General features: G+C 38.5%; 34 protein-coding genes and 3 pseudogenes. 23 read left to right on the top strand and 14 right to left on the bottom strand.

What is annotated here, in order from left to right:
• The 4 genes and pseudogenes from AC1DDX_RS03445 to AC1DDX_RS03430 all read left to right on the top strand — a co-directional run.
• Positions 1–699 (top strand): annotated as a pseudogene (locus AC1DDX_RS03445) (SusC/RagA family TonB-linked outer membrane protein); the annotation flags it as partial.
• An 18-nt stretch (positions 700–717) separates the two neighbouring features.
• The gene (locus tag AC1DDX_RS03440; protein ID WP_172660979.1) at positions 718–2,310 is read left to right on the top strand and encodes a RagB/SusD family nutrient uptake outer membrane protein; all 1,593 of its coding nucleotides are present in this window, start codon (positions 718–720) and stop codon (positions 2,308–2,310) included.
• A 28-nt stretch (positions 2,311–2,338) separates the two neighbouring features.
• Complete coding sequence (locus AC1DDX_RS03435; protein ID WP_288879628.1) at positions 2,339–3,250, top strand: hypothetical protein; 912 nt, start codon at positions 2,339–2,341, stop codon at positions 3,248–3,250.
• 165 nt (positions 3,251–3,415) lie between these two features.
• Positions 3,416–3,931: a DUF2911 domain-containing protein gene (locus AC1DDX_RS03430; protein ID WP_288879629.1), complete on the top strand. Its 516-nt coding sequence runs from the start codon at positions 3,416–3,418 to the stop codon at positions 3,929–3,931.
• 57 nt (positions 3,932–3,988) lie between these two features.
• On the opposite strand, the gene AC1DDX_RS03425 is transcribed toward AC1DDX_RS03430, so the two are convergent.
• A complete protein-coding gene (locus AC1DDX_RS03425) occupies positions 3,989–4,822 on the bottom strand; it encodes an alpha/beta hydrolase family protein (protein WP_288879630.1) in 834 nt (277 codons plus the stop codon).
• Positions 4,823–4,982: 160 nt separating this feature from the next.
• Between AC1DDX_RS03425 and hemA the strand changes: the two are divergent.
• From hemA to AC1DDX_RS03340, 17 genes and pseudogenes are all read left to right on the top strand, one after another.
• Positions 4,983–6,190 (top strand): annotated as a pseudogene (gene hemA, locus AC1DDX_RS03420) (glutamyl-tRNA reductase).
• Positions 6,191–6,214: 24 nt separating this feature from the next.
• Positions 6,215–7,795 (top strand): hydroxymethylbilane synthase, encoded by a 1,581-nt coding sequence (gene hemC, locus AC1DDX_RS03415; RefSeq protein WP_477611793.1) that lies wholly within the window; start codon positions 6,215–6,217, stop codon positions 7,793–7,795.
• 22 nt (positions 7,796–7,817) lie between these two features.
• Entirely contained in the window at positions 7,818–8,786 is a 969-nt protein-coding gene (hemB, locus tag AC1DDX_RS03410; protein WP_288879633.1) for a porphobilinogen synthase, read from the top strand.
• Position 8,787: 1 nt separating this feature from the next.
• Positions 8,788–10,161 carry a glutamate-1-semialdehyde 2,1-aminomutase gene (gene hemL, locus AC1DDX_RS03405; RefSeq protein ID WP_172660973.1) on the top strand — a complete coding sequence of 458 codons (1,374 nt, stop codon included), beginning with the start codon at positions 8,788–8,790 and terminating at the stop codon, positions 10,159–10,161.
• Positions 10,162–10,198: 37 nt separating this feature from the next.
• On the top strand, positions 10,199–11,065 hold the full coding sequence (locus AC1DDX_RS03400) for a sensor histidine kinase (protein WP_048903900.1): 867 nt from the start codon (positions 10,199–10,201) through the stop codon (positions 11,063–11,065).
• 2 nt (positions 11,066–11,067) lie between these two features.
• Entirely contained in the window at positions 11,068–11,772 is a 705-nt protein-coding gene (locus tag AC1DDX_RS03395) for a response regulator transcription factor (protein ID WP_048903901.1), read from the top strand.
• A complete protein-coding gene (locus AC1DDX_RS03390) occupies positions 11,772–12,287 on the top strand; it encodes a hypothetical protein (protein WP_172660972.1) in 516 nt (171 codons plus the stop codon). Before AC1DDX_RS03395 ends, AC1DDX_RS03390 begins: the two co-directional genes overlap by 1 nt.
• A 15-nt stretch (positions 12,288–12,302) precedes the next feature.
• Positions 12,303–13,325 carry a uroporphyrinogen decarboxylase gene (gene hemE / locus AC1DDX_RS03385; protein WP_048903903.1) on the top strand — a complete coding sequence of 341 codons (1,023 nt, stop codon included), beginning with the start codon at positions 12,303–12,305 and terminating at the stop codon, positions 13,323–13,325.
• A 7-nt stretch (positions 13,326–13,332) separates the two neighbouring features.
• A complete protein-coding gene (hemJ, locus tag AC1DDX_RS03380) occupies positions 13,333–13,881 on the top strand; it encodes a protoporphyrinogen oxidase HemJ (RefSeq protein WP_172660970.1) in 549 nt (182 codons plus the stop codon).
• A gap of 75 nt (positions 13,882–13,956) precedes the next feature.
• Positions 13,957–14,523: an RNA polymerase sigma factor gene (locus AC1DDX_RS03375; protein ID WP_048903905.1), complete on the top strand. Its 567-nt coding sequence runs from the start codon at positions 13,957–13,959 to the stop codon at positions 14,521–14,523.
• Positions 14,513–15,229, top strand: a complete 717-nt coding sequence (locus tag AC1DDX_RS03370) for a hypothetical protein (protein ID WP_288879635.1) — start codon at positions 14,513–14,515, stop codon at positions 15,227–15,229. Before AC1DDX_RS03375 ends, AC1DDX_RS03370 begins: the two co-directional genes overlap by 11 nt.
• Before the next feature lie 30 nt (positions 15,230–15,259).
• Complete coding sequence (locus tag AC1DDX_RS03365; RefSeq protein ID WP_172660968.1) at positions 15,260–16,069, top strand: outer membrane beta-barrel protein; 810 nt, start codon at positions 15,260–15,262, stop codon at positions 16,067–16,069.
• A 93-nt stretch (positions 16,070–16,162) separates the two neighbouring features.
• The gene (locus AC1DDX_RS03360) at positions 16,163–17,161 is read left to right on the top strand and encodes an ABC transporter ATP-binding protein (protein ID WP_288879637.1); all 999 of its coding nucleotides are present in this window, start codon (positions 16,163–16,165) and stop codon (positions 17,159–17,161) included.
• An 80-nt stretch (positions 17,162–17,241) separates the two neighbouring features.
• Complete coding sequence (locus AC1DDX_RS03355; RefSeq protein WP_337715851.1) at positions 17,242–20,082, top strand: response regulator; 2,841 nt, start codon at positions 17,242–17,244, stop codon at positions 20,080–20,082.
• Positions 20,083–20,303: 221 nt separating this feature from the next.
• Positions 20,304–20,876 (top strand): hypothetical protein, encoded by a 573-nt coding sequence (locus AC1DDX_RS03350; RefSeq protein WP_288879640.1) that lies wholly within the window; start codon positions 20,304–20,306, stop codon positions 20,874–20,876.
• A 17-nt stretch (positions 20,877–20,893) separates the two neighbouring features.
• On the top strand, positions 20,894–21,163 hold the full coding sequence (locus AC1DDX_RS03345; protein ID WP_337715850.1) for a hypothetical protein: 270 nt from the start codon (positions 20,894–20,896) through the stop codon (positions 21,161–21,163).
• Positions 21,164–21,183: 20 nt separating this feature from the next.
• On the top strand, positions 21,184–24,075 hold the full coding sequence (locus AC1DDX_RS03340) for a hypothetical protein (protein WP_337715848.1): 2,892 nt from the start codon (positions 21,184–21,186) through the stop codon (positions 24,073–24,075).
• Positions 24,076–24,080: 5 nt separating this feature from the next.
• On the opposite strand, the gene AC1DDX_RS03335 is transcribed toward AC1DDX_RS03340, so the two are convergent.
• A complete protein-coding gene (locus tag AC1DDX_RS03335) occupies positions 24,081–24,740 on the bottom strand; it encodes a hypothetical protein (RefSeq protein WP_288879645.1) in 660 nt (219 codons plus the stop codon).
• A gap of 78 nt (positions 24,741–24,818) precedes the next feature.
• Between AC1DDX_RS03335 and AC1DDX_RS03330 the strand changes: the two genes are divergently transcribed.
• Both AC1DDX_RS03330 and AC1DDX_RS03325 read left to right on the top strand, forming a co-directional pair.
• On the top strand, positions 24,819–25,973 hold the full coding sequence (locus AC1DDX_RS03330; RefSeq protein WP_288879647.1) for an S-methyl thiohydantoin desulfurase domain-containing protein: 1,155 nt from the start codon (positions 24,819–24,821) through the stop codon (positions 25,971–25,973).
• 144 nt (positions 25,974–26,117) lie between these two features.
• Entirely contained in the window at positions 26,118–26,756 is a 639-nt protein-coding gene (locus AC1DDX_RS03325) for a DUF6266 family protein (RefSeq protein WP_337715911.1), read from the top strand.
• Positions 26,757–26,783: 27 nt separating this feature from the next.
• Here AC1DDX_RS03325 and AC1DDX_RS03320 read toward each other — a convergent pair whose 3' ends face one another.
• The 12 genes and pseudogenes from AC1DDX_RS03320 to AC1DDX_RS03265 all read right to left on the bottom strand — a co-directional run bounded on the left by AC1DDX_RS03320 (position 26,784) and on the right by AC1DDX_RS03265 (position 40,660).
• Positions 26,784–27,923, bottom strand: coding sequence for a 6-bladed beta-propeller (locus tag AC1DDX_RS03320; protein WP_172660959.1), 1,140 nt, complete (start codon positions 27,921–27,923; stop codon positions 26,784–26,786).
• Positions 27,924–27,992: 69 nt separating this feature from the next.
• Positions 27,993–28,361, bottom strand: a complete 369-nt coding sequence (locus AC1DDX_RS03315; protein ID WP_172660958.1) for a hypothetical protein — start codon at positions 28,359–28,361, stop codon at positions 27,993–27,995.
• A gap of 159 nt (positions 28,362–28,520) precedes the next feature.
• Positions 28,521–29,864, bottom strand: a complete 1,344-nt coding sequence (locus tag AC1DDX_RS03310; protein WP_288879649.1) for a hypothetical protein — start codon at positions 29,862–29,864, stop codon at positions 28,521–28,523.
• A 433-nt stretch (positions 29,865–30,297) separates the two neighbouring features.
• Positions 30,298–30,714, bottom strand: a complete 417-nt coding sequence (locus AC1DDX_RS03305) for a hypothetical protein (protein ID WP_288879650.1) — start codon at positions 30,712–30,714, stop codon at positions 30,298–30,300.
• A 116-nt stretch (positions 30,715–30,830) separates the two neighbouring features.
• Positions 30,831–31,963: pseudogene (locus AC1DDX_RS03300) on the bottom strand (threonine ammonia-lyase).
• Between the two features lie 159 nt (positions 31,964–32,122).
• A complete protein-coding gene (leuB, locus tag AC1DDX_RS03295) occupies positions 32,123–33,181 on the bottom strand; it encodes a 3-isopropylmalate dehydrogenase (protein WP_337715846.1) in 1,059 nt (352 codons plus the stop codon).
• A 70-nt stretch (positions 33,182–33,251) separates the two neighbouring features.
• Entirely contained in the window at positions 33,252–34,769 is a 1,518-nt protein-coding gene (locus AC1DDX_RS03290) for an alpha-isopropylmalate synthase regulatory domain-containing protein (protein ID WP_172660951.1), read from the bottom strand.
• A 156-nt stretch (positions 34,770–34,925) separates the two neighbouring features.
• The gene (gene leuD, locus AC1DDX_RS03285; protein WP_172660950.1) at positions 34,926–35,522 is read right to left on the bottom strand and encodes a 3-isopropylmalate dehydratase small subunit; all 597 of its coding nucleotides are present in this window, start codon (positions 35,520–35,522) and stop codon (positions 34,926–34,928) included.
• Between the two features lie 19 nt (positions 35,523–35,541).
• Entirely contained in the window at positions 35,542–36,948 is a 1,407-nt protein-coding gene (gene leuC / locus AC1DDX_RS03280; protein WP_048903936.1) for a 3-isopropylmalate dehydratase large subunit, read from the bottom strand.
• Positions 36,949–36,990: 42 nt separating this feature from the next.
• Positions 36,991–38,154, bottom strand: a complete 1,164-nt coding sequence (locus AC1DDX_RS03275) for a 2-isopropylmalate synthase (protein WP_337715844.1) — start codon at positions 38,152–38,154, stop codon at positions 36,991–36,993.
• A gap of 11 nt (positions 38,155–38,165) precedes the next feature.
• Positions 38,166–39,257, bottom strand: coding sequence for a 3-isopropylmalate dehydrogenase (gene leuB / locus AC1DDX_RS03270; protein WP_172660949.1), 1,092 nt, complete (start codon positions 39,255–39,257; stop codon positions 38,166–38,168).
• Entirely contained in the window at positions 39,254–40,660 is a 1,407-nt protein-coding gene (locus AC1DDX_RS03265) for an ATP-binding cassette domain-containing protein (RefSeq protein ID WP_337715842.1), read from the bottom strand. The genes leuB (AC1DDX_RS03270) and AC1DDX_RS03265 overlap by 4 nt, the downstream gene beginning before the upstream one ends.
• Positions 40,661–40,849: the final 189 nt, after the last annotated feature.

Genomic DNA, 40,849 nt, shown 5'->3' with positions numbered 1-40,849 from the left:
GAGTTCTATCGTGCTCAAACCGGATTCCCAATTGGTTATTTCTGGGGGTTAAAAACAGCCGGTATCTTTCAGAATGAAGCCGAGGTTCAAAATTACAGATCTGCCAATGGTAAGGTAATACAACCAACTGCTGCTCCTGGAGATGTTAAGTATGTAGATGTTAACGGAGATGGTATGATAGATAATCTGGATAGAGGCATGATTGGTAATCCGAACCCGAATTATACATTTGGTATCACACTTTCGGGTGATTACAAAGGTTTCGATTTTTCTGTTGTGGCTTCTGGGGTTGCCGGAAATGATATTGTTCAATCTTACAGAAATCCGTCTAGTCAGTTCGGTAATTATACCACCCGAATACTCGATAGATGGCACGGAGAGGGTTCATCGAATACCATTCCCCGTTTAACAGAAGACAACCGGAATTGGAGTAATTTCTCTGATCTGTATATTCAAAAAGGTGATTTCTTACGGATCAGTAACATCACTGTTGGTTATGATCTTGGTAAGGTATTTAAAAAGAGCTACCTGAAACAGGTAAGGTTATATGCTGCTGCATTAAACGTTTACACCTTTACAAAATACGATGGAATGGATCCGGAAATAGGTTATGGTACTCGAGGATTCGCGTCGGGTATAGACTTAGGTTATTATCCAAGACCAAGAACATTCATGATAGGAGCCAATCTTAAGTTTTAACTACAAGATCATAAAAATATGAAAGCTATAAAAATATATGCTGTTGCACTAAGCCTTTTATCGTTAGGTGCATGCAAAAAAGGTTTTCTGGATACTGAGCAAGTGACAGCAGTAACAGATCAAAATTTTTACAAAACACCAAAGGATGCATTTACTGCACTTGTTGGTTGTTATGACGGATTGCAAATTGTGTGGTCTGAGGGTATTGCCTTGCCGGTTGCAGCCGAAGTAATGTCTGATAATACTTTTGGCGCAACCGGAAATTCCGATGGTTTTGGTTATCAGATGATTGATGAATTTGATAAGTCGCGTTCACCATCAGACCAAAATTTATATAATGGAAACTGGGTTTTGTATTATAAAGCGCTGTTTCGTTGCAACACCCTTCTGGGCAAATTGGATCAGATAGAATGGGGTAACGATACTCAGTTGAGAAAAACATACGAATCTGAGGCCCGCTTTCTGCGTGCCTACCTGCTATTTGATATGGTTAGACTTTGGGGTAATATTCCACTGTTAACAGCTCCATCTACCGAGAATTTACCACAGAGTAATCCGGATGAAGTTTACAAGGTAATTGCTGACGATCTAAAATTCGCTGCAGCAAATTTACCGGAAGTTGCTTATCCGGCTCAGGCTGTTGCCAATCATGGTAGGGTTACCAGGTATGCTGCTGAAGCGCTGATAGGCCGTGTATTCTTGTTCTATACGGGTTACTATGCAAAGGCAGATTTAGTTGGTCTTGTATCTAAACCAGAAGCCCTTGCATATCTTGAAGATGTAATTACTAAAGGTGGATACGGTTTAATTGAAAATTTTGCAAACCTATGGCCTGCTGCATCATTAACATCATATGCAGGTGAGGATAATAAAGAAACCATTTTTGCAATAAAATATACTTATACAAGTGATTATGAAGGAAATACCGACGGTAACCACTGGATGGTAATGACAGGTATTCGTGAGCAGGCACTTTACCCGTATGGAAACGGATGGGGTGCTGAAACAGTAAACCCTAAACTGTGGAATGCATACTTGCCTACCGATACGAGAAGAGCAGGCTCTATCATTTCAATTGTAGACGAAAATTTGCCCTTCACCAATCAAAAAGGCCAAAGAGAATATACTGGTTACTATGTAAAGAAATATAGCCCAATGATCGGTTTAGACGGCAAGCCTCTGCCAGAATCACATGGTAATACCAGCTTCCAGATTGGCCAGTTCCAGGATTATGTATCTATCCGTTATGCTGACGTATTGTTGATGGCGGCAGAGCTGGGAAGTGGAAATGCGCAAACCTATTTTGATGCTGTTAGGCAACGTGCATATAAGGGTGCATTTACTCCGCTGGCGATAAGTCAGGCTAATATCATTAGAGAGCGCAGACTGGAATTTGCTTTTGAAGGAATACGCTATTATGATTTACTACGTCAGGGAATAGATAAAGCAGCTCAGGAAATTGCCGAAACTTCAACGGTATTAAATGGTGGTGTAAGTGCAGAGAAAAAAATATCTGCTGCAAATATCATTGCTACAAAAGGTTTGCAGCAAATACCATATACCCAGATCGGTCTTTCTAATGGAACGTTAAAACAAAATGCAGGTTGGTAACAGATCATCCATTTTAATCATTAAAGAAATGAAACTAAATATAAAAATATTTGCAGTGCTGATGATGCCTTTGCTGTTCAGTGCGTGTAAAAAAAATGAGCACAGTATTGACAGGACGCTCGATAAATCAGAAATTCAGTACACTGTGACCCAGGATTTACAGGCAGATGCCGGTGGAAATACCGTAATTCTTAAAAACGCTACACCCGGAACTATATCCATGTGGGATTATGGAACAGGAACCTCCAGAAGGATGATAGACACAGTTAAATTTGCCTTTAAGGGAGATTATGTGATTAAATTTTCTGTACTCAGCGGAGGATTAGAAGTGAAGATGGATTCTGTAGTCGTAAAAGTAACACAAGATAATTTGAACTACGTGAACGACCCTCTTTGGATAGCGCTTTCTGGTGGTGTGGGTAATGAGAAAGAATGGGTGTTGGATACGGAAGGGGTTTATTTTGCAGGACCTTTTGCATTTTATGGAGTAAATATTGGTTGGCTTAAAGACGGCGGCCCATGGGGTGCCAATACCACAGGATGCTATGGTGCTGATTGTTGGAATTGGGGACCGGGACTTAATGATATTTATCCAAATATGATGGCTAAAGGTGATTATGGGGTAATGACGTTTGGATTGAAAGGAACTGCTTCTTTTAAAGCAGTGAAACCGATGGAAAATGGAATTACACAAAACGGCACTTATTTTTTAAATGTGAACTCGAAAATATTGACCATTAATGGAGGGTCAATTCTTAGAGGATACAAACCTGCAAAGAATGGAATTACGGGAATAAGTAACTGGACAACCTATAAGATTTTATCTCTTGATGAAAATACGCTTCAACTGGGTGTAATCAGGGATAAGGATGTTGATGGCGAAGGACCTGCTATGCTCTCTTTCAACTTTATAACAAAGAACTTTGCTTCTTCACAATAAGCGAAAGTAAAGTCATTTGGTTTGGTGCAATCAAATGTTGAAAAGGATGAATGGCTTTTTTATTATATCCTTTAATTAAATCCGCTCGGGCTTCATTTTGATTCAGGTGAAGTCTGGGCATTTATTAAACATATTTTCTTATCTTGGAGGTAAAAACTCAATTTTATGAAAAAGTTATTTGTATTAACATTAATTGCTGGTTTGTTTACCACGCTGACCAGCTCTGCTCAGGATGACAAGTCCAAAAGAGTTAGCCCACCAGCTATAGCAAAAGAAACGCTTGCATCTGGAGCTGTGGTAACCATTGACTACAGTCAGCCTTCGGTTAAAGGCCGTAAAATAGGCGCCGATATTGCTCCTTATGGAAAGGTATGGCGTACCGGAGCAAATGAAGCAACTGTATTTGAAACAAGCAAAGATGTAAAGGTAGAAGGTAAAGCCCTTGCTGCAGGTAAATATGGTTTGTATACAATTCCAGGAGAAAAAGAATGGACAATTATCTTTAACAAAACCTGGAAACAATGGGGTACTGATTACACTGAGGCAGATGACGCAATTCGTGTAGCGGTAAAACCTGGTAAAGCTGCTTCTGCAACTGAAAAAATGACTTTTAAGATTGAAAAATCAGGAAAAGTTAGCCTTTTATGGGGTAATGTTGTAGTGCCGTTTACTGTTAAATAGCAGGTAAGTAATTTAAGCTACAGCGGGTATCATCCATATGGATGATACCCGCTGTTTTTATGTACTAATAAACCGCAGTGTCTTTTCAACCACTTGCTGCAAATGCTCAGGTAAGCTTGCCGATGCATACGGATGCGATGCCCCATAAACATGATTGGCTCCCTCAATCTTTAGTATTCTTGCGTTAAGCTGGTTTTGTGCCAGCTCTTGTGCAACACTAAACTTTACGTTTACATCATCATCGCCATGCAGAATTAACCAGGGTATGTCTATCTTTCTTGCAGCTTTAACGATGTTTAGCGCTTCTTTGTGCTCATTAAAGTCTGCTAATAAAGTGCTGTTTAGTGGCATTTTTTCTTTAGTCCGTGCATTTTCTACATATATTTTGCCTGTTTTGGTCCATTCTTCTTCCTGCTCTTTTTTCCAAAGGCTCGAGAAATCTGAAATAGACGACCAGGTAATCAGTTTATCAATCCTTTCATCATTAGCCGCTTTTATAATGGATAGCCCGCCACCCCGACTATGTCCGATAAGGTAAATAGGGAAAGATGGGTAGGTTGTTGAAACATAGTTAACCACCTGGTCAACATCAAAAAGTTCCTTGCTAAATGTGTTATCAGCAAAGGCTTCCATGTCGGTTACATCATTAAAATTTTGCGCTGTTACGCCGCCATGACTAAGGTTAAACTTCACATACCGGTAGCCATTTTTAGCAAACCATTGGGCAATTAGGTTGTGAGCACCCCAATCTTTGAAGCCTTTAAAGCCGTGAACAAATATTATGGTACCAATGTTTGTGTTCTTATCGTCATATGTCGTGTCGCCAAATATGTTTTTTTCATCCGCTCCTTTTATTGTAAATTGCTCCTTTTGTATCATATATGTCTGCATTTATGGTGTTTAGCCAATATAACAATTTTTATATCGGGATGTTTAAATGAATCTATTTATTTAAAATCTTTCTAAATAACTCTTAATTACAGCATAATGACAGTGGAACAAGGGCGTCTTATTACTTTTGTTTCGCTAAAAATAAACAGGATAATAGATTTTGGAATATTTAAAGATCATTGCTTTTACGCATAAACAGATTGACCTCAAATCTTTAGGTAAATTGGTGATATGTGAGCAGACGCTGGACGACAGATTGAGAAACATTCAATCTGAGTTAGGAGTTAAAGAAATATTCTACGTAGGAACGTGCAATCGTGTTGAATTCGTATTCACATCCTCAGAAAAAGTCGACAGAGATTTTATCAGTCGTTTTCTTACTGTGTTAGATATGGGACTACCTGATCAATACATGGATAAGTTCATAGAAAATGTTTCTGTTTATGAAGAGGCCGAGGCGTTTAATCACCTGCTTCGTACATCCTGTTCCTTAGAAAGTCTGGTAGTTGGAGAGAAGGAAATTCTTGCCCAGATCCGGAAGGCTTATGAAGCTTGCAGGGTTGCAGGATTTACAGGCGATTATATGCGGATGATCATGAACCGTGTGGTAAAAACAGCTAAAGAAGTTTACACACATACCAACATCTCCAAGAACCCCGTCTCCATTGTTTCTCTTGCCTATCGTAAACTTCGTGACCTAAAAATGTGTGGCAATGTAAAATTGCTCATCATCGGAGCAGGAGAAACCAACAAAAACATCGCTCAATATCTTAAAAAACATAAATACTCTAACTTTTCTGTATTCAACAGAACTTTAGAACATGCAGAAGCGCTGGCCAAAGATTTAAATGGCACTGCATATCCACTTTCAGAACTAGAAAATTACGATCAGGGATTTGATGTAATTATTACCTGTACCGGTGCTACAGAACCTATTATTACTGAAGCCATCTATAAGAAATTATTAAGGTAATTGTAGATCTTGCCATCCCTAACGACACTGCTCCTGAAGTAGTGAAAAACTTCCCGATACATTTCATAGAGGTAGAATCTTTAAAAGAAGTTGCCCGCAAAAATATACAAGAACGCTATGATGAACTGGTTAACGCAGAACACATCATCGAAGAGAACATCAAAGATTTTGAATTGGTATTACGCCAGCGTGAAATTGAGATAGCCATGAGTGGCGTTCCTCAGAAAATCAAGGAAATTAAGCATACTGCTATCAATGGTATCTTTGCCGAAGAGATCAATAACCTGGATGAAAACTCCAGATTGGTACTGGAACGCGTGATGGATTATATGGAAAAAAAATACATCAGCGTACCAATGGTAATGGCAAAAGAGATATTGGTAAAGAATAGCTAAATTTGCCAAAAAATTAGCATCAACGTGAAAAGACTTACTATCGGTACAAGAGGCAGCGACCTGGCTTTATGGCAAGCCAACTTCATTAAAGATAAACTTGCAGGAATTGGCGTTGAGGCAGATTTGAAAATCATCAAAACGCAGGGCGACAAGATTCTAAACTTAAGATTAGATAAACTGGAAGGCAAAGGGTTCTTTACTAAAGAGCTTGAAGAAGAACTTTTAGGTGGAACCATCGATATAGCAGTACACTCTCATAAAGATTTACCTACAGTACACCCCGCAGGATTAACAATTGCAGCGGTTACTGAACGCGAAGATCCGGCAGAGCTTCTTTTAATTTTAAAAGATTGTGTAGACATTACCCAAAAATTATCGCTTAAAACAGGTGCAATGGTGGGGACATCGTCTAACAGACGTAAAGCGCAGATATTGGCATTACGTCCTGATTTAAATATTGAAGATTTAAGAGGGAACGTACCGACCAGGATCCAAAAATTAAGAGATGAAGATTACGACGCGATTCTGCTGGCTAAAGCTGGCGTGAACCGTTTAAAAATTGACCTTTCGGAGTTCCATGTAGAAGTAGTTGATACTACAGAACTGGTTCCGGCTCCTGCACAAGGCGCTTTGGCTATTCAGATCAGAGAAAACGATACCGAACTATTTGAACTACTTCAAAAAATACACGATCCGGAAACTGCAGAGGAAATTGCAATTGAACGAAAAGTATTAAACCTGTTTGAAGGTGGCTGTCACATGCCACTAGGCTGTTACTGCAAAAAAGAAGATGGTTTATATGAGGTTTGGACTTCTAAAGCAGAAACCGAAGAAGATTTCCCTGATCGCTTATTTTATAGAGTAGAAAACCTTGATGGTTTAGCTGAAAAGATTGTGAGCAGATTTGCCGCGGATAGGAAATTCCCATCAAGAGTATTTATTTCAAGAGAAGTTGGGGAGCATAACTATTTTAGAAAAGCTTTAGCAAAACACAATATAGAAATTGACGCGAGATCACTGATCCGTACTTTCCCTATTGTAACGGTATTGGATCAATATCATTTCAGACATGTAGACTGGATCTTTTTTAGCAGCAGAAATGCGGTAGATTATTTCTTTAATCTAAAACCTGTACTGCCTAAGCACGTTAAATTTGGCGTTGCTGGCAGAGGTTCTGAAGATTCGTTAAGAAGAGCTGGTTATCTGGCTGATTACGAAGGAGAAGGTGGTGATATTGAGGAAGTAGCTGAACTTTTTGCTAAAGAAGTTACCGGAAAAACGGTATTGTTTCCACGAGCACAAGATTCTTTATTGACCATTCAAAAAGCTTTAACAGCAGATACAAAAGTAATAGACTTACCTATTTACGAGACTGTATTTGAAGATGATATAGATCAGACTTACGCTGATGTGCTGATTTTTACCAGCCCATCTAACGTTGATGCCTATTTTGTGGAGAACTTATTAGATCCCGGACAACAGATTATTGCTATTGGTAATTCAACAGCGAAAAAATTTGATGAGATGGGTATAAAATATACCTTACCTTACTCGCCGGATGAGATCGGATTGGCTGAGGCTGTGTTTGGAATAGAAATAAAATAAAGGAAGTTAAATAGAGGTTGATATGTTACACCGTCCACGTAGATTGAGGAAAAACCCTGTAGTTAGGGAAATGGTAGCCGAAACAAGGTTGTCGAAAGATATGTTCATTTATCCGTACTTTATTGTACCGGGTAAAAATGTTGTTCATGCTTTAGACGCAATGCCGGGAATCAACCATTACTCTGAAGACACATTGGTTAAAGATGTTGAAAAGGGACTTAAATTAGGTGTAAACAAAATCATGTTGTTTGGTGTAGGAGATGAAAAAAGTGAGGATGCCCATTCAGCATATCATGATCATTCTTTAGTACCTTCGGCAGTTCGTTTGCTTAAGAAAAACTTTGGCGACGATTTATACATAGTTACGGATGTTTGTGTTTGTTCTTATACTACACATGGACATTGCGGCATACTAGAAAATGACTATGTACAAAATGATGCAACCGTTGAAGTAATTGCCAAAATGGGACTTACCCATGCACAGGCAGGTGCTGATATGCTTGCCCCTTCAGATATGATGGATGGCAGGGTTGGTGCAATGCGAAGTGTACTTGATGGTGCAGGTTTTGTAAATACGGCAATCATGTCGCATGCTACAAAATTTGCTTCAGCATATTACGGGCCTTTTAGAGAGGCTGCTGATTGCGCGCCAAGTAAGGGAGATAGAAAAGCTTATCAAATGGATTTTAGAAATGGCAATGAAGCTTTAAGAGAAGCATTGCTTGATGAAAGTGAGGGGGCAGATGTATTAATGGTTAAGCCCGCTTTGGCTTACCTTGATGTAATGCATAACTTAAAACAGCACACAGATTTGCCAATAGCCTGCTATAATGTATCAGGAGAGTACTCTATGGTAAAAGCAGCTGCAGAAAAAGGCTGGATAGATGAACAAAAAGTAGTGATGGAGACCATGCATGCATTTGCACGCGCAGGGGCAAGCATTATAACAACTTACCATATAAGAGATATAGTAGAAAAGAATTGGATGTAATATGTTAGAATCTTTAAAAAAAATGTTTTCGGGAAATGAAGGTGATATGCCTGTAAATACAGGAGGTAAACCGGATATTTCCAGAGAGAAATCGGCAGAGCTGTACGAGAAGGCTAAAAACTATTTTCCTGGAGGCGTAAATTCTCCGGTTAGGGCTTTTAAATCGGTTTACGGAACACCATTGTTTATTCAAAAGGGCGATGGATGCTTTGTATGGGATGCTGATGGAAATCAATTTATAGATTTTTGCGGTAGCTGGGGTCCATTAATTCTTGGCCATAACAATGCTAAAGTTCGTGAAAAGGTTACAGAAGTAATGCAAAACGGGATGAGCTTTGGCGCACCTACTGCATTAGAAAACGAGCTTGCAGAACTGATTATTAAAAACAATAAACTTGTAGAAAAGATACGTTTTACCAGTTCTGGTACCGAGGCAGTAATGTCGGCCATCAGATTGGCGCGTGGCTATACAGGTCGTGATAAGATCATCAAATTTGAAGGCTGCTATCATGGACACAGCGATTCACTATTGGTAAAAGCAGGTTCAGGTCTGGTTACCTTTGGCGAAACTTCTTCTGCCGGCGTTCCAAAATCATTTGCTCAGGAAACCATCGTAATCCCTTTGAATGATACCGAAGCTTTGAAAAAAGCATTCGAACAATTTAAAGATGAAGTAGCCGCCGTCATTATTGAGGGAATTCCTGCTAACAACGGATTGCTGATGCAGGATGCAGAATATATTCAGTTTTTACAGCATATCTGTAAAGAGAACAAAGCACTCTTAATATTTGATGAAGTAATCACCGGATTCAGATTGGGATTCGAAGGTGCTGCAGGACATTATGGCATAAAGCCTGACATAGTTACCTATGGTAAAATTATCGGTGGTGGTTTGCCTGTAGGAATGTATGGCGCATCGGCCGAAATCATGTCTCATATTTCTCCTGATGGGGGTGTTTATCAGGCAGGAACCTTATCTGGAAATCCCGTAGCCATGGCTGCAGGTATTGCCCAGTTGACGGAGCTACTACGTTCTGGTTTTTATAAAGATTTAAACAATAAAGCTTCTGAGTTTGCCGAGAGCATACAGCGTTTTGCAACTGCAAGAAACTACAAATTAAAAGTATTCCATGTAGGGTCTATTTTCTGGCTGGCTTTTACGGACAAAGATAAAATTCAATGTGCCGAGGATATTGATCCGGCAAGCATGGAGAAATTTAAAGTAATGCACAGAGAGTTGTTAAACAGGGGTATTTACCTTGGCCCGTCGGGCTATGAGGTAGGTTTTGTTTCTGCTGCGCATACTAAAATAGAGCTTGAAAAAGCAAAGAGAGCTATATTTGATAGCCTTGATGTTGTTTTCAGGAATAAGTAAATTTTGGGTATATTTATAATATAAACTACTAACTGTCTTGAAGAAATCAATCGTTATATTTTATTTCCTGCTGTTGTACTCTTTAGTGCAATTAATTTCCTGGGGCACGCTTGTAGTTAAATTACAACCGTCCAGGATGGCTATGGTAATGGGCGAGGGATCTGTATTTCTGTTCTTATTGTGTATTGGAGCGTATTTTTTGCATCAATCTATTAAAAAAGAAGACAGGCTAAGAGAGCAGCAGCAGAACTTTTTACTCTCGGTAACACATGAGTTAAAATCGCCTTTGGCGGCTATAAAATTATCTATACAAACCATCGTTAAACGTGACCTGGATAAAGCGAGACAAACTTCTTTACTGAATAATTCATTAAAGGATATTGAACGTTTAGATGATTTGGTTGAAAACATGTTGTTGGCTACCAAGATCGAAAACAGGTCTTATTCGTTCCCTAAAGAAGAATTTGATCTTTCGGAAATGGTTTCAAGAATCACTGATAGGTTGCAGATCCATTCGTGTGGTTGTGAACAGCTGATAAATCCAAAAATACAGCCCGGGGTTAAGGTAGTGGGCGATCAGTTTGCGCTGTCGTCTGTGGTAACTAACCTGGTTGAAAATGCAGTTAAATATTCTGGACCTTGTGCAGAGGTTGGTGTGGAATTGACAAATAAAGATGGGCATCCTTTTTTAAGGGTAACTGACAAAGGGCCAGGTATCCCTGACGCTGAAAAGATGCTTATTTTTGATAAATTCTATCGTGTAGGTGACGAAAATGTCAGAAAATCAAAAGGAACAGGTTTAGGCCTGTTTATTGTTAAAGAAGTTCTACAAAGCCATGACGCTGATATCAGCGTTAAAGATAACGCACCACAGGGTGCAATTTTTGAAATAACATTTAGTTGATTATGCCACAGAAATTAAGAATATTACTGGTTGAGGATGAAGACCACTTATTAGATGCAATAAAATTAAACCTTGAACTTGAAGGTTATAAAGTTCATGCGGTAAAAGACGGTAAAACTGCTTTAAAGGTTTTTAAAGAAGAGCGTTTTAACCTGATTATTTTAGACGTGATGCTTCCTGAAATGGATGGTTTCCAGGTTTGTGAAACAATTCGTTTGGAAAACACTGAAGTTCCTATCCTTTTCCTAACGGCCAAAAATACAAGCGAAGACCGTGTTATGGGTCTGAAAAAAGGTGCTGACGATTATTTGGTTAAACCATTTAATTTGGAAGAGCTGATCTTAAGAGTAGGTATTTTGGTTAAACGCAGCATGAAAGCTGATGATCTGAAAGAACTTAACTCTTATAAAATAGGAGATAAGACCATCTATTTTAACTCTTTTGAATTAAAACAGGATGATGGCCTTATTGTTCCTTTAACAAAAAAAGAAACCATGCTGTTAAAATTACTGATTGAGCGTAAAAACGAAGCAGTATCGCGTGAGCAGATTTTAGAAACAGTTTGGAATTACGATGTTTATCCATCAACACGTACTATCGATAACTTTATATTAACCTTCCGTAAGTATTTTGAGCCAGATCAGAAAAACCCGGTTTATTTTCACTCTATCAGAGGGGTAGGTTATAAATTTACTGATATTCATTAATGTACAATACCAAAGGCAGGTATGCACTGATGGCAATTTTTATGATTGCCGCTTTAGCATGCCTTTTTTATGATCAGTATCAGCTTGCCGCATTGGCAGGCCTTTTCTTTGCCTTTGTACTTTGGAGTCATTTTAAACACAGTTCTGTGCTTCTTGCCTCCAAATATTTTAAGAATGGCGAATATGAAAAAGCAGAACGCATATTGGCTGAAGTGCCAAATCCGGATAGACTTGCAAGAAACCGAAGGGGGTATTACGAGTTTATGCGTGCTAATATTGCCCTGAAGAAAGAAGAATATGATGTTGCAGAACATCATTTTCAGATCGCAAGTCGTTTCCCGTTGGGTGGAAAAAATGATAAAGCTTTTGTATTGATCCATCTTGCCAATCTTGCGCTTAGAAAGAAAGATGGTGAGCGGAGCAGGGCCTATATCGCGAAAGCAAAAGAATTGGCCAGTACCCCAAAAGCAAAAGATATAATTAACAAGATTGAGATAGAAGCGAACAACTTATAAACAAAATAGATTTACATGAACACGTTATTTTTAGATGCAGCATTTTCAAAGCAAACAGAACGCCCACCAGTTTGGATGATGCGTCAGGCTGGCCGTTTTATGCCTGAATACTGGGAGATCAAAAATAAGTACTCCTTCCTTGAAATGTGCAAAACACCTGAAATTGCTGCTGATGTAACTATGTTACCGGTTAATTTACTGGGTATCGATGCTGCTATTTTATTCTCGGATATTTTGGTAACAGGCGAGGCAATGGGCGGAGATTTAAGCTTTACCCAGGGTGTTGGACCAAAGTTTGCCAACCCAGTACGTACATTAAAAGATGTAGATGCACTTGAGGTTGATGTTTTAGACCGTTTGCAATACGTAGCAGATGCTATTAAAGTTATACAACAACGTTTAAACGGAAGCATTCCTTTAATTGGTTTTGCCGGTGCTCCTTTTACTGTTATGAGCTACCTTGTTGAGGGTGGTTCATCAAAAGATTTTAAAACAACCAAGCTATTGATTCACAATCAACCAGAGGTTGCACACAAACTATTGGCTAAAATAGCAAAAGTTACTGCCGATTATTTGAACCTTCAAATTGCTGCAGGTGTGAATGCCATCCAGATTTTTGATAGCTGGGCACAGGCGTTGTCCTGGAACGATTACCAGGAATTCTCTCATCGTTATATTCAGGAGATCATTGCGAACTTAAACAGAAAAGACATTCCCGTAATTTCATTTTGTAAAGGAAGTTCTGTATTTGCGCCTATTATGGCTGAGGCCAAACCAGATGTAGTTTCGGTAGACTGGAACGCGGATTTGTTAAATATCAAAAAAAGTTTGCCAGCTGGTATTGCAGTTCAGGGTAACCTGGATCCGCATATACTGTATGCAGATAAACCCGTTATTAAGAGAGAGATTCTTCGCTTGTTTGAGCGTATGCGTGGAGAGAATGGATTTATCTTTAATCTTGGCCACGGTATTATGCCTGATATTCCGTTCGACAACGTAAAATATGCGATTGAAGTAATCAAAGACTTTAAATACTAATCTAAAAATGGAGAAGTACTATTATTACATTCTGTCTGTTCACATCATCTTTGTTGTAAGCTGGATGGCAGGATTGTTTTATAGTGTTCGTCTGTTTATTTATCATACTGAAGCCGAAGACAGGCCCGAAATCGAGCGTAATATCCTGCAAAAGGAATACGAAAGGATAGAAGCCAAACTTTGGAATATCATTACTACACCTGCAATGGTACTCACTGTACTTGCAGGTGCAGGAATGGTTTGCATACACCCCGGTTTATTGCAAACGCCCTGGTTTCATGTAAAACTTGGCTTTGTAGCAGCCCTGCTGGTTTATCATTTTATTTGCCAGAATATAATGAAGCAGCTGAAACAAGGTACATGCAAAATAAGCTCGTTTAACCTTAGGTTGTGGAACGAGGTAGCAACAATCCTACTTGTAGCTATTGTGTTTACAGTCGTGCTAAAAAGCGCCGTGAACTGGATTTATGGCCTCGTTGGGCTCGTCATATTTTCAGTAGTAATTATGCTTGCCGTAAAATGGTACAAACATTACCGCAAAAAGCACGATTGCTAACCCCCTTTAATTTTTTTTATTACTGCGTGCAACCTTTTCTATAGTTGCTTCATCTACTATATACCAAACACACAAATGAAATTGACGCAATATAGTATAAATGAATTATTAGAAGGATGCAAAGCAGGCAACCGGAAGATGCAGGAGGCCCTGTACAGGCAAACTGCGCCCAAGATGCTTGTAGTTTGTATGCGTTATGCAAAAGATAAGATGGAGGCAGAAGACGTATTGCAAATGGGTTATATTAAAATTTTTCAGAAAATAAATGAATACCGGGGAGATGGGGCTTTTGAAGGATGGATTAGAAAAGTTATGGTAAATACAGCAATTGAAAGTTACCGTAAAAATTTAAGGACTATGAATGTTGTTCCAATTGAGGATGCTTATGATCAGCCATCAACAGGCTTTGATTTTAGCCGATTGGGAATGCAGGATTTATTAAAAGTGATTCAAAAGTTAGCCGATGGCTATAGAGTGGTGTTTAACATGTACATCATAGAAGGATATTCTCATAAAGAAATTGCTGAAACATTGGGCATTTCTGAAGGAGCAAGCAAATCGCAATTGTCTAGAGCAAGGGCGATATTAAAAGAAGAAATTATAAAAATGGAGGGCATAAATTATGCAACACATGCAGGATAAAGCGTTTGATCAGTTGTTGAGAGATAAGTTTGAGGAGGCGGAAATGCAACCTTCAGCAGACCTGTGGAACGGTATTTCGGAGCAACTGTCGCCCAAACCTAAACGTAGTTTACCGGTTTACTGGATGGCAGCAGCAGTTGCTGTAATTGCGGTAACTATAGGTTTATTGATGCCGATGCAAAAAACAGAAAAGATCAGGTTGCAGGCACCCGAGGTGGCAAGCAACGATGTTTCTCCGGTTCCGGCAGTTACTGTTGTTAAAACTCCGGTACAAGTAAGCAATGTTAGCTCAGCGGTTACAGACAAGGTTGAAAGTACTCCGCTAATTATTGCACCACGCATAAAATTAAGCAACAGAGAAAAAGAATTGGCCGCTTTGCAACCAAAAGCAACAAGCGATCGTCCTGTTATTAAGCAACCGGAAGTTGTTAGCACGTTAGCTAAAGTTGAACCAAAAGAAGAAGCTCCCAAAGAAGAAGTGATGATCGCAAAAGCAGACCCTTCAGAATATACAGACGCTGCTCTTGAGCCTGAACATCAAGAGAATAAGGGGATTAGGAATGTAGGAGATCTGGTGAATTTTGTAGTTAACAAAGTAGATAAGAGAGAAAAGAAATTTATACAGTTTGATACCAATGACGATAATTCATCTTTAGTGTCCATTAACATAGGTTTCATAAAGTTTAATAAAAAGTCAGATAAATAGAATTAGGAAACACACAAACCAATACATACAATGAAACGTCTATTATTAACAGCACTTATCGTAAGCGGACTTACCGGTGCTATAGCTCAAACTGCCAGTGCACAACAAGATACTACCGTAACCAAAGAACGTAAAATGAAAAAGTTCGATATGGACCTTGGCGTTGGTATCACCATCGGCAAAAAGGACTCTACTGGGAAAACCAATATGTCTAAGGGCCGCTTTATTGGCGGAATAACCATAACCAGAGTGGACCTTGGGTTTTCAAGATTAATAGATAATGGAAGCTTTACCTTATCTCCTGAAAATGACTTCCTGGATTACAGAGGTGGTAAAACAAGTACATTCTCTTTCGATATCATCCAGTTTGGCTATCGTTTCAATTCAAACTTTAAGATCTATCTGGCAGGTGGTTTCGACTGGACGCACATCAGGTTGAACAAAGATATCACCATGCAGAAAAATGCAAGTGAGCTTACTTATGTTCAGGAAGATATTCATTTCTCTAAAAATCGTTTCTCTAGCAGCTATGTACACATTCCTTTCAATTTTGAATTACGCACTAAAGAAAACGATCATGGCAACCGATTTTACTTTGTATTCGGGCCAGAAGTCGGGTTCCTTTTAAATGGAAAAGTAAAACAAATCAGTAACGAAAGAGGAAAAGTAAAAGTTAGTGATGATTACAACTTTCAATCCTTCCGTTATGGCGGTACAGTTAGGTTAGGTTATGGCGCTTTCGGTGTATTTGCTAAATACTCTGCTAGTGACATGTTTGCAAGCGCAGCTCAAAAGGGATTAAAAAATATGGCATTCGGCGTTACGCTTGGCTTAAATTAAAACACACAACACACACAAATAAAACCAATCCCGCGGTATATACTGCGGGATTTTTTTGTTTACTGACCAACACTTTTATATTATCTTTGAATTGTGGAAGAACAGATCATTAGCGTAAAAAACCTGACCAAGCAATATCAGACTGAACAGGCTTCTGGAGTTAAAAATATTAGCTTTGATATTAAAAAGGGAAATATTGTAGCCATTATTGGAGAAAGCGGTAGCGGGAAATCGACATTGCTGAAATGTATCTATGGCTTACTAAAGGTAGATAGTGGTGAAGTGCTTTTTGAAGGGAAAAGAATCCTCGGCCCCGATGAGCAACTGATACCAGGTCACAAGCAAATGAAAATGGTTACCCAGGATTTCTCCCTTAATATCTACGCCAAGGTGTATGATAATATTGCTTCCATGCTGTCGAACACAAACGTGCAATCCAAGCACGATAAAACGATGGCCATGATGGCGCATTTGCACATCATGCATCTTAAAGAAAAGAAAATTACTGAACTGAGTGGGGGAGAGCAGCAACGTGTTGCAATAGCGAAAGCATTGGTAAGCGATACCTCAGTTTTATTGCTGGATGAACCATTCAGTCAGGTAGACGCATTATTGAAAAACCAGTTGCGTGCTGATATCAAACGAATTGCTGCTGATACGGGAGTTACCGTTATCATGGTTTCTCATGATCCTGCCGACGGTTTGTTTTTGTCAGATGAACTATTGATTCTGAAAGAGGGTCAGCTTTTACAAACAGGAAAACCGTCACACATCTATCATCATCCGGATCACATATATACTGCCCAAATATTGGGTAATGCCGTAGTTTTAAATGCAGATGATGCCTTGAAACTTGGGATTGATGCAACAAAAGAACACGTAGTTTTTTATCCGGAATGGGTTGAGCTAAAAAGCTCATGGAACAGCAGGCGCTTTGAGGTGAAGGATGTTTATTATAAAGGTTTCTATGAAGAGCTGCTTTTGGAGAGAAACGGAGTTAAAATACGAGCAATTCAATTGAATAGGGGAGAACATAAAAAAAATGACCATGTTCAAGCGAACATTGGTCATTTTTTAGAATTCGGCATCTAGAACCCTATAATTTTGTTTCTTTCCTTGTTGTTAATTTTTCTAATTTTATGAAGTTTAGATAATAACTTATAAATTTTTATATGAAGTTAATTAGCGGCCTATTGTTTCTTGCTTTTATTCTTCTTATAAACTCAGTAAGTGCTCAAACTTCACCATTATGTGTAAACGGCGTTGTTAATTTAAAATCCTACCGTCCGGAAAAGGATCCTCCGATAAAATTATCAGGTGAGTGGCTTTTTGCCTGGAAGAAGCTTGCGAGTGAGGCGGAATTGAAAACTGCAGAAAAATACACAACAGTTCCGGGAAATTGGACACCATTTAATTCCGATGCAAATTTTTTTAACAAGAGTTTTGGTTACGCAACTTATGGCCTTACCATATTGCTACCAAAAGCTGGTGAAAACTGGGCACTTTTGCTACCCCCATTACCCTCAGCATATAAGCTGTTTGTAGATGGAAAACTTGTAGCAACGATGGGGGAAGTGGACACCAGTTCCAATATGATTCCCAAAAGCGTTTCAAAACTTGTGTATTTTACTGCAAAATCAGATAAAGTCTTTTTGCTGCTTCAGTTATCCAATTACCATTTTTCATCTGGCGGAATGTGGTCGTCAATAACTATCGGCAGCCCAGAGAAGATAACAGAGATCAGTGATAAATCTTTTATTGCAGATGCATTTTTGGTGGGAAGTTTACTTATTATGGGGATTTACCATCTTGCTATATTTGCAATGCGCCGAAAAGAAAAGGCTGCACTTTTTTTTGCCATATTATGCCTGGCACTAGCATTGAGAGCCTGCTTTTCGATGACACCACTCCTGTTTTATTTTTTACCAGGATTTAGCTATTCACTCGGGCTCAAGATTTTGTATACTCTTTTTCCGGTCTGTTTATTGGGCTTTGTTTACTTTTTAACCTCTACAGAACTTGTACGCTTCCCACTCTTTATGAAACGCATATTCCTGATTATTGGATTAGCATATACCTGTTTGGTATGGCTTAGCCCAAACCAAGTATATGGAAATCTGTTAATCGTTGTGATTATCATGGCGGCGTGGATGGGTTGCTTTACAGTTTACTTTCTTACCAAACACCTACGAGATCATCCTCTGAATAATACCCTGCTATTAATTGGCATTTTAGCCTGTTTTATCGGCCTGCTTAATGATTCTTTATATGAGGCTAAGCTCATTAATACCGGCTTCCTGCTACCATTTGCTTTTTTGGTTTTGCTTTTACTCCAGGCAATCGTTCTTGCACTTCGTTTTACAGGGGCACTTACCCACTCAGAGCGCTTGGCTACAGAACTTGCTAAATCCAATATCGCTTATGAACAAATGGTACTTGGTCGTCGTGAAGCAGAGGAACGGATTGAAATTGAATCCTTAAAGTCAAAGTTTTTTTCCAACATTACCCATGAATTTAAGACCCCATTATCACTTATAACCGCTCCTACTGAATATCTCCTCAGACTTAGTACCAATGGCAAAGAGAAGAATTTATTGAACACTGTTTACAGAAATGCAAGCCATTTACTTAGGCTTATTAACCAAATGATGGATCTATCCAAATCTCAGGCCGGTAAACTGACCAAAACGGAAATGGTAGGTAATATCAAAGAGCTTAGCCATGAGATATTATTTTCATTTCAGCCACTTGCCGACGGTAAACATATCACGCTGAAATTTATTGAAGAGGATATACCGGACAGTTATTGCTTGTTTGATGGAGATAAGCTCGAGAAAATACTGAATAACCTTTTGTCAAATGCAATTAAATTTACTCAGGAGGGGGGCATTGTAACGTTAAAAATAAGTTTTAAGCAATTTGATCATAAGAACTACTTTCAATTGAATCTGTCAGATAACGGCATAGGTATGTCTGATGAAACATTAGTTGATTTATTTAAACCTTTTTATCAAGCATCAGGTACTTCCTTCCTCAATCCAAATGGAACCGGACTTGGATTAGCCTATACTAAAGAGTTGGTTACCTTACTCAACGGTACGATTGAAGTCGAAAGTAAACAGACAATTGGTTCTTCATTTACAGTTACACTTCCGGTTCAATTGATTGAAGAGGTAGAGTTGTCAAACGTATCAGGTAATACAGAAGCAGATACTTTACCAACAACTTCTGAAGATGACCTGTCAACTAACCTTCCCACAATATTGGTTATCGATGATCATTCTGGCCTTGCAGAATATATTGCAAATTTTTTTAGGGAGTATTATGAGGTAAATACCTGTAATAATGGTGAACAGGCCTGGAACATCATTCAGCAGGATTTGCCGGATATAGTGATATCAGATATTATGTTACCGGGAAAAGATGGTTATGAAATAGCAGGGCTAATACGTAATTCCGCATTGACAAGTCATATCGGAATTATCTTACTTTCGGCAAAATCAACTATAGATAGCAGGTTGAAAGGTCTGGACATGGGAGCCAATGATTATTTAACGAAACCTTTCCTGTTGTCCGAACTGAAATTTAGGGTCGACAATCAGATCAAATATCAGCGCACACTTCAGGAATACTACCATAAACATGTATTCGCTACGAATGATTTTAAGGCAGATGAGGCTACCCATCCTTTTTTGATTAAGCTGTATGACATCCTTGATCAATTTCTGGATCATCCTGATTTTTCCATTTCCGATCTGGCCGATAAATTAGCCATGAGTTCAAGAACATTAAATCGCAAATTAAATAGCCTCACAAAAATGGCTTCCAGCGAATTGATTCGGAATTATCGTTTAAAAAAAGCTGCTGCTTTTCTAACTACAGGTTTCTCTGTTTCCGAAGCAGCCTACATGTCGGGCTTTGAAAGCGTGTCATATTTTGGCCAGTGTTTTAAAGAGCAATACCGGATTACACCTTCAGAATTTATTAAACAAACGCGCGCGATAAATTATTAAGTTTTACTGCCTGTCCGTTTTTTGAGAGAAAATGTCCGAATATTAAGGCCGTGAGGGCTCCGCATGTAAAAATTGTCTGATATATTCGAGTCATTGTCCGTTATCTGATAGCCATTTTTTCATCTTCTCCACAACTTTGATATACAGCAAATGAGCTTTTGAAATAGCATGAGAGCTGTTAAACAGAAGCTTGATTAATTAACAATTTAATCTTTAAAATTATGGGACAAGGTGCAATGCTAAGAATTTACAATGGCACTCCAATGAATGTTAGAAAAACTCAGGGAGGACCTGGTTACCAAATGAATGCCTGGGGGCCTCCTGATAATGTAAATGCAAAATCTGCTCAGCAGTTTTACTTTGAATTTAATCAGGGATTTGGCAAGGAGCCAGGAGATGATAAGGCAGAGGTATGGTATAATCTGGATAGTACCTCGTTATCGTGTAAAATTACTGCCTCCGGCAGCAATGATACCGGTATGTTTTATCTCAACTTTCAACTCGGTTGGTCTAACTCAGATATTCATCCATCGTCTTTACCATATTATATATTCTGGCATTCGGGCATGGATAAGTGGAAACTAATAGACCATGATTCACATTCAATTAGTGATAATATCGAAGATGGAGATGATGGCAAATATCAGATGTACGAACTGAAACTAGTACAAATAAGGGCTTTTTGTAAGGACGATCAGGAAGCAATTAATGTAGGTACAGCTTTGGTAGATGATAATCAATCATCGCAGGTATTTCAAAGTTTTATAAATAGAGTTAACAATAATATTAAATAAAATTAAACCTTAAAATTATGCCACTAATAACATTATCAGCTCATAACAATCATACGATTGACGGACCTCATACAGTAACCGTAGCTCCTGGAACACATACGGAAAATAGAAGCACTCAAGTACATGTCTCTTTCATGAAACCAGGCGGTGGCGGCGGCAGTGTTACCTTTCAGATAACCAATAACCATAAAATTTTTGGAAATGGGGGGCAGCCAATTCCACATGGAACCACCAGTGTACATATAATTAATCAGGGGCCGGAAACGATAAACATATCGTGGGTATAGTCCCTCTAATTTCAATCGAAATGGAAAAAGTAAATAACTTTGTGCTCAGACACAAACCAGGCTTAATAAGTAAACACAGGTATATTGATCGCCCGCCAGGAAAAATAGCCAACAGTGGGTCGGACCAAACTTCAGATCCTTTAAATGGCAATTATACCGTGGTGAAATTAGACAGCATAATGGCATCATTCCAGGGAGTAAATAACAACCTGGAACTGATGTCGTTTACTGCACAGCCTTATACAGATAAAACTAACGGATCAGGAGTGGCCATCTCTGATGAAACTTCATTATCAATTGAGGGAGGAAGTAATTTTAAGCAAATGGTTACAATTAGTGCCGATATTGATGGTAATAAAAAGGATGAAATTATAGTAGCGTATTTAAATGATAAGAATGAGTTGTGGTTGGAAGTTATAAAATATGAGGAAGGAGCGAAAACTTCGAACTACGCCGTGTTGTCCAGATTTATAATTGAAGCTGAAATAGGAGATCAGACTACTATATGGGGTAGTTATACAGATGAAGGCGAAATAAAAAAACCTATAATAGCATGGGTTGATAAAAGTAACAAGGTAAAAATATGGACCTGCGACAATATTGCTGATGATACGAAAAGAGAGCCATTCTTATTTGAAGGACCGGAGACCAGTGAAAGTAAAAAAGCAGATATTGCGATTGGTGCTTTTACCGGGCAAAGAAATAACGAAATAGCAATTTTTTATGAAGGTAAAAAAGACAGTAACGGTAATAATCTTTTTGTAAGCGTATATTGTATTGCTAATCAGAAGAGTAAGCTTATAAGCTCAGCAATAGTGGGAGCCACAGATGAAGGTTATTCTCCTTATACACTAAATGTTAAATCAGGAGCTTTTCTTGCTAATACTGTTAGAGATGGGTTGGCTTTGAGTTGGGCAATAAAAGAAACAGATAAAGCCCAGCTGCAGATGTGGGAATGTCATAAATCAAATACTGAAAAAACTAATAACCAATTTGATTTAAAAATGGTAGATGCAGCTAAAGATTTGGCAGTAAAAGGTGGCCTTATCAGAACAGCAGTAGGCGATATAAATGATGATGGTGTAGAAGAACTGGTAGTTGGGAGGGTTGCTAATGAATTGATAGAGGGGCATCTTGTTTTGCAAGTATATAGGTTCGAGAATACGTTAAAGTTAAGTCCTGCTTCAACAGGCCGAATGTATGGTGATAATTCATTCAACTTTATTTCTTTTGATTTTGAGTTGGCAATTGCAGATTTAGAAAATCATAGTTCACCGGGACTCGATAATAATTACATTGGTGCAGGTATTGTTATTGCCGCATTGGGGGCCGAAAAATCTTTAATGCCACAAAATGGTTATGCAAGGGTAAGTTTGGGTGTAATAAAAGTAGATCCGGAACTTAATTTTGCCATCAGATATAAAGAAAAACCAGCAGCAATACCCGGATTGTTTTCTGGTAATATTGCTTACGACAGCAATAAAAATTTAGGAAATTTAAAAATTAAACTCACACATGGCGATTTTAATGGAACCAATATATGTGTAGGGAGCCCGAAACAAAGTACAATTGAAGATGTAAATTCGATTATTGCTATCATTAATTTCCCACCCATACCCTCAGAGTTTCAAAACACCGAAGAATTTAATTGTGTCGGTCAAGTTTCATTTAGCGATACCAAAGGGAATTCAACCTCAATGGGGCTTAGTACTCACCGTTCTTATAGTACATCTGACAGTCTTGGCAGTTCTTTAGGAATATCAAGTTTATTCTCCTTTACCAGTTCGATTAATAAAACTCATGGCAAGGATTTTAGTAAATCGACAGATAAAATTGCTGATATAACCACCTCTCTTAATGTAAGCTCAGATAAAGAGGATGTTATACTCCTGAATGTAAATATATTCAATACATGGGAATATCCGGTTTATAAAGATGGGGTACATAAAGGCCATATATTAGTTGTTTTCCCCCAATCAAGTGGCAATATTAAAACATTATCAGGAAAAGACCTGTCATCATTATATAAGCCGGCACATTTAATAGGTAATATTCTATCTTATCCTTCTGCAGACCCTAAAGATTATGATGCTATGAAAGGTAGCTTTTGTAATGCAGTTATCTCTGTGGACAGTCAACCTACTTCTATAAGTGCGAATTGGTCTAATTCGAATAACCAATCAGAACAAAAATCAGTAAATCAATCAACTCACATCAGTAATCAGCAATCCGCAAATGTGTCTTCAGATTTTTTGTGTGGATTCAGTTTAGGTATCAATCACAATTATGACAACACTTATAGTAATAGTGAGTCTTCTAATTACGCTATCAATTTTACAGAATCAACAAATATTGATATGTCTATTACTCCTGCAGGCTTAAATGAAACTATGTATTATACGGTTAAACCTTATGTATACTGGTGTAAAACAGGGAATTATTTAAAGGTTGATTATGCCGTTTTTATACCTAAGGGCAGCACATGGTTTACACAAAAATATAATGAATCTAATCCATGTTTTCATTTGCCCTGGATAACAGATGGGTATAAACTCTTTACCCGTGATATTGAATTTGTTCAAAGTGATAATGATTCAACAACTATATTAGTTACTGTACATAATGACACGTTAAAACCTACCACAAAAATCGAGCTGGCTTTGTATAATAAAGATCCGCATAAGAACGGTACTCAGATTGGGGATATTCAAACCATAAATGGTTTGCCCGCCCGCGGAGCAGGACATTGTATTTTTACAGTAAAAACATCTTTTTTAGAAAGCTTACTGGTGGATGGGTACACCTCGATTTATGCGGTTATTAATCCAAAAACAACGTTGAAGAATTTGAATGATCACAATAAAATTGGTTTTGGCTATTATCCTTCAAATTACCTGTCGGGCGCTATATAGAACATTTATAATTGCATGTTAAAGAAACGTTCGTTGCCAAAATAAGCACGTTTGTGTAAACGTACTATTCCGTCATCAGAAAAGTCTTTAGGTGCATAAGCATTCATTGGATATTTGGTTCCGAGTAAGCCCATTTCCATGAATGTATGGGCCAGGAGTTCGCTGCAGAAAAAAGCATCCGTTGGGGCCGTTTTATTGTAATAACGGCCTTCAACAAAGCGATTAGCCATTTCTTCATCAGATGGAAAACCAGCTTGATTCACAATTGGCATTAACTGCTGTAAAATAGTTCCGATTGCTGTTTCTTTTGGGAGGTATAACGGTTTAAATGCAAATTTCACATCTTCAAAGTCTTTGGCCGTTGCACTAAGACGCTGTTCTAAATCAACTAGCATAGGTCCTGGTTTTGCCTGTCCAGTAATGACATCTGGTAAATTAGTTAGCGAATTTGCTTCCCAAAGGAGCAGATCAGGAGTTTTGCCTGCAAGTCCAATGTCTTCGGCTCTTACAATCATTCCAACGTGAGAAAATGGAGACCATTGAACAGCCTCAATAACAAAGCTGAAGTCATAACGTCCATGAACTAGTAATATGTCACCTGTTTGAAAGTCGTCCTTTATTTCCCGGAAATGCAGGTACCAATTGTTGTCTACAAATAAATCCATGATTAGCTTTATTCAAATGTGTAAAAAAAGCATCACATGTAGTAAAAAAAAATATATAATTTGTTAAAAATTCATTTTATGGAAATAGGCATTGAGAAACTTTATTACCTGATTGAAGGAGCAGCATTAATAGGCAGCGGAGGTGGAGGGAACAAGGCTGCGGCTTACGCTTTAGCCAGTTATATTGTGGAAACAGCACCTTCGGGAGTAGTACAGCTATTGAGTGCTCAAGACCATCTTTTTGATTCCTCTGCCATGGGCTGTATAATTGCCGACATAGGAGCCAATGCCGCTCAGGAGGAGAAACAACATGAGGCAATTGCTACAGCTTTTAACGAGTTGTCACTGCAATTGAAACGCACCATAGGAACTAACCTAACTTTTGTTGTGCCAATCGAAACTGGCCCCGAGAATAGTATAGTGCCGTTTGTGGTAGCCGCGCGTTACGGCGTACCGGTTTTGGATATTGATGGCGCCGGTCGTGCAGTCCCTGTTTTATCTCTTGCAACATTTGGTAAATTACCGCCCTCACCCGCCGTAATAGCAAATGACAAGGGAGATTTTCTTTTGCTCCAAATTGATCAGGTAGCTGACATGGATAGTATGCTTCGCCCTGTAACCGGATCTGCACTATTTGGAAATTCCGGAAGTTTAGCCCTATGGCCATCAAGGATAGATCAATTATTAAATCATAGTATCAAGAATTCATTAAGTTATGCTATGGCTTGTGGAGAACTGATGGATTGCCTAATGAAAGGGCTTCAGATTGATTCTGCATGTTTTCATTTTGTAAATGAAAAGAAAGCTTGTCTAGTAGGACATGGCAAGGTGCAAAGTATACAAAATAAACAAGAAGGGGCCTTTGACTATTCGCTTGCTGCTATCGCCGATGTGCTAACAGGAGGAACAATCAGTGTACTGGCACAAAATGAAAATCTTATATTATACAATTCCAATCAGCAAGGAGCATTATTAACTGCCCCCATAAGCATAACATATCTAAAAACAGATGGCTCTGCAATAACTAATGCCGAAATCAAACAAGGAGATGAAGTGTTTGTACTGGCTATTGATGCCCCGGAGGTTTTAAAAGAACCAGACCGTTTACTTCTTTTTAAAGAGCAACTACAAGAATTCGCTTATTTTGGCAGTTTAAATTATCAGCTACCAGCAGAAGAGGGACTAGCAGATTTACTGACCAGATTAATTCCCAATCCAATTTTAGTAAAATAAATTATATAAAAAATATACGGATCTAATAAGGATCAAATAGGGGGTTGATAGGGAGGTTTCCTTATTTGATTCTTTTGTAATCCTTTGTAAATCTTTGCTTTATACTTAAATTTTGTATATTTAATATTTAACTAAAATAAAACTATTGACAGGGGAACGTATAGAAATGGAATTTTAGGTCCTTTTAACGGAAAAGTTGGAACTGTTGTAGGTTACGAACTGAGGGGCAAGTATGTAATGCGGGATGTAGGCAAAAAAAGAACAGAAAGACCCCCATCCCCAGCCGAATTGGCAAATAGAGAGAAGTTTGCAGATGTTCAGTTTTGGTTGAAGCCGCTTACCGATTTTTTAAGGGTTGGCTTTAAGGATTATGCCCCTAAATTTGAAGGTTTTGTTGCGGCCAAGTCTTACATATCTAAAAATGCAGTTAGGGGTGAATACCCAAGCTTTGTGATTGAGCCCGCATTAGCTTTAGTAAGTTTTGGTAAACTTGATCCGGCTATAACAGCAGGCGCAGTTTCAGAAAGCACTAATACTTTAACTTTTAGCTGGGATGGAGGCAGGTATGTTTATGATGACAGGGCAATGTTTTTAGTGTATGACATAGAAAATGGAGTGGCTGAATTTGATACTTCGGCCACTAAGAGGTTATTTAAGAAAGGGACATTTACACTGACAAAGAATTTTTCCGGCCGGGAGGTTCATGTTTACCTGGCTTTTGTATCAGAAGATCGGAAAAATAGAAGTAACAGTCAATATCTTGGAAAGGTTACCATTCTTTAGTGTGCGATTCAGTAATACATTTTGATGTTATAACTCCTTCAATCTAAAATACATCAGTTTAAAGACAATATCCTTATCTTCACCTGATTTTGTCTGAGATTTTGTTGCATTTTCAAAAGGCACCATTGTTATAAAGTAGTCACCAAGTTTGCCTGCAATTTTATTACCTGAACGGAAGTTGGGATCCTTTTTACTATTTAATTCAACAAATTGAAGTGTTTTACCTGCCTTCTTCGAAAAAAAGGCATTTCTAGGATCAGTTCTTGAGCCAAAATTATATCTGAAAGAGACCCATTTATCGGTAACAAAAAGCGAGTTATTGTCGTACATTATTTTAGCTGATTCCATTTTTTTCCAGTAGTCAAAATGATCTTTTGCCGGTTTAGCAGAATTAATATCGAATCCTATTTTATTTTCTTCGGGAACCTCGATTTGATATACGGGTTTTACCTGATCAATGCCAACGGTATAGATTTTATCGTCAAGTAGCGGGTAATAGTAAACGGAATCCTTGTAGATATCAAACTGATGGGGAAAACCCAGATCCAGCTCTTTAATTAGGCGAGGGAAGAAAAGTTCCTGAGAATGGTAGGTAAGCATTCCATCTCCTTCCTTATAAAGCCTAAGCCTTCTTAAATCCTTATTATTGTTAAGAATCTCACTTACATAGACATCTTTGGTTTTTGCAAATGTTAAACCGAAGTACCTGGAGCCTACAATATCCAGAACACCTGCCGGTTTTCCATCAAGATCATACCTAAAAATTTTGTTTAAGCTCAGATCTAAAAGTTCTATCCGATGGCTGTATTCATCATAAAATATGTCTGTTAAATTCGCATACTCGTCAGGTTTATCACCCAGGTGATTTATCTTGATTTTAGGCTTACCATTTTGATCGAAAAGAAAAATAGTACTTTGCGATCGGTCGGCGATAATGATAAGACTATCTGTTACAAAAAAGTTTGAAATATGTTTAATAGAAAAGTCCTTTTCGGCTTCTAGGGTTACATAATAAACACTATCAGCAATATCCTCAATGAAGGCTTTTTTGTTCTCTGCAGGGTTGATCTTAATCTTCGTTACAGGGAAATCGAATTTCTCTTTCTTTTTCTCCTGTGAGCATGAAATAAGTAGAATTAATAAAGGGAAAAGTAGATAGTACTTCATTGATGAGATATTTGATTTTGAGTAAATATTGAATAATCCGCCACCTGTTTAAGGTGGCGGATTTTAAATTTAGTATTCAGGCCAGCTAGGTACGATATTGGTAACATCATGATAGTTATTATGAGGTCTGTAAGGATTGTATCCTATACCGCATTGAGTTCCCGAATTGTTTGGGAAAAATTCATAATAACCATAGTCGTAACCATACCAGCCTTCAACAACTTTGTAGTAATTGTCATTTTGCCAAACCCATGTACCCGTTCTGTAACTTGTATTGCCTGTGGTTCCGCAATACATAGTACCGTTCGCATCGGTCCATGCAGCATTCGCTGCTCCTGAGTTGTTTGTTACGTCATAATCAAAGAATGCATATTGGAGATTACAAACCAATGTGATCACAACAGCCAGAACTCCTACTATTTTAAGTGTTTTTTTCATGTTTTTTAATTTTAACAAATTATAATTAGGTTAATTTTTAATGATTCGATTGCATTTATAAGACCCCGCAACGGGGTCACCAATGTTGCAACAGAAATAATTCGACCCTGATTAAAGGTGGAATAAGGATGACGAAATCTATGTTAATAAAAGTTAGTTTCATTTGTTAGCCTTGTGTTTCTGGAAGTCATTTCTTTTTTTAAGCAACTCTTTCAGCTCTTGTTTTAGCTTGTCACTGTCATGCCAGATCTTACTATGTTGATGGGCATAAATGCCTATGGAGAGCACATACAAGAAAGTGAGCATAATTGTTAAGTTTTTGTATTTTAAATTGTTTAGGGCCTTATCCACGAAGTAGGCCATAAGGAAAAAGATCCCTATTGAGGCTACGTATACGTACCTGTCGGCAACTATCGCGAATCTGGAAATCGGGATGACATGCAGACAAACCCCAAGATGGACAATGAAAAAACTGATTCCAAAAAAGACCCAATGCTTTTTCCAGAAACCCCAAAACGAAACACATATAATTAATAGCATTGCCGGGTACATCCAGAAACGCATGGGAACTTCTCTGCCTATGGCATTTGGAAACACATATAAGTAGCTTAATTTAACTGGGATTAGACATTTTACAAGGTATTCGGTAACAGAATAGCTGGCAAATATGATGTTCTGGTAAAATGGGTAGCGTGGCGCCTCGGAGAGCAAACCGGCCTTGTCTGCACTTTGAGAAAGTAAGGTAATATATCCAAAAATGAAAGCAATAATAAATAAAGGTAGCTTCTCAAACCATAGCCATTTGCTTCTGAAATCTCTTTTTACCGCATAATCTATTAATAAAAGACAAACCGGAAGAGTAACTGCCTGTTCCTTCCCGGCAAATGACAAAATGAAAAACAAAACGACCAATAAATAATGGCCTATCTTTTTAGAAACGAGGTAGTTTAGGTAAATGTGAATAGCGATTAAATAGAAGAAGCTATAAATGAGAATTTTAGAGGCGGATAACCAGGCGACAGATTCCACAAGAAATGGATGTACTGCCATGATTATGGCGGTAAGAAATGCGATCCGGGTTACAGATTCTGTTTTAAAGCCTTTAGAAAGGTTTAGAAGCTTTTTGATAAAAAGATAAACCAGAATTACATTACTTATATGTATAATAACTCCTAGGAGATGGAACCAGAAGGGATTATATCCAAATGCAGAATAAAGTAATGTGTAAGACAGCTGATTCGCCGGAGCGTATTGACCATTGTAAAACTCGGTCAGTATTGCCCATAAGTTGCTTCGTGTTAAGCCATCTTCTGTGTAGGCATTAACTACAACCCATTGGTCGTCCCAACGCATCTGGAATTTATGCGAAAGCACAGGAAAATAAACCAATAAGCTTATAGAAATTAAGAATAAGATTGTTGTCAGGGTTTTATTATTGTCAATAAAACCTTTTAGCATCGCAATCTTACTAGGGGTGGAGGAAGCGTTAACGTTTGTGTTCATTTTAATAGGGGATGGCTAGATTAAATGAATTGCACGACGGTGAGAGTCGTTAAAATATTACGGCATGGGATGAGTTCTTAAAATTTCTTGGGGCGTAGGCGGGTGTCGCCTAATGGCATTAGAATTTTCAGTTGATCCCTTAAATGGATCAATGATTCTTTTTGGTATGAGCGCGTTCAGGTACTCAAGTCTTTTAAAGTAATATTTAGGCATATCGGGATGATTTAGGCCATTAAATATCTTCTAAAGTTCTAGAAGTCGTTTATTATTTGGTTGTTATCTCTAATATAGATAATATAGTTTGAACTTAATTAAGGCGCTAGTATATGTGGATGGTAACTTTTTTGATACGAAAAAACCAGCGCTTGATAAGGGCTGGTTTTTAGAATATAATTGATTTTTAATCTTTATCCTGAAGCTATTCCGACTGTGTTTACGGTTGGAAAGTTGAAGGAATGATAATCACTTTTGCTGTAATTGGTTTTGTTGGGGCAAAAGGTTCAGTGTCTTGGGCATCAGGACTTTGAATGTGGATTTTAATCTCTCCTGTTTTAAATTCATAGCTATATGTATCCAGATTATATACAAAAGGCAATTGACGTTGAACATTGGGGTTATTTGGATCTGTTATGTAAATCAAAATACCCTCATCATCCATTGTTACCCCATCAATTTCATTGATATCTAAAATAGTTGTGTACGTGTCCTTAGCCGAATTTAAAGTCCAGGAGTTTGGCTGGATCGTATAAATGAAAGTCCTGTTCGGCGTTTCATTTATAATGGTGTCTTTTTTGCACGACACCAAGCCTAGCGTGGTGGTACATAGGATTAAAAATAATAGCTTTTTCATGTGATTTGTGTGTTTTGAAATTAATCAAGCAAATTTATTGCCATAAAAATTAAAGCACTGTGTTTGCTTATTCTGTAATTAAAATGTTATGCAGAATATTGTTATTTACTGCCGAATTAAACCAAATATTCAAATAGTGTTTTGTCGTTGTTAAGCTCTATAATTTCAAACTTAAATTCCTTCATTCTTTGCACCAAAGCATCATAATCTGTGCGATCTGTAAGCTCAATACCAACCAAAGCAGGGCCATTTTCCTTATTGGTTTTTTTAATGAATTCAAAGCGGGTAATGTCATCATGCGGACCAAGCACATTGTTCACAAAAAGCTTAAGTGCTCCTGGCCTTTGCGGAAAACGGACAATGAAGTAATGTTTAAGTCCTTCATAAAGTAAAGATTTCTCTTTAATTTCCTGCATGCGCTCGATGTCGTTATTGCCACCGCTCACCACACAAACTACAGTTTTTCCTTTTATTTTATCCTTGCAAGCATCCAGAATAGCAACAGATAATGCACCTGCAGGTTCTACAACAATAGCATCCTCATTATAAAGTTTTAATATGGTGGTGCAAATCTTTCCTTCTGCAACCAGTAACATATTGTCTAGCACCTTTGTGCAAAGGTCGTAAGTTAAGTTACCTACACGCTTTACCGACGCTCCATCAACAAAACGGTTTATTTCAGGTAATGTTATGGGGCCACCATGCTCAAATGCTTTTAACATAGACGGGGCGCCTTCAGGCTCAACACCTATCAACTGTATATTTGGATTTTCGTTTTTTAAATAGCTTCCTACACCTGCAGCAAGACCACCACCGCCGATTGGCATGTATAGGCCAGCGCCTCCATAAGGCAATCATCAAAAGTATCTCCAACTAAAACAAGCTCTACGCTGCCGTTCCCAAACATTTCTGTTTGTTTTACTTTTTGTCTAGGCGTAATTTCAGGCATAAAAATTACACCTTTTGTACCCAGCTTATCGCAAGAGAAAGCAACCCCCTGAGCATGATTACCAGCACTTGCGCAAACAACCCCTCTGCTCAATTCTTCTGGCGTTAGCTGACTGATCATATTGTAAGCACCGCGTAATTTGTACGATCGCACGATTTGGAGGTCCTCACGTTTCAGATATATTTCGCAGTCGTATTTTTCAGATAACTTGGAATTGTAAATGAGTGGGGTATGTTTTACAACATCTGCTAACCGCTGTGACGCAGCCTTTGAGTCTAATTTAACAGGATTCTCTGTCATGTTCTGAAATATATAAGGGGCTATAGCATTTAACGCTCGTCATCCTGAATTTATTTCAGGATCCCCCTTTAGAAGTTGCGAATGCGATTTGCGGGATCCTGAAATAAATTCAGGATGACGAGTGTTTTAATTAATTGATAAGGAAAAAGTGGTTAGCTGTTATATGTTTTTAGCCAACCAATCACCAACTTCGCTGGTTTTGTATGCTTTATTTTTTCCAGATAGGTCTTCAGTTACAATTCCTTCTGCAAGAGATTTGTTTACTACTGATCTGATCAATTCTGCTTCTTCTTTTAATCCGAAAGCATCTTCAAACATCATTGCGGCAGACAATACGGTTGCCAAAGGATTGGCAATGTCTTTACCGGCAGCCTGAGGGTAAGAACCGTGAATTGGCTCAAATAAAGACGTATGAACACCAATTGAAGCAGATGGCATAAGACCCATAGAGCCAGAAATTACAGATGCTTCGTCAGTTAAAATATCACCAAATAGGTTTTCTGTGATCAATACATCATATGAATTTGGCCATTGCACCAAACGCATCGCAACTGCATCAACAAATTCGTAGCTTACCGTAACCTCAGGAAAATCTTTTTCCATGTCCTGTACGGTTTCTCTCCACAAACGTGATGTTTCCAATACGTTTGCTTTATCTACGCAGCAAAGTCTTTTACCACGGGCCATCGCCATTTCAAAGCCTAATTTAGCAAGGCGCTGAACCTCTACTCTGGTATAGGTACAAGTATCGAAAGCTGTGTTACCATCGTCTTTTCTACCTCTTTCGCCAAAATAAATACCACCTGTTAACTCACGAAGGATAATAAGATCTGTACCTTCTATACGCTCTCTTTTTAATGGAGAGTTATCGATTAAAGATGGGAAAGTAAATGTTGGGCGTACGTTTGCAAATAAGCCCAGTTTTTTACGCATTTTTAGAAGTCCTTGTTCCGGACGAACGGTAGCTTTTGGATCATTGTCGTAACGTGGATGACCAATAGCGCCAAACAAAACAGCATCAGCTGCCATACAGATATCGTGTGTTGCATCTGGGTAAGGTTCGCCAACAGCATCAATTGCAGCAGTGCCGGTTAGGGCAGAAGTCCATACAATTTCGTGATTAAATTTTTGTGCTACGGCATTTGATACTTTAACTGCCTGATCAATAACCTCAGGTCCAATTCCGTCTCCCGCTAAAAGAGCGATATTAAGTTTCATATATTTTTAGTTGTGTTTTTTAATATTTCTTTAATTATAACCAGTTTTGATTTGTGATGCTAATTTACCTTTAAATAATGTTCAACATTTTCTGGGTAGCTTTAATCGCACACACTGTCTGATCTGAATCAAGGCCTCTGGTTATAAATACTTTCTGTTCGGTTTCCCAGGTAATAATTGTTTCACATAAAGCGTCAGAATTACTTCCGGGCGCTATCCTTACAGCATAATCAATCAGCTTTGGTAAGCTCCTTTCTTTTTTTGCATAAACCCTTGTTAATGCATTCATAAACGCATCAAACTGACCATCGCCTTGCGCATTCTCTTCGAACTTTTCCCCTTCAATTACTACAGAGATAGTAGCAGATGGACGTAAGCCCATTGCATTCATCAATACATACGATTCTACAATAACCTTTTCTTCATAAAGGCTGCTGTCCAACACGTCCGAAATGATGTAAGGAAGATCTTCTTTGGTTACGGTTTCTTTTTTGTCGCCTAATTCAATAACTCTTTGAGTAACTTTCTTCAGGTCGGCATCGTTTAGTTTTAAGCCTAATTCTTGCAGGTTTTTTTCAATATTGGCTTTGCCGGAAGTTTTTCCTAATGCATAACTGCGTTTTCTGCCGAAACGTTCAGGTAGGAGATCGTTAAAGTACAGGTTATTTTTATTGTCCCCATCAGCATGAATTCCGGCTGTTTGGGTAAATACATTATCGCCAACAATCGGTTTGTTCGAAGGGATCCTAACACCCGAAAATGTTTCAACCAGCTTGCTAACTTTATAAATCGAAGATTCTCTAAGTTGTACTTCAACCTCAGGCGCAAAATCATTAATTACGGCAATAGCACTAGCCATTGCTGCATTTCCTGCTCTTTCGCCCATCCCGTTTACTGTTAAATGCAAACCACTTATTCCAGCTTTTACAGATTCTAAAACATTGGCTGTACCAAGGTCATAATCGTTATGTGCGTGGAAATCGAAATGGGTATCCGGATATTTTGATTTAAGCTCAGTAATAAATTTAAAGGTTTCGCCAGGTGTTAAAATGCCCAGTGTATCCGGTAATAATATTCTTTTTATGGGCTGTGTAGTCAGAAAATCTAAATATTGAAGCACATACTCCGGAGAGTTACGCATGCCATTACTCCAATCTTCTAAATAAACATTGGTGGCGATGTTGTTGGCAATTGCCAGATCAATAACATGCTTAATTTCTGCAAAATGTTGTTCTGGTGTTTTTTTAAGCTGGTGCGTTAAATGGTTTAGAGAACCTTTGGTGAGCAGGTTCTGAACTTTAACACCTGCTTTTAACATCCAGTCGATAGAAACACCGTTGTCTACAAAAGATAATACTTCTATACGATCTGCATATCCGTTTGCTTCCGCCCAATTTAAAACTGCTTTTACTGCCTGAAACTCTCCGTCAGATACACGTGCAGAAGCAATTTCAGCCCGGTCAACATGGAGTTCTTCCAATAATAACTGGGCTATGGTTAACTTTTCTGAAATGGAAAAAGACACACCCGATGTTTGTTCTCCATCGCGGAGTGTAGTATCCATTATCTCTATTTTCCTTCTTTCCATGTATCGGGTCTTACTTTTTTTATACTAATTATCCGTCATCGTCGAGATGACGAGGGGTGCTATAGGTGTGCTATAGCATGACGATTATTTGTCATCATTACTTTTTTTAATGCTTAGTCTCACGACAGGCAATAGCTCAGGATGACGGGTAATTTCTTAAAGAGGAAGCTGCAACGCAAACTCTTCGATTTCCGGTTTTATGCTTTGCAGGTAGTCGATGTCATCAAAACCATTCAGCATATTGTCTTTTTTATACGAACTGATTTCGAATTTCTCTTTTTCACCTGTTGCTAAAAGCGTAATGGTTTGTTCCGGTAAGTTTACTTCCAGTTCTGTATTAGGATCAGCAAAAATTGCAGCAAAGATCTTTTCAGAAAACTCGGGACTAACCTGAACTGGTAATACACCAATGTTTAGGCAGTTGTTTCTGAAGATATCAGCAAAAAAGCTTGATACTACACATCTGAATCCATAATCATAAACCGCCCAGGCAGCATGCTCTCTTGATGAGCCTGAACCAAAGTTTTTACCACCAACAAGTATTTTACCACTGTAAACAGGGTTGTTTAATACAAAGTCTTTTTTTGGTGTATTATCTGGGTTATATCTCCAGTCGCGGAAAAGGTTGTCGCCAAACCCAACGCGTTCTGTAGCTTTTAAAAAGCGTGCAGGAATTAACTGATCGGTATCCACATTTTCTATTGGAAGTGGAACCGCGGTGCTTTTTAGTATATTAAATTTATCGTAGGCCATTTTAATCTTTTAAGTGTGTTTAGACAAGTTCTTCAATTAATGTTCTTGGGTCTGTAACCACGCCGGTAACAGCTGCAGCTGCAGCAACTAGCGGACTGGCTAACATGGTTCTTGAACCAGGACCTTGTCTTCCTTCAAAATTTCTGTTCGAGGTACTTACCGCATATTTTCCAGCAGGTATCTTATCGTCGTTCATAGCTAAACATGCAGAACAACCAGGTTGGCGTAATTCAAAGCCAGCTTCGGTTAAAATATCCAGTAAGCCTTCTTCTTTGATTTGAGCCTCAACAATATGAGAACCCGGAACCAACCAAACGGTTACATCGTCAGCTTTATGTCTGCCTTTTACGATAGAAGTAAATGCTCTGAAATCTTCGATACGTCCATTGGTACAGCTACCAACAAAAACGAAATCTATTTTCTTACCGATCATAGATTCGCCTTCAGAGAAGCCCATATAACCTAATGATTTAGCATAGGTTGCAGCACCACCTTCTGCGTGAGCAGCGTCAGGGATATCATGAGAAATTCCCATTCCCATTCCAGGGTTTGTACCATATGTGATCATTGGCTCAATTGAAGAACCGTCGAAAGTCAATTCTTTATCAAAAACAGCATCGGCATCAGTTTTTAACGTTTTGTAATACGCTAATGCTCTATCCCACGCTTCGCCTTTAGGGCTAAACTCACGACCTTTTACGTAATTGATAGTAGTTTCATCAGGAGCGATCATACCGCCACGGGCGCCCATTTCAATACTTAGGTTACAAACCGTCATACGGCCTTCCATAGTCATGTTTTCAAAAACATCACCAGCATATTCAACAAAATATCCGGTTGCGCCAGAAGTTGTAAGCTGAGAGATGATGAACAATGCAACATCTTTAGGCGTAACACCTACACCTAATTTACCATTAACATTGATGCGCATTTTTTTAGGTTTTGGCTGCATAATGCACTGTGTAGAAAGTACCATTTCTACTTCAGAAGTACCAATGCCAAAAGCGATAGCACCAAAAGCACCATGCGTAGATGTATGTGAATCGCCACAAACAATAGTAGCACCAGGTTGTGTGATTCCATACTCAGGACCTACAACGTGTACGATACCATTTTTTTGATGGCCTAGTCCCCAGTGGCTGATACCATATTCATTAGAGTTAGACTCTAATGCCTTTAACTGGTTAGCCGAAAGCGGATCTGCAACCGGCAAATGCTGGTTAATTGTTGGGGTGTTATGATCTGCCGTAGCAAATGTACGTTCAGGGTATAAAACTTTTATTCCTCTGCTTTTTAAACCTAAAAAGGCAACAGGGCTTGTAACTTCGTGGATAAGGTGGCGATCAATAAAAAGCACATCGGGGCCACCTTCTATTTTACGTACCACGTGAGTGTCCCACACCTTATCAAATAATGTTTTGCTCATTTTTTTCTTTTTTTATTATGAATTCTTTTTGTGAGATAAAGGTTAAGCTAATTGTTGCTTGTCCATCATTAACAAAAGATCATCATCATTAATATCTAATTTACTATCTGCCACTGTAAGGAAGCGATGGTAGGCTTCGCCCAATTCTTCTTTATTTAAATTAAAGCCTAAGCGCTCCAAATGGAACTTTAAAGCATGACGGCCACTGCGTGCGGTAAGTACAATACTTGCATCAGGGAAACCAACATCTTCCGGGCGTATAATTTCGTAATTTTCGCGGTTTTTTAAGAAACCATCCTGGTGGATACCTGAGCTGTGTGCAAATGCATTGCTTCCAACAATTGCTTTATTTGGTTGTACCGGCATGCGCATTTGCGAACTTACCATACGGCTCAACTCATAAAAGTTTTTAGTGTTGATATTGGTATGCAAACCTAATGTCTGGTGCGTTTTTAAAATCATGACGACCTCTTCAATAGAGGTGTTACCTGCACGTTCTCCGATACCATTAATAGTACCTTCAATTTGACGGGCACCGTTTTGTAAGCCTGCAATTGAATTTGCGGTAGCTAAACCTAAATCATTATGGCAATGCACAGATATAATGGCATTGTCAATGTTTTTTACGTTCTCTTTCAAAAATTTGATTTTGCTTCCGTATTGATCTGGTAAGCAATAACCATTTGTATCTGGTATGTTTACTACAGTAGCACCGGCTGCAATAACTGCTTCTACCATCTGGGCAAGAAAATGTACGTCTGCGCGACCAGCATCTTCTGCATAGAATTCAATATCCTCTACAAATTGCTTGGCATATTTAACGGCTTCAACTGCACGTGCTAAAATATCTTCTCTTGTACTGTTAAATTTATGTTTGATGTGCATATCAGACGAGCCGATACCAGTATGGATCCTCGGACGTTTTGCAAATTTCAATGCAGCAACAGCAGAATCAATATCACCTTTATTTGCACGTGTAAGTGCACAAATGATCGGCTCAGAAACCGCTTTAGAAAGCTCTACAACGCTTTGGAAATCACCTGGACTTGAAATCGGAAAACCTGCTTCAATAATATCCACGCCAAGCGCTTCCAATTCTTTGGCAATTTCTATTTTCTCTGGGGTTGTTAATTGGCAACCCGGCACTTGTTCACCATCACGCAACGTGGTGTCAAACACATAAACTCTATTTGGATCGTGTAACATAATTTTCGTTTTTAGTTAGTATAGGTTTTTTGTGTAATATATTTTAAGACGAGTTTACCCATTTCCTTAGTACCTAATACTTTATAAGGATTTGTGGTGCCGTCGGCAATGTCATTAGTTCTGAAGCCTTCTTTGAGTACTTTGTCAACTGCAGCAACTACTGTTTTGGCTTCTTCTTTTAGTCCAAAACCTATTTCTAGCATTAACGCTACGGATAGGATAGAAGCCAGCGGGTTGGCCAGGTCTTTTCCGGTGATATCATGTGCAGAGCCATGAATTGGTTCAAAGAAACCAGTACCATCACCAATTGAGGCCGAGGCTAACATCCCCATTGAGCCTGCAATCTGCGAAGCTTCATCTGTAAGGATATCACCAAATAAGTTGGCAGTTAGTACTACGTCAAAGCGCTTAGGATCTTTGATCAGTTGCATTGCGGCATTGTCTATAAACATATGTTCGGTTTCAACCTCAGGGTATTCTTTAGCGATAGCCTGTACGGTTGCCCTCCATAACCTGGAGCTTTCAAGTACGTTAGCTTTATCTACCGAACATAACCTTTTGTTACGCTGCATTGCAGCCTGAAAAGCTTTATGTGCTATTCGTTCTATTTCGTATCGGTGATAGATCATTAAATCCGACGCGGTATTTCTATCCTCAGAAAGTGTTTTCTCTCCGAAATAAACGTCGCCTGTCAGCTCTCTGAAAAATAAAATATCTGTACCCTTTAGTATACTTGGTTTAATGCTTGATGCATTTAACAATTCATCAAACAATAAAATAGGGCGTAGGTTGGCATAAAGACCCAATTCTTTACGGATCTTAAGTAAACCTTGCTCCGGGCGTACTTTAAGCGAAGGATCGTTATCATACAAGGCATGCCCTACAGCTCCAAAGAGGATTGCATCACTTTGTTTGGCTTTTTCCAGGGTCTCATCTGGTAATGGGCTGCCTGTTGCTTCAATAGCAGCATGACCCATTAAAGCTTCGTCAAAGGTAAACTCATGGCCAAAATCTTCGGCTATTTGTTCTAAAATGGCTTTCCCCCATGTGGTTACTTCAGGCCCGATGCCATCGCCGGGTATTACTAAGATATTCTTCTTCATAGTACGCTCTCTAATAAGGTTTCGACGGATTTTACTTCACCGTTTTCTAATAAAATTCTTTTCTCAATACAGCCCGGTATCTGTGATTCAAAATGACCAACATAAATCAATGTTGTACCATTTTTGCACAATTCATCTACCAGTTTGTTAAAATGCAATGTTTGTTGCTGGTCTAATCCCTGGCAAGGTTCATCCAATATCAATAGCTCCGGGTTTTTTACAATGGTACGGGCCAATAATGCCAGTCTTTGTTTACCAAGAGGAAGTTCGTTCATCAAGGTATTTTTATATTCATCCAGGCCGAAATAATGAATTAATTCATCGGTTTTAGCCTTTTTTGAATATCCCGGATCACAAAATAAGCCTGAACTATCATAAAAGCCAGAAACAATACTTTGCCAAACAGTTGCTGAAGGATCAAAATACCAGTGCAATTCTGGTGATATTAAACCAATTCGTTCTTTAATCTCCCAGATGCTTTCTCCGCTTCCTCTTTTGTTTCCAAATAAATGAAAATCATTGGCGTAAGCCTGAGGATGATCGCCACAGATTAAACTTAACAAAGTTGATTTTCCAGAGCCGTTATGGCCATGCAACACCCATTTTTCACCCGCTTTAACTTCCCAGTTGATGTTTTTTAACACCTGTTTTTCGCCGTAGCTGATATTTACATTGATCATTCTAATGATCTCTGCAGATGAAGCATTTACAACCGATTCACTCAAAAATGTAGGAACAGGTTTATCAGACGCTTCTATATCATTCCAGGTACGTTCATCAGCAGAAATTTCGACTAATTTGCCTTCCTCAATTGTCGCAATGCGATTGATGCAGCCAGGTAGCTCGGCTTCGTTGCTGATTAAGATCAACTGTGTTCCTGCTTCAGAAATTTCTTCAAGTAAAGCGTTTAAGTTTTTACGGGAAAGTACATCCAGTCCGTTGTAAGGAAGATCAAGTATTAACAACTGCGGTTTTAACCATAAGGCCTTAACCAATTGTAATTTTTTATGTTCTCCGCTGGATAACTGGATAAGTGTGGAGTCTTTTAATTCCGAAAACCCTAGTGCGGCTAGAACCCTATCTACTTCATGAATTGAAAGTGAATGTTTTTTGCCGAAACTTTCCAATTCAGCTTTTACTGTGGCTGTAGTTTCTGTTGATTGCTTATTGTAACGCTGCTGATAATAGAAATTAGACTGGCCTTCCAAGTCTTTAAATTGAAACCAATTGGCCACATAATAGGCGATAGCAGGTAAACTGCTTTGAGGATTAAAGTTGATTTCAATATTACTGTAGCTATGGCCTATACCGGCCATAGCTTTAGCTAATGATGTTTTGCCACTTCCGCTTGTTCCACACAACAACCAATTCTCGTTACGATTTATAGTCCAGTTCAAATCCATTAACACGGGTTTGTGCCGATACTTTAAATTTAGTTTTGTGATATGGACGACGGGCTGTGACATTTAATATTATTATGCTGTTTTTATAGATTTCATTGCAGTCATCGCTTTTCTTAATCTAGCGCCAACTATTTCAACTTCATGAGAACGAAGCGCCTCATTAATTGCAATTAACGTTCTGTTATCAAC

This window comes from Pedobacter sp. 10L46_2, from assembly GCF_056395165.1.
The sequence above is the reverse complement of the archived record's forward strand: the minus strand, read 5'-3'. Positions and strand labels throughout refer to the sequence as shown.

Excerpts from the sequence above, each read along its gene's own strand:
- hemE (WP_048903903.1), top strand. The coding sequence starts at position 12,303 with ATGAACACGTTATTTTTAGATGCAGCATTTTCAAAGCAAACAGAACGC.
- AC1DDX_RS03310 (WP_288879649.1), bottom strand. The coding sequence starts at position 29,864 with ATGAACACAAACGTTAACGCTTCCTCCACCCCTAGTAAGATTGCGATG.
- AC1DDX_RS03265 (WP_337715842.1), bottom strand. The coding sequence starts at position 40,660 with ATGGATTTGAACTGGACTATAAATCGTAACGAGAATTGGTTGTTGTGT.
- AC1DDX_RS03315 (WP_172660958.1), bottom strand. The coding sequence starts at position 28,361 with ATGAAAAAAACACTTAAAATAGTAGGAGTTCTGGCTGTTGTGATCACA.
- AC1DDX_RS03355 (WP_337715851.1), top strand. The coding sequence starts at position 17,242 with ATGAAGTTAATTAGCGGCCTATTGTTTCTTGCTTTTATTCTTCTTATA.
- leuB (WP_337715846.1), bottom strand. The coding sequence starts at position 33,181 with ATGAAACTTAATATCGCTCTTTTAGCGGGAGACGGAATTGGACCTGAG.
- AC1DDX_RS03370 (WP_288879635.1), top strand. The coding sequence starts at position 14,513 with ATGCAGGATAAAGCGTTTGATCAGTTGTTGAGAGATAAGTTTGAGGAG.
- AC1DDX_RS03305 (WP_288879650.1), bottom strand. The coding sequence starts at position 30,714 with ATGAAAAAGCTATTATTTTTAATCCTATGTACCACCACGCTAGGCTTG.
- AC1DDX_RS03350 (WP_288879640.1), top strand. The coding sequence starts at position 20,304 with ATGGGACAAGGTGCAATGCTAAGAATTTACAATGGCACTCCAATGAAT.
- AC1DDX_RS03375 (WP_048903905.1), top strand. The coding sequence starts at position 13,957 with ATGAAATTGACGCAATATAGTATAAATGAATTATTAGAAGGATGCAAA.
- hemJ (WP_172660970.1), top strand. The coding sequence starts at position 13,333 with ATGGAGAAGTACTATTATTACATTCTGTCTGTTCACATCATCTTTGTT.
- hemB (WP_288879633.1), top strand. The coding sequence starts at position 7,818 with ATGTTACACCGTCCACGTAGATTGAGGAAAAACCCTGTAGTTAGGGAA.
- AC1DDX_RS03440 (WP_172660979.1), top strand. The coding sequence starts at position 718 with ATGAAAGCTATAAAAATATATGCTGTTGCACTAAGCCTTTTATCGTTA.
- AC1DDX_RS03365 (WP_172660968.1), top strand. The coding sequence starts at position 15,260 with ATGAAACGTCTATTATTAACAGCACTTATCGTAAGCGGACTTACCGGT.
- leuD (WP_172660950.1), bottom strand. The coding sequence starts at position 35,522 with ATGGCCTACGATAAATTTAATATACTAAAAAGCACCGCGGTTCCACTT.
- AC1DDX_RS03395 (WP_048903901.1), top strand. The coding sequence starts at position 11,068 with ATGCCACAGAAATTAAGAATATTACTGGTTGAGGATGAAGACCACTTA.
- leuB (WP_172660949.1), bottom strand. The coding sequence starts at position 39,257 with ATGAAGAAGAATATCTTAGTAATACCCGGCGATGGCATCGGGCCTGAA.
- AC1DDX_RS03330 (WP_288879647.1), top strand. The coding sequence starts at position 24,819 with ATGGAAATAGGCATTGAGAAACTTTATTACCTGATTGAAGGAGCAGCA.
- AC1DDX_RS03290 (WP_172660951.1), bottom strand. The coding sequence starts at position 34,769 with ATGGAAAGAAGGAAAATAGAGATAATGGATACTACACTCCGCGATGGA.
- hemL (WP_172660973.1), top strand. The coding sequence starts at position 8,788 with ATGTTAGAATCTTTAAAAAAAATGTTTTCGGGAAATGAAGGTGATATG.
- AC1DDX_RS03320 (WP_172660959.1), bottom strand. The coding sequence starts at position 27,923 with ATGAAGTACTATCTACTTTTCCCTTTATTAATTCTACTTATTTCATGC.
- AC1DDX_RS03425 (WP_288879630.1), bottom strand. The coding sequence starts at position 4,822 with ATGCAGACATATATGATACAAAAGGAGCAATTTACAATAAAAGGAGCG.
- AC1DDX_RS03435 (WP_288879628.1), top strand. The coding sequence starts at position 2,339 with ATGAAACTAAATATAAAAATATTTGCAGTGCTGATGATGCCTTTGCTG.
- AC1DDX_RS03345 (WP_337715850.1), top strand. The coding sequence starts at position 20,894 with ATGCCACTAATAACATTATCAGCTCATAACAATCATACGATTGACGGA.
- AC1DDX_RS03340 (WP_337715848.1), top strand. The coding sequence starts at position 21,184 with ATGGAAAAAGTAAATAACTTTGTGCTCAGACACAAACCAGGCTTAATA.
- AC1DDX_RS03335 (WP_288879645.1), bottom strand. The coding sequence starts at position 24,740 with ATGGATTTATTTGTAGACAACAATTGGTACCTGCATTTCCGGGAAATA.
- leuC (WP_048903936.1), bottom strand. The coding sequence starts at position 36,948 with ATGAGCAAAACATTATTTGATAAGGTGTGGGACACTCACGTGGTACGT.
- AC1DDX_RS03275 (WP_337715844.1), bottom strand. The coding sequence starts at position 38,154 with ATGTTACACGATCCAAATAGAGTTTATGTGTTTGACACCACGTTGCGT.
- AC1DDX_RS03390 (WP_172660972.1), top strand. The coding sequence starts at position 11,772 with ATGTACAATACCAAAGGCAGGTATGCACTGATGGCAATTTTTATGATT.
- AC1DDX_RS03430 (WP_288879629.1), top strand. The coding sequence starts at position 3,416 with ATGAAAAAGTTATTTGTATTAACATTAATTGCTGGTTTGTTTACCACG.